Here is a 54,619-nt window from a genome sequence, read left to right on the forward strand (position 1 = left end):
CGGGACGCACCTGCCAGACATTACGCTCGTCTCGCCGATCGCGCCGGATACGACCGAGAGTGACGCCGACGCTTCCGAAGACACCGATCCGATCCTCGGCTACGCCGTCTCCCGGGCCCACCACGCCGACGTTGGGGGGATGGCGCCGGGGAGCATGCCGGCCGGCGCCCGCGACATCCAGCAGGAAGGGCTCCGCATCCCGCCGACGAAACTCGTCGCGGACGGCGCGGTCGACGAGGAAGTCGAATCGCTGCTCCTGGCGAACGTCCGGAACCCGGACGAACGACGCGCGGACCTCCGCGCCCAGATCGCCGCGAACGAGCGAGCAGAGGTGCGGATCGCCGACCTCCTCGCCGACCACGGCGACAGCCTGCTCGCCGCCTTCGAGGCGGTCGTCGACTACTCCCGCGAGCGCGTCGAGGCGGAACTCCGAGACCTCCCGGACGGCACCTACCGCGCCAGCGACGTCATGGAGGGCGACGGCGTCACCGACGAGGACATCCCGATCGAAGTCACGGTTACCGTCGACGGCGCGACGGTCGACGTGGACTTCTCGGGCACCGCCGAGCAGGTCGCCGGCAACGTCAACGCCCCCCTGACCGTCGCCAAGAGCGCCGTATACTTCGTGATCAGATGTATAACGAATCCGGAGATACCGCCGAATCACGGCTGCTACGAGCCTGTCAGCGTCAGCGCGCCCGAGGGATCGCTGCTGAATCCCGATCCGCCGGCTGCGGTCGTGGGCGGGAACGTCGAGACGAGCCAGCGCGTCACAGACGTCGTGTTCGCGGCGCTGGCCGCCGCGGCGCCCGAGCGGGTCCCGGCGGGCGGGCAGGGGACGATGAACAACGTCGTCGTCGGCGACGCCGACTTCGCGTACTACGAGACGGTCGGCGGCGGAGCGGGCGCGAACCCCGACAGCGACGGTCTCTCGGGCGTGCAGGTCGGAATGACGAACACGCTGAACACGCCGGTCGAAGCCCTCGAAGCGGCCTATCCGCTGCGCGTCGAGCGCTACGCGCTCCGCGAGGACAGCGATGGGGCTGGCCGGCATCGCGGCGGCGACGGTCTCGTGCGGTCGATCCGCGTCGAGACGGACGCGACGGTCTCCCTGCTGACCGAGCGTCGTCGGCACCCGCCGAGAGGGATCGCCGGGGGCGACGACGGGCGGGTCGGGATCAACCGGATCGACGGCGAACACGTCCGGTCGAAGGTGACTCGGGAGGTCGACGCCGGAACGACCGTCACCGTCGAGACGCCGGGCGGCGGGGGGCACGGAGATCCCGCGGCGTCGGAGGCGTCCCGGGAGACTCCGACGGGCGACGGCGCGGAGTCGTGAGTCGACGAACCGGACGACGGCAACCGTTAAGTTCGCCCTGACTGACTGTTCAGTCCATGGCAGACAGAGCGCTGGCGGCGGTGGCGGTGGTCCTCTGCGTGGTCGCGCTCGCGCTGGCGGCCTCCACGCTCGCGGCGACGGACGGCGTCGAGCGGGGACCGGGCGAGGGGTCCGGGCCGGGGTCGAGCGACCAGCCGCAGGGTCAGCCACCGGCGAGCAACGAGACGGGTAGCGAGTCGCTCGGACTGAGCGGCGGCTGGGTCGAGATCCTGATCGCGGCGTTCGTCGTCCTCGCGCTCCCGGCGGTGCTGCTCCTCGGCCGGTCGCGCCTGCTCGGCGCGCTCCTCGGCATCGGCTTCTTCGTCGCGCTGTTCGCGTTCATCTACTTCGTCTCCGGCGTGGACGCCCTACAGCCCGTCCAGAGCGCGGTGCAGAACACCTCCGAGGGGCTCCAGGGCGGCGGCGAGATGGGCAGCGCCGACGAGTCCTCCCAGGAGCAGCGCCGGGACATGCCCTCGGTGTTCACCTTCGGCGTCATCGGCCTCGCGCTCGCGATGGCGGTCGGGCTGGTCTACTACGCGAGTTCGAGCGTCGACGCGTCGGTCAACCCCGAACCGCCCGCCGAGCCCGACCAGGACGAGACGCCGGCCGTCGCCGAGGCGGCGGGCCGGGCGGCCGACCGGATCGATGGCCACGAGGGCGACGCGTCGAACGCGGTCTACGCGGCCTGGGAGGAGATGACGACCGCCCTCCAGGTCCCCGACCCGGCGACGAGCACGCCGGGCGAGTTCGCCGACACCGCCGTCGCGGCCGGGATGGACGAGGGGCGCGTCGACGACCTGACGGACCTCTTCGAGCGCGTCCGGTACGGCGACGAGCCGGTCACCGAGGCCCACGAGCGGCAGGCGAGCGAGACGCTCCGGGCCATCGAGGACCACTACGACGGGGTCGACGCGACGGCCGCGACCGACTCCGCCGAAACGGAGTCGACCGGTGCGAGCGACCCGGTCGATGGGGTCGACGGGGCCGACGCGGACGGGCCCCTATCCGCTGGGACCGACCACGAGGACGAGGGCCAGGAGGAGAACGGGGGTGACGGCTCGTGAGCCCCGACGACGTGGATCCGGATCCGGGGACCGCGACCGACCAGCGGCTCCAGCGCGGCGACGCGACGGGCGCGGCGATGGACGTCGTCGACGCGGCGGTCTCCGGCGACGTCGATCTGCAGGCGCCGTCGATCCGCGACCACCCGATCCGGGCGGCGCTGGGCCTGGCCGCGGTGGTCCTGGGACTCGCAGCGGTCGTCGGCGTCGACGCCGTGCCGGAACTCCCGTTCGACGCGACGCTGGTGACGCTCGTCGCCGGGCTGACGCTCGCACTGGGCGCGATCATCGTGGTACGGCGGGCGTTCGCCACGCTGTCGACCGCCGCGACCGCCGACGTCGAGTATCGCCAGTCGGTGACCGTCCCCGGGACCGAGTTCGACTCGCTGCTCCACGACGCCGTCCACGGGATGGGCGGGCAGCGGCTCTCCGCGCGCCAGCGCGTCGTCGAACGCCTGCGCGACGCCGCGGTCTCGATCTACGCCCAGGCCGAGCGGATCACCGAGGCCGAGGCCCGCGAGCGCATCGACGACGGGTCCTGGACCGACGACGCCGTCGCCGCCCGCTTTCTCACCGGCGAGTCGCGCGTCTCCTCGACCAGCGACCAGGTCCGCACGCTCGTCGGCCGCGGGTCGAAACTCGCCGTCCACGCGGACCGCGTCATCGCCGAACTCGTCGAACTCGCGCCCGGTCTCTCCGCCGCGGACATGACTCCCGAGGCAGTCGACGACGGGAGCGACGATGGCACGGGCGACGATGAGTCGGGCGACGACGGCGACGACAGCGCCGACGCGGAACGCGACCGCCCGGAGGTCCGGCGGACGGTCGCGCCCACGCGCCAGCAGGTCGACCGGCGGACCGACCGCTGGGCCGGACTGACCGGCCTGGGACTGCTCACCATCGGCGTCGGCCTCTGGGCGAGCCAGGCCGACGTCCCGCCCGGGCTCGTCGTCGCCACGGCCGTCGTCGCCGGCGCGGCCGGCTACGTCTACCTCTCCTCGCCCCCCTCGGTCTCGCTGTCCGTCGAGCGCGAGTTCGCGCCGGCCGAGCCCACGCCCGGCGAAGAGGTGACGGTCAGGGTCAGGGTCACCAACACCGGCGACTCGCTCGTGCCCGACCTCCGGGTCGTCGACGGCGTCCCGCCGGCGATCCGAGTCGTCGAGGGCTCGCCGCGCTTCGCGACCGCGCTCCGGCCGGAGGAGACGGTCTCCTTCTCGTACACGGTCGAGGCGGTCCGCGGCGAGCACGCCTTCGACCCGGTCCACGTCGTCGTCCGCGACTTCAGCGGCGCGCTCGAACGCGAGCGCCACGTCGCCGCCGAGTCGGGCGCCGTCCTCGCGGCGGACCTCGAACTCGCCGCCGACGAGTCGATCCCGGTCCACCCCCACACCGCCCAGCGGGTCGGTCGGGTCGTGACCGACACCGGCGGGAGCGGCGTCGAACTCCACTCCGTCCGCGAGTACCAGCGCGGCGACCCGATGAGCCGCATCGACTGGAACCGCGTCGCCGCCACCGGCGAGTTCGCCACCCTCCTGTTCCGCGAGGAGCACGCCGCGACGGTCGTCCTCCTCGTCGACGCCCGGAAGCAGGCCTACGCCGCCCCACGCGTCGACGCGCCGTCCGCGGTCGAACACTCCGTCGCCGCCGCCGACGTGGTCGTCTCGTCGCTTATCGGCGCCGGCGACTCCGTCGGGCTCGCCGCGCTCTCTCCCGAGTGGTGCTGGCTCGAACCCCGCGGCGGCGCCGGCCAGAGCGCTCGCGCCCGCCGACTGCTGGAGACGCACGCGGCGTTCGACGGCCGACCGCCCGACGGCGACTTCTACGGCGAGATCGAGGAACGCCGGCTCCGCCGCGAACTCCCCAGCGACGCGCAACTACTGCTGTGCTCGCCGCTGTGCGACGACGAAGCGGTCGTCATCGCCCGCCAGCTCCACGCCCGCGGGTTCCCGGTCACCGTCGTCAGCCCGGACGTGACCGCCCGCGCCACGACGGGCCAGCGCCTCGCCGCCGTCGAGCGCGCGATGCGAATCTCCCGGCTGCGCCGCTCGGGCGTCCGCGTCGTCGACTGGGACACCGACCGGCCGCTGGAGACCGCGCTCGACGCGGCCCACCGGAGGTGGTCGGCGTGAGCGTCGTCCGCCGCCCCGCGCGTGACTCCGTCTGGATCGCCGTCGTGCCGGGCGTCGTCGCGGTGCTCGGCCTGGCGATCAACTTCGTCGCGGCCGCAGCGGCGCTCGCGGGCCTCGCGGTCGTCGGGATCGCGACGGACCGTGCCTCCCGACGGGGCGTCACGCTCGGGAGCGGCCTCGTGTTCGGCGCGCTGCTGTACGCCGGGGCCCAGGGCGCGCCGCCTGCTATCCTGCTGCTCGTCACCGCCGCGACCGTGGTGATGTGGACGACCGCCCAGCAGGTCGTCGGCCTGGCCGACCACCTCGGCCGGGACGCCCCGGTCCGCCGCGCGGTGCTCGTCCACATGGGCGGAGCGACGATCACGACGCTCTCGGCCGGCACGCTCGCGCTCGTCGTCTACCTGTTCGCCTCCGCCTCGCTGCCGACGAGCGTCCTCGTCTTCCTGCTGGTCGGGAGCGCGCTGCTGCTCTACGCGCTGGAACCGTAGAAGCGCCACCCCCGGGGCGGTCGCTCTGCGGGGGTTCGGATTCGGATTACCCCTCGTAGCTCTCCCACTCGTCCATCCGCACCGTCTCCAGCCCGCTCGCCGTTTCGATCTCGGCCTTCAACTGGAGCGTCTCCTCGTTGTCGTGGTAGTTGTACGGCGCGCGCGACTGCCCGGACATCCACACGGTACGGACCGGCGAGTCGTGTTCCTCGGTGCCGACGGAACGCGGCGCCACCGGCCGGAACTGGTTGCTCTCCGTCCCGCGCTCGACCACGCGGTCGCGCTCGAAGGTCTCGAAGTCGTCGCCGACGCGCCACCGCTCGACGTCGAGGCCCTGCTGCTTGTCCTCCCGCGACTTCGGCCCGCGCGAGAGGTACAGCACGTCGTCGCCCTGGAGGTGCCCGAGGGAGATGCCCGGCGCGTACTCCTGCTCGTTCACCGCCGTGTCGGTGTTCGTCGCGTAGACGTGGTCGGTCTCGACGACTTCGCTGACCGTCCACGACGAGTCGGCGAACTTCGCGTAGTAGTAGCGCTGGTCGGCCTCGTCGCCGTCGGTGAACGACGAGAAGACGATGGCGGGTTCCTCGCCGTCGGTCATCACGTCCCAGATCCAGCCGCGCTCGCCCCGGTCCTCCGCGTCGAACAGCTTCGTCATCTCCTCCTCGCGGATCGGCGTCTCGATCGGCGTCCCGTGGCTGTCCTTGAACTGGTCGTCGGCGCCGTCGTAGTAGAAGTGGCGCACGTCGCACTTCCCGAGCGGGGCCGGTCGGGGGTGCCGGGAGTAACAGATGTCCAGCCGCTCGTCGCTCGCGGCGACCTTGATGTACCCCGAGTAGTCGTCGCCCTCGATCTGGAACAGGCGCTCGCGCTCGGACCACGTCTCGCCGTCGTCGGACGAGCGGTAGAAGTAGAACGTGCTCGGGCTCCCGTCGTCGGGCCCGTCCCGGTAGAAGTAGAACTGCTCCTCCGGTTCGGCCAGCCGGAACGGCATCGGGTACGTCGACTGGTTGTGGTCGGGGATCGACCGCTCCTCGCCGAAGCTGTCGATGCTGTCCGGTTCCGCGGAGACGCGATAGCGGTTGCCGTCGGGTCGGTTGTGCGCCGTGTAGTACACGACGATCCGTCCGTCACGTCGGACGTAGATCGCCGGGGAGTTGTGGTCGTCGGGCGCCAGGTCGGGCGTGGCGCCGACCTCGCGGTTGACCTCGAAAGTCATGTCGTCGTGGTCGAACCGGGCGACGCCGACCGTCCCCTGGTCGTCGTACTCGGTCCAGCCGACGAACGTGGCCGTCGGCGTCGTGACGACTCTCGGTTCCTGAAACCAGCACCATCCGCCTGTGAGATCCGGTCGGCTCGGGGCCATCGGTTGTCCCGGATTGTCGGCCATCCAGCAATACAGTTTTGGTCGCGGAACCGGGCGCCGGCGGGGCGCTACTGAAAGCCGACCGCCTTTGGGACTGGCTGGCGAACCATCGACGGATGAGCACACCCGAGGAGAACCTCGAGATCGCGCTTGACGACGCCCGCGAATCGGCGTCCCGGGAGCAGGCGATCGACGGCCTCGAAGCCGCGAACGACTGCGACGCGCTCGCGGAGGTCGTCCGCGCGGACGACGTCGAGAGCCAGTACCGCGAACTCGCGATGACGAAGCTGGCCCACCCGCAGTGTAAAGCGACGCTGGAGACCCTCCACGAGAGCGGCGAGATCCCCGACTCGCTCCGGGAACAGGCCGAGGAACTCCTGGGGGACACGCCGAGCGACTCCGGTACCGGACCGTAACCGGCTCCGAAACGTCGACGCCGGCTCGACCTGGCCTGACTCGACCTGACCCGACTCCTACAGACCGTTCGCTCCCGCGGGCCGTCGGTCCGCCCTCGAGGACGAGTCCCGACGGACGGCTCGACCGCCTTCCTCGGCCCGGGAAATGCAAGGTCAAGGAAGTTGCACCGGCCGACCCCAGCACTGCCATGAGCGAAGACGAGAACGACCACGAGATGGGCGTCGAGTTCGGGTCTATCGAGTCGGTGTTCGACGAGGTCTCCTATCCGATCTCGGCCGAGGAACTCGTCGATCGCTACGGCGACGAGGAGATCGAGCGCACCAGCGCCGACCCGATCTCGATCCGCGACCTCTTCGAGGGGATGGGCGACCAGACCTTCGAGTCCGATGAGGAGATCCGCCAGGGGATGCTCAACATGATGCCCGCCGAGTCGGTGGGCCGCCAGCACTACTCCGACCGCGGCGGTTCCGACGGGGACGATGTCGACTCGGAGGAGATGGCCGACGACAACGAACAGCAGATAGAGGACCGCGGCTCCGAGTGACCGGCCTCAGACGGTCGGAACGGGCACTTCGTCGAGGACCGCCTCGACGACGGTCGACTTCTGGACCTCGTCGACGCGGGCGTCCGGCGTGAGGACGACGCGGTGGGCCAGCACCGGCTGGGCGACCCGCTTCACGTCGTCGGGGGTGACGTACTCGCGGCCGACCATCGCGGCGCGGGCGCGGGTCGCCTCCAGCAGGCGCTGGGTCCCGCGCGGGGAGACGCCGACGGCGACGCGCCGGTCCTGGCGCGTGGCGCGGGCGATGGCCGCGACGTACGTCACGAGGTCGTCGTCGACGCGGACGGTCTCGGGCGACGCGCGCAGGCTCGTGACCAGGTCCTGATCGAGGACTGGCGAGACCGATGGGCTCTGCTCGTCGCGCGCGAGGCGGCGGTGGAGCAGTTCCTCCTCGCCGCCCTCGTCGGGGTAGCCGATGGAGGTCTTGACGAGGAAGCGGTCGACCTGCGCCTCGGGGAGTTCGAACGTCCCCTCCATCTCGACGGGGTTCTGCGTCGCGAGGACGAAGAAGGGCGAGGGCAGGTCGTAGGTGTCGCCGTCGACGGTGACCTGCTCTTCCTCCATGGCTTCCAGCAGGGCCGACTGGGTCTTCGGCGGCGCGCGGTTGATCTCGTCGGCGAGCACGACGTTGGCGAACAGCGGGCCTTCGTTGAACTCGAACTCGCGCTCGCGTTCGTTGAAGACGTGCGTGCCGGTGATGTCGGCGGGCAGCAGGTCGGGCGTGAACTGTACGCGGGAGAAATCGAGGCCGAGGGCGGTCGCCATGCTCCGGGCGGTGAGCGTCTTGCCGGTCCCGGGGACGTCCTCCATGAGGACGTGGCCGCGGCCGACGAAGCCCAGCAACACGGTTTCGAGGAACTCGCGGTCGGCGATGACGGCCGAGCCGATCTCGTCGAGGACCCGCTCGCACTCCGCGCTCGCTTCGGTGACGTCCATGGATTCCGGTGAGTCTGCCGACACTTTAGGTGTTTGGTTGCCGGGACGACCGGCGCCGCGCGGTCGTGACTCGGCGCTGCTCGCTCCGATCGAGCACCCCTCGCCACTCGTCCCCACGCCCTCCCGCAAACCGTAACCGATAAAGTCGGCTTCCGTCTACTGGTAGACGAGCCGAGGTAGCCTAGCCTGGCCAAGGCGCCTGCTTCGAGAGCAGGTCTCCGCAAGGACTCAGGAGTTCAAATCTCCTCCTCGGCGTTCTCACTGACTCACGCTCGCGAGAGCGTCGTATGGCTCTCGCGTCGAGTCAGTGTGACTACCGTCGAGATTCGAACCCTGGAAGTCGCAGCGCGCGAACGGAGTGAGCGCGACCGTCTTCCTCCGGTTCAAATCTCCTCCTCGGCGTTCTCACCGACTCACGACAGCGAGCGACCGCGTTGCGTGTCGCTCGAATCGGGGTTGACACGGCGCTGGTGATCTGAGTGAGACGACTCCCGGCGCGCTCGAACCCGACGACTGAAGTGGCGGCTGACCGATCCTCGGCACGATGCCCTCCACGTCGGCGCGCTCCCGTCTCGGCCTCCGTGCTCGCATGGCACTCGCCGGCGCGGCGCTCACTGTCGTCGCGGCGGTCCCCGTCGCCTTCGAGGGGCTCCTGTTCGGGTTCGTCTCCTACTGGTTCCTGTTGCTGGCCAGCGGCGTCCTCGAACACGTCGTCGGGAGCCCGGCGCTCGGGCTGGTCGCGGGCGTGCTCGTCTACGCCATTACACTGGGGGTGGTCTTGCTCGCGTCCCACGCGGCGGGGACCACCGACGACGGCATCGAGATCGCACCAAACCTGCTCGCCTACGCCTTTGCGATCTCGATCGCCGCGTCGCTCGGAGTCACGTTCCTCGTCCTCCAGCGTATCGGGGTGCCCGGATGGGTGTTCGCGCTGGTGCTCATCACGCTGGTGGCCTCTTTCTACCCGTTCGTGCTGTTCCAGATCGCTCGCGAACGGTCCGAGGGAGACGACGATTCCGACGAAGACGAGAGCGACGACGATCCCCCCTGGGCGACCGAGGGCGACGAACCCCCGTGGCAGGTCGACAGTGACACGCCGCCGTGGGTGGCCGACGAGGACGAGGACGGCGACGAATTCGGGCCCGATCGGTCGCCGCTCGACACCGTCAGACTGCTCGGCGGGCACGCGCGGTCGCTTCTCGGTGGGTTCGTCGCGCGCGCTGGGCTGGTGGGCGTCCTCGGGACAGTCGTCCTCGCCGCCGGGGCGCTGGCGGCGGTGTACGTCGCGGCGACCCGGTGGCCCGCCGATGAGCTGGTTCGGCCGCTCGCAGCGGTGATCAGCCTCCTCCTGACGACCGGTCACCTCGCGGCGGTGGTTCGCTCGGAACTCGCCGACAGCGCGGCGCTCCGGGCGTTCGACGAGGAGTTCCGGGCGGTCGAGGACCCGGAGCGGCGGCGGGCGCTGCAGACGCGGGTCGAGCGCCTCGCGGCGCACGTGGGGGTGCCGGCGCCGGAGATTCGCCTCGTGGCGTCGATCAGGTCGATCGCCGCGGCCGTCGGCTATCGCCCGGGCGATTCGACGCTCGTCCTCTCGACGGGGCTGGTCGAGGCGCTCGACGACCGGGAACTCGACGCGGTCGTGGCCCACGAACTCGCGCACGTCGCCAACCGCGACGCGGCGGTGCTCACCGCGCTCTCGTTCCCGCGCGTGAACGCCGAGCGGCTGTTCGACCGGTACGGTATCAATCCGGTCGTCGCGCTGCTGGCCGGCGCGGTCGCGCTGACGGGTCGGTTCTGTGCCGCCACGGTCGCCCGGGCTCGCGAGTACGCCGCCGACGACGGCGCGGCCGCGATCACGGGCGACCCCGCGGCGCTGGCGAGCGCGCTCGAACGGCTCGACGCGGGGGTCTCCCGGCGCCCGAGCGAGGACGCCCGCACCTCAGCGGCCGACGCGTTCGCAATCGTCCCGCCGCCCTGGGAGGAACACCGCTTTTTCGACCGGACGCGCCGACTGCTCTTCCGCCGACTGCTGGGGACGCACCCGCCGACTGAGCGACGGATCGAACGGCTGCGACGCGCGGCCGCCCAGGAAGAACAGGCCTGACCGGCCGGCCGGTGGAGTCTCGCCGCCGCGCTCAGTTTCCGCTGGCGTCGGCGTTCTGGACGACCGCGGCGACGGTCGCGGCCGTCTGGCCGAGGCCGACGACGGCGATGCCCACGGCGGCGTCGACGGACGAGCCGGCCAGCGCGTGCGTGGCCGCGCCGGCCAGCGAACACATGGACCCGGCGAGGTAGACGGTGCTGTAGGGAGTGTCGACCGACTGGGCCGTCGCCACGAGCGCGAGCGCCGGGAGGGCTGCCCAGCCGTAGAGCGTGACCGCGAGCGTCGGGTCCGCGGCCGGGGTGACCGCCAGATCGGCGGCGCCGACGAGCGTGATCACGAAGCCGAGGACCAGCACCCAGCGCCACAGTCCGAGCACCGGACCGACCAGTTCGTCACGGGTCCCGAAAGCGAACGCGCCGAGCAGGGAGGCCATCACGGCGAGGACGACGAAGAGGGTGTCAGGGGAGACGAGACCGACGACGGCAGTCAGGACGACCGCCCAGGCGGCGGGGACCAGTGCTGCGGGGGCGACGTCGGTCAGCGAACGGCTCACGCGATGGGAGACGGCCGGTCGGCTGTTGGTCGTTTCGGTGGAGGCCGCCCGGCGAGAGCACCGTCAGATGCTCGCGACGAGGAAGATGAGCGCGGAGACGGCGAGGGCGGCGGTGATGATCGCGCCGGCGAGCGGCGCGCCCATGGAGACGGCGGCGTTGGCGGTCGAGGCGAGCATCTCGGTGCGGTCGTTGCCGAAGACGGTCACCTGGGCCTGCTCGCTCTCCATGCCCGCCTCGACGGGTTCCAGGTCCGCCTTCGCGCGGTCGACGAGGTCGGCGATGAGCGCCACGAGGTCGGCCTCGGGGATGGCATCGCCGACCTGATTCTCCGCCTCCATCGTGTTGACCACGTGGGTATCGGTGGTGAGCACTTCGAGTCGGTCGACGGCGTCGATCCGGGAGACGATCCGCTCGCGCAGTCCCGGGACCATGTTGTTGCCGTCGACGAAGACGTAGGCGGTCTGCTGGCCGCCGGCACCGTCAGACTGCTTCGCAGTCTGACGAGCCCCCGGCTCACCGTTGGAGCCGGGGACCTCGAACACGGCGACGCGGATGCCCAGCGGGCCGATCCCTTCTTCGGGCTCCCAGGGCGTCTCGTCCCAGGCGACGCCGAGTTCGAACGGGCCGTCGCTAGCTGCCGCGAGCCGCTGGCCGACCTCGCTGGCCCCGTGGATCATGTCGAACGAGCGCTTGCTCCCGGGGACGACGTGGCCCAGGTCCTCGCCTTCGAGGCCGTTGTTGCAGTTGTGGGCGTCGGCGAGCATCACGTCGGTGAGGTCGCCGGTGCGGGCTTCGGAGACGGCCGAGAGGCCGACGGCGTACTCGACGTCGTCTGCGAACTGCGGGGAGAACGTCGAGGCGAGGAAGGCGCTGTCGCCGAAGGCCTGGCCGGTCAGGGTCGCTTCGCCCTCGGTGACGCGGACGGACTTCGTGGCCGTGGCGTGGTACTCGATGCGCTGGTAGGCGGTCTCGGCGGTGTCGATGACGGTGTCGACCTCTCGCTCGGTGACGAGGTTGAAGTCGTGGCCGGCGGTGGCGTGGGGCGGGAAGGCGAGGCCGTCGGCCTGTTCGGCGATGCGCCGCGGGAGGTTGCCGCCGCCGATCTCGCCCATCGGACCGGGGTGGAGCATCGGGAGGACGAACCGCGCCTTCTCGCCGCCCTCGGGCCGGCGGAACGAGAGGACGTTCACGGGGACGAGGGCGTCTTCGCCGATGTCCTCGAAGAACGCCTCCAGTTCGTGGCTGCCCTCGGCGACGTGGCCGATGAACCCGCGGACGAAGTCGAGGACGCTCACGCCGAGGCTGCGCTGCCAGGGCTGGTCGATGACCGTTAAAAATAGCCAGACGGCGACGGCGTAGATCAGACACAGCGCCGCGAGGATGGCGAACTTCCCGGGGTCGATGTACTGCATCTCCGCGATGCGCTCGGGCGCCTCGTCGGCCCGGAAGAGGAACGCGCGGGCGATCGGGCCGCCCCACTCCAGATACCGCATCGTCCCGCTGTAGACGAAGAGCAAGAGCGCAGCCGAGCCGGTCTGGATGCTCGCGGCCGCCGCCGCGACGGGGAGTCGCTGGCGCGAGACGGCCATGATGACGAACAGCCGCAGGGCGAAGATAGAGGCCAGCGCGACCAGCAGGGTGTCGACGACGAACGCCTGGCCCAGCGGTGTCAGGACGGCGACCACCGCGGCGACCATTACCACCGCTATCGTGACGAGTTCACACGCCAGCGCCAGCAGCGACGCCTGGTTGCGCGTGATCTGGCCGCCGAGCTTACGGTCGACGTACGGTGTGAACACGCTCGCCGCGACCGTGGGCAGGCCGATGTAGAACAGGCCCTCCCAGGCGTCCTCGAAGACGAACCTGGAGTCGAACGCGGCGACGCCGACGGCGGCCGCGATGAGCAGGGCGAACCCGACGCTGGAGTACCAGCTGGGCGCCCGGAAGACGAACCGCGAGAGGCCCGCAAGATTGCCCTGGTTGGTCGTCATGACTATCGTTGTACGCCAATGACTGCACGATCACTTTAAACGTGGGAGTTCCGTCAGACGCCCGTCAGCGGCCGATTCGGGCGCTCAGAACCCGGGCCGCCGTCGAGGAGAGCGGTATTTCGGCCCCCCGGCCGGCGGTCACTCGCAGATGGTGAGGAAGTTCTCGAAGACCTCTTCGCCGCGCTCGGTGTGGGCCACCTCGGGGTGCCACTGGACGCCGTAGAGGTCGCGATCGGTGTCGCTCATCGCCTCGACGCCGCAGATATCGCTCTCGGCGGTCCGCTCGAACCCGTCGGGGACGCGCTTGACCTCGTCGGCGTGGCTGGCCCAGACGCGCGTCTCCGGGGCGAGCGAGCCGATCAGCGGGTCCTCGTCGTCGAGCACGGTGACGGTCACGTCCGCGTAGCCGCCGTAGTCGCCCTCGCCGACCTCGCCGCCGAGTTCGCGGGCGATGATCTGATGGCCGAGGCAGATGCCCAGCACGGGGACGTCCAGGTCGAGGTAGTCGGGGGAGTTGCCGATACGGTCCATCGAGGGGCCGCCCGAGAGGACGAGGCCGTCGGCGTCGATATCCTCGGGAGGCGTGTCGTTGTCGACGAGCTCCACGTCCACGCCCATGTCCCGGAGCGCCCGTTGCTCCAGGTGGGTGAACTGGCCGTGGTTGTCGACGACGTCGATTCGGGTCATTACCGCTCCGTAACTCGCCGGACGGTAAAAGGGGTCCGGAACGCGCAGGCCTCGCCGGCCGCGGATCGCGGCCGCGCACGGTCGAGCGGTCGCCTCGGGGCGTTTATCCCGCAGGCCCGCGTCCGGTCGGTAGATGCGACGAGTCCTCCGTGTCGTCATCGGATTCGCGTTCGCCCTCCTCGCGGTCGGCGGGTTCGTTTGGTTCGTCGGACCGGCGAGCGTCCTCGCGGTGCTCTCGCGGGCCGACCCGACCGTCCTCGCCGTCGGCTTCCTCGCGGTGGTCGGTGCTTTCTACTGCTGGAGCGAAGCGCTCCGACGGTTGCTGGTGAGCGTCGGGTCGGACGCGCGCGGGCCGCGCTACCGGGCGGCGTTCATGAGCGGCGAGTTCCTCAAACAGGTCGTCCCGATGGGCCACTCCGGCGGCCCGGTGTTCGTCTCCTACGCGGTCGCCCGCGAGACGGACGCCCCGTACGAGGAGGCGCTCGCCGCGGCGACCGTCGTCGAGTTCGTCAACATCGGCGCCTCGGTCGCGCTCGCCACGGCAGGGCTGGGCGTGCTCGTCGCGACGAGCACGGCCACCGGCGGTCCGGTCTTCGTCGCGCTCGTCGTCGGACTGGCGGTCGCCGTCACCGCTCTCCTGTCACTGGGGGTCCTGGTCTACTACCGCCGCGCGCTCGTCGAACGGCTGGTCCTCCGGTTGGCGGCCGCGGGCCGCGCGACGGTCGGTCGCCTCTCCGCGCGGGCGCGAGCGGCGCTGGCCGCCGATCGCGTGCGGGCGACCTTCGAGACGTACTACACCGCGTTCGACCGGGCGCTCGCCGACCGCGAACAGGTGCGGCGCGCGGCCGCCTTCTCGCTCGCGGGTTGGGCGCTGTTCCTCCTGCCGATGTACACGAGTTTCCTCGCCATCGGCGAGCCGGTGCCCTACGCGCTCGTCGCGGTCGTCGTCCCGGTGTTGAGCCTGGTCAACGTCGTCCCGCTGCCGGGCGGGCTCGGCGGATTCGAGGTGGCGCTGGCGGCCGTCGTCGTCGCGCTCGTCGGCATCGACCTCCCGGCGGCGACGGCCGGTGTCTTCCTCTACCGGCTGTCGAACTACTGGTTCGTCGTCCTGCTGGGCGCGCTCGCCTCGACGACGGTCGCGGTGCGGTTGGCCGACCCGCCGAGCCCGCTCGACCCGACCGACGACCCCGCTGAGGGGAAGTAACTCTCGCGCGCCCCGCGGAGGTCCGGTCCCCGTCACGCCGGACGATTTTTACTCCCTGGCCGTCTCTGTTCACGAGTATGTCACGTCGTCTCCGGTTGGTGGCCGGGTTCACGCTGGCGCTTCTGGCGGTCGGCGGGTTCCTCCTCGCGGTCGGGCCGGAAGCCGTGTTCTCGGAGCTGGCGACGGCGAAGCCGCTCGTCCTCTCCGTCGGGTTCCTGTCGGTCCTCGTCGCGCTCGCGTGCTGGAGCGAGGCGGTGCGGCGCCTGATCGGAAGCACCGGGCACTCGGTCGGCGGCCTGCGCTATCGCGCGGCGTACCTCAGCGGCGAGTTCCTCAAGCAGGTGATCCCGATGGGACAGAGCGGCGGGCCGGTCCTAATGTCGTACACCGTCAGCGCGGAGACCGACGCGCCCCACGACTCCGCGCTCGCGGCGGCGACGGTCTTCGCCTTCCTGAACGTCGTCGCGTCGCTCGTCCTGGCCGTCGTCGGCCTCGCGGTCCTGGTCCTCACGCGCCGCGGCCCCACCGGCGCGCTCCTCCAGTCCGTGCTGGTGACGATGGTCGTCATCTCCGTCGGTATCCTCGGACTGACGCTGCTGGCCGTCTACCGACGCGCCGTCCTGGAGCGCGCGCTGCTGGCGACAGCCGGCACGCTGCGACGGACCGTCGGCCGGCTCTCCGCGCGCGCCGGTGCGGCACTGGCGCCCGAGCGCGTCCGGGAGACGCTCGAACGGTACACCGCTGTGGTCGGGCAGCTGGCGGGGGACCTCCGCGGCATCGCCGCCGCGGTCGCGCTGTCGATCACCGGCTGGCTGTTCTTCCTGCTCCCGCTGTACACGAGCTTCCTCGCCATCGACTCGCACGTCCCGTTCATGCTCGTCGTCTTCGCCATCCCGGTGGTGACGCTGTTGAACGTCGTCCCGCTACCGGGCGGGCTCGGCGGGTTCGAGGTGGCGCTGGCCGCGGTCGTCGCCGCGATGGCGCTGGTCGACCTCCCGACGTCGACCGCCGCGGTCTTCCTCTTCCGGCTGTCGAACTACTGGTTCATCGTCCTCGTCGGCGGGATCGCCGCGGGCGCGCTCTCGTTCGGGATCCGGGACGCGCCGCTGCTCCCCGGCGAAGAGGACGAGACGGTCTGAACGGCGTGGTCGTCGGCCGCGGCCCGCCCAGCCGCCTCAGGCCAGCTCCGTCGGGTCGAACCGCTCGTTGCGACCCCGCCACGCCGTCTCCTCGCGCGACTCGCGAGTGTCGAGGTACACCTCGATCCCGTTGCCGTCGGGGTCGGCGAAGTACAGCGCCTTGCTGATACCGTGGTCGACGGGACTGACCTGCACCTCGCGGTCGCGCAGGCGGTCGAAGACGCTCGCGAGGGCACTCGGGGCTTCGACCTCGAAGGCGACGTGGTAGAGGCCGACGCCGGGGCCCGGGCCGTCCGCGCCCGCGCCGACTTCCTGCAGGGCCACGTCGTGGTGGCGCTCGCCCCACGAGAGGAAGACGTAGCGCCCCTCGCGCTCGGTCACGTCGAGGCCGAGGACGTCCCGGTAGAACGCCAGACCCCGCTCCAGGTCCCGCACTTTCAGGTGGACGTGGCCGACCGCGTGCGGACGATCGGGACTCCCGGCTCCGGTCGGGTCCTCGTCGGTCATACCACGCTAGTTCGACCGTCACGCGCAAAAATCTACGCGTCGAAGCCGTCTCCGCCCTCGACGCCCTCGCCCTCGCCGCCGAATCGCTCGGCCGCGGACTGGAAGCCGAGTTCGGCCTGCTCGCGCGAGCGCCGTCCCTCGCGCTCGGCGATGGCCTCGGGATCGGGATTCACGTCGTCGTCGACGCTCGCCCACGACTTGTGGACCTTGGCGTGGCACCACCGGCAGAGGAAGACGGTGATCTCGTGGCTGGGATCGCCGTCGCCTTCTCTCGACCCGGAGGCGTACGAGAGGTGGTGCTCTTCGAGGAGCGGCCGCTCGTCGTCGTGGGCCATCCGGTGCTCTTCGAGGCCGCAGCGCTCGCACTCGCGGTCGCGGTTGCGAACGCGGAAGTGCGGGCAGTCGGCCCACTTCCACGGGCCCGTGAGTCCCTCCTGGTCCAGGTCGCCCACGACTGGGCAGCGGAAGTCGTCGCGGCTTCGCTCGTTCGCGAACTCGGGGTCCCGCTCGCCCTGCTCGACGGCGAACCGGCAGCGGCCGTCGTCGGTGCAGTGGTCGCACCGGTCGACGTGGGCGTAGGGGTCCTCGACCCCCACCGACGTCCCCGAGGGCGTCTTCTCCATGGCCGGTCCGTCGCGCTCGACGGCTTTCAACCCACCTCTTTCGCCGGGGGTGTCGTGGCTGGCTTCGCTCGGTGCGGACAGTCAGTATGACTAGAATTCTTTCGTCCTCTCCGCGTGTTCCGCAGCGTCGTCGACTCCCGCGATTCCTGCGCCAGCCGGCGATCCCACAGTCGTCGTACCGCTCTCACCGTCGAACCGCGAGCGTCACCCGATGTGGTCGCTCTCGCCGGACGTTCGGAACAGCTGGACGAGCGCGACGACGAGCGCGACCTGGATCACCTTGTCGACGATCCCGATCCAGAGCGGACCGAGCGGCAACAACAGGTACCCGACGATCTGGGAGAGGACGAACAGCGCGCCCAGCGGGTAGAGCCAGTGTCGGTACGTCGGGAGCGCGACCAGGAGCGCGATCGCACCCAGGAAGCCGGCGCCCGCGAGCAGGAACGGGAGCCAGTCCTCCGTCGTGTACAGGTAGAGGTGGATGGCGGCGGTCGCGACGGCAAGTAGTATCGCGACCCAGTCGAGGGTTCTGAGCGATTCGATATCGTACGACAGCCCAGTCTCAGAACGTGACGTTTCGGTAGCCATGTCTCCAATCGGGCAGCCGTCGTCTTTGTAATACAGCTGGTACCGATAGTAGGTTCGCGTGCCGCGGTGGGAGGCGGTCACGGTCGCCCCCTGATGGAGAGCGCGGCGTCGCCCCGCGCTGGCGCTCGCTGGGTAGGCCGACCATAGTAATGGGCGGCGAAACCGAAACACAGGTGTGAAACCCGATCGACGACAGTTCCTCGCGCTCGCCGGCGTGGCAGCGACGGGCGGACTTTTCGCCGGGTGCCAGGGCGGGAACGGCGACGGAGACGGGGAGGACAGACCGTTTCTCGACCCAGAACCCAACTACCGGGGATGGTTCGACGACGTTAGTAACTACGAGGGAACGGTGGACTACCGCGACGAGTCGGAGGTTTCCGTCGAGGTCGGCGTCGAAGGGGGCATCGGCTTCTTCAAATTCGGACCGCCGGCTATCGCCGTCTCGCCTGGGACGGAGGTCACCTGGGAATGGACCGGTCAAGGCGGTGCCCACAACGTCGTCGCCGAACAGGAGCGGTTCGACAGCGGTGACCCGGTCGACGCCGACGACGAGACGTTCTCGTACACGTTCGAAAGCCCGGCGGTCTACCGGTATCTCTGCGAACCGCACGAGAGTCAGGCGATGCTCGGTGCGGTGTTCGTCGCGCTCGACCAGTCGGGATGAGTCGCTGCCGGCGCTTCGTCACAAACGTATCTTCCCGCAAGAGGTCGAATACTTGCCGCGAACTGGAAGTACGGCGTGCCCGCAGACCGAACGATGGCGGCGATCTACAGGGAGCGGATGGCGGCGGAGATCGACGGGGAATACGTGGTCTACATCAACGGGATGCGGCTCAACAAGCTCAGAGCGCTGCCGAAGTACCTCCGTGCGGGCCTCGCGGCCGGGAAGATGTTCGAGCGGTTAGCGGCGGACCCGGACAACGGATTTCTCGGGTATCTACCGGCGTTCACGGGCCTGCGGAGCGGCGCCGCCATCCAGTACTGGCGGTCGCTCGAGGACATCAAGCGGTTCGCGCACGACCCGGACGACCTCCACGTCCCCGCCTGGCTGTGGTACGACGAGGAAGTCGGAGACAACGGCGAACTCGGGTTCTGGGCCGAACTGTACGTCGTCAGCGACGGCACCTTCGAGACGTTCTACCGCAACATGCCGCCCATCGGTCTGGGCGAGCACGGATCGCTCGTCCGGATGGAGGACCACGACCGCCGACTCGGGCTCTCCGGCACGGAAACCCCGTCACGCCCCGGCGATAACCCGGGGGAAGACCGCCGCGACAGCGGTCAGTAAGCGAGACGTACGGCCACCCACCGAGACGGTTCACCGACCGCGCTCGCGGAACAGCGCCGCCATCGCGGTCGACTCGGCCTTCCGGAGGTGCTCGGCGGCGGTCGCGGTCGCGCAGTCGAGTTCGCCGGCGACCGCCTCGATGGTCGTCTCGCGCGGCACGTCGTAGTACCCGAGGGCGAGCGCGGCCGCGACCGCCTCGCGTTGCCGGGCCGAAAGGGCGGCCGCGACGCTCTCGGACGCGACTCGTCCGCCGCCGACTTCCTCGACGGTCACGTTCGCACCCGCGGGGACGCCGTCGACCGCGGCCTGCACGTCCGCGTCCCGCCCGACGAGCGTGAAGGTGCTGCTCCCGTCGGCGTGGCACTCGACCGGCGGGACCGTCAGGAGACTGTCGCGGGTGAAGTTCTCGAACAGCGCGCGGGCGGCGGCCCCGACCTCGCCGGCGAGAAAGCAGTAACACGCGTCGTCGCCGAGCGGCAGCCGCTCCCACTCGAAGTCGGGAAGCTCGTCCACGCGCTCCTCCAGTTCGGCCCCGAAGCGCTCGTGGTCGCCGGCCAGTCGGAGGAGGAAGGCGGCCGGCGGCGTCGCGACGTTCCAGTTGACGATGTGGACCTCGTGGAGGGAGCTCGCGCCGCGCGTCAGCAGTTCGTACACCGGCGGCATGGCGACCTCCGGCGGGTCGAGCGTGATCCGTACGCGCTTCATGCTCACCGGCGCGTGTCCCGGTCCCAAAAGTGGTCGGGAGAACTCGCGGCCCGGCGGGCGACCGCGCTCTTAAACGAGCCGGAAATCTGCGGCAGCAGCGCCAGCCGTCGCGCGGTCGAGGGTCGTCGTATGAGCGATACCTACGACCGCGGAACCGTCGAGTCGTTCGACCGCTGGACCGAGTTCTCCGCCGGGATGTGGGCCTGGATACTCCACAAGTTCAGCGGCTGGGTCCTGATCGGCTACCTGTTCATGCATATTCCGGTGCTGAGTACGGCGATCCCCTCGGCGAACGGGGCGACCGGTGGCGGGACCGTCGCCTACACGGAGACGCTTCAGGGGCTGGAGAGCCTGCTCGTCGTCCGCTTCATGGAAGTCGGACTACTCGCCGTCGCGGTTTTCCACATCCTCAACGGCGTTCGGTTGCTGTTCGTCGACCTCGGGTTCGGGCTGGAGGCGCAGGACCGGAGCTTCTACGTCTCGCTCGTCGTGACGGGCGCCATCGTGGTGGGGAGCATCCCGACGTTCCTCGGCGGACACGTCTGAGGCGCGTCGGGGCAGCGAGCCGCGAGCGCGGCGCCGCAACCGTTTTCCCGCCCGGCGCGGATGCCAAGCCATGCGCCTCGTCCACGAGTCGGCCGACGGCGACGCCCGGGTCATCGCCACGGACGTCGAGACCGCCGACTCGCTGTTCGCGAAGGTCAAGGGACTGATGGGGAAGTCCTCGCTCCCCGACGGCTACGCGCTCGTGTTCGACTTCGAGCGGACGAGCTACCGCGACGTGCACATGCTGTTCGTCCGGACGCCGCTGGACGTGATCTGGTTGCTCGACGACGAGGTGGTGCAGGTGAAGACGCTCGCGCCGTGGCGCGGCGCCGGCGTCGCGAAGGCAGACCGCTTCGTCGAACTCCCGGGCGGCGCCGCCGACGGCGTCGAACCCGGCGACAGGGTCGTCCTCGAAGACGACGGGTGAGCGGCCGCCCGGGCGGACGCGTCGTTTTCCCGCAGTTTATCCATCGCAGCCCACGAGTCCCGGTATGGATCTCTCTGTCGTCGACCTCTCCCCGGTCCCGGACGACGGGACCGCGACCGACGCCTACGCGAACACCGTCGAGGCCGCCCAGCAGGCCGAACGGCTCGGCTACGAGCGCTTCTGGGTCGCCGAACACCACGGGATGGCGAGCACCATCGCGGGGACGACCCCCGAGGTGCTGCTCGGCCACCTCGCCGCCGAGACCGACGCGATCCGACTCGGGTCGGGCGCGGTGCTGCTCAACCACTACAGCCCGTTCAAGGTCGCGGAGGCGTTCGGTGCGCTGGACGCGCTCGCGCCGGGCCGCATCGACGCGGGCCTGGGCCGGGCCAACGGGTCGCCGGCCGCCGACCGCGCCCTCGGGACGAAACGGCGCGTCCAGAACCCCGACGAGGACCACACCGAGAAGATCGAGGCCGTCGCGACCCACCTCTACGACGACTACCCGGACGGACACCCCTACGCCGACCTGGAGATCGCCGGCTCGGGCGAGGACCCGCCGGTGCCGTGGGTGCTCGGGTCGAGCGCGTCCAGCGCGGCAATCGCGGGCGAACTCGGCCTGCGATTCTGTTTCGCGGCGTTCATCCGGCCGCAGTTCGCCGCGCCCGCATTCGAGGAGTACCGCGATCGCTTCGAGCCGTCGGCGCTCTCGGGAGGGATCGACGAACCGGAGGGGATGGTCGCGGTGAACGCGGTCTGCGCCGAGACCGACGAGCAGGCGGCGCGGCTGCGAGCGTCCGCCGAGGCGTCCTACAAGCGGATGGAACGAGGAGAGATCGGGACCACGCCCTCGGTGGAGGAGGCCATCGACGAGCTCGGGGCCGCCCCCGAGCCGACGCCGGCGACGCTCGACCCCGGCGAGTGGCCGCGTGCCATCTCCGGGAGTCCGGAGACCCTCGACGGGCTGTTGAGTCAGCTCGCCGACCGCGTCGGCGTCGACGAGGTGATGATCCAGCACGTCGTCGCCGACCACGAGGACGCGCTGCGATCGCACGAATTGCTGGCCGAGGGCATCGGACTGGCGCCCCGCTGAGGGGATCGGACGACCCCCGCGCTGGCGGGCCGAGACCATCCACGCGGCGAACCCGACGGTTTAATTAGGACCGCTCGCTTCACGGTAGCATACGATGTCGGACTACACCGACACGGAGGATAGAGGAAGTCGCCTCACGGCGGCTGGCCGCGAAATTCTCCGTCATGAGTGACGGTTCCGGTGAGCGCGAAGGGACGACCCTCTTTGGCGACCATCCCGAGACGACTCACCTCTCTGACGCCGGAGACGTACAGTTTCTCGACACGACGCTGCGCGACGGCGAGCAAGCGCCGGGTATCTCGCTCACCCCCGACGAAAAGGCCCGGATAGCTCGGGCGCTCGACCGCGCGAACGTCGGCTTCATCGAGGCCGGCAGCGCCTGCACCGGTCCCGGCGAGCGCGAGACCATCTCCCGCGTCGCCGAACTCGACCTCGACGCGACGGTCACGAGTTTCTGCCGGGGCATCCAGCGCGACATCGACCTCGCGATGGAGTGCGACGTGGACGGGATCAATCTCGTCGTGCCCGCGAGCGACCGGCACATCACCGAGAAGGTCGGAACGAGTCACGAAGCGAACGTTCGCGACACGGTCGAACTCGTCGAGTACGCGAAAGACCACGGCCTGTGGGTCGAGGTCATCGGCGAGGACGGCTCCCGTGCCGACCTGGACTACCTCGAAGAACTGCTCGGCGCGTCGCTGGAGGCGGGCGCCGACCGCATCTGCTGGGCGGACACCGTCGGCCACGCGACGCCCGACGGCGCGCTCGAAGCGGTCTCCCGCCTCTCCGAACTGGGGCCGGTGAGCACCCACACTCACGACGATCTGGGGCTCGCCGTGATGAACGCCCTGACCTCGATCGCTGCGGGCGCCGACGTCGTCCACGGCACGGTCAACGGCATCGGCGAGCGCGCCGGCAACGTCGCCATCGAGGAGGTCGCGATCGCCCTCTCGCACGGCTACGGCGTCGAGACGCTCGAACTAACCGAGGTGTACGACCTGGCCAAGCTCGTCGCCAACGCGACGGGCATCCAGCTCCCGCCCAACAAGGCGGTCGTCGGCCAGAACACCTTCACCCACGAGTCGGGCATCCACACCGACGGCACCCTGAAAGACGACGCGATGTACGAGCCCTACCCGCCCGAGAAGGTGGGTCGCGAGCGCCGGCTCGCGCTCGGCAAGCACGCCGGTCGCGCCGGCGTGAAGGCCGCGCTCGACGAGCACGACTTCGGAGTGACCGACGACGAACTCGCCGAGATCGTCTCCCGCGTCAAGGAGATCGGCGACCGCGGCAAGCGGGTCACCGACGCCGACCTCCTCACGATCGCCGAGGACGTGACCGGCGACCAGCACGACCGCCGGGTCGAGATCACGGAACTCACCACCGTCGCCGGCGGCAACACGCCGACGGCGACCGTCTCCCTGCTGGTCGACGGCGAGGAGCGCACCGAGGCCGAGATCGGTTCCGGCCCCGTCGACGCCGCGATCAACGCCGTCCAGTCGGCGCTGGGACGCTCCTTCGACACCCATCTCGAATCCTACCACGTCGACGCCATCACTGGCGGGACGGACGCCATCGTCACCGTCGAGGTAGAGATGTCCCGCGGCGACGACTATGTCACCGTCACCGCCAGCGATTCGGACATCACCCGCGCCTCCGTCGAGGCGATGGTCGACGCCATCGACCGCCTCGTCGCCACCAGCGACGACCGCGTCATCGCCGACGACTAAAGACCATCTTTTTCGCTGGGGGGTCGCCTGCGGCGACCCCCCAGCCAAAAACATGGGTGAAAAAGGCCGGACGACTCGCTCACTTCGTTCGCTCGCGTCCGGTGAACCGGCGCTCCGCGCCGGATGCTACCCGTGAAACCGCAACCGCACAGCAACCGTACCGCTCAGCCACTGCGACCCCTCCGATCCTGCTCAGTCCACCGCGGCGACCGCTTCCTCGTCCCTGCTCATACCTGCCGAACCCCCGACGTGGCGATCCCACAGCACGAGCAGGCTCGGGAGGACGAGTACGCTCGCGACGAACGAGTAGGCGATGGCGAGGCTCGTCACCATGCCGAACCGCTGGAGCGAGGGGACCAGCGCGAGCAGGAGGACGCCGAACCCGCTGGCGGTCGTGACGGCACTGGCCAGCAGCGCGCCGCCGGTGCCTCGCAGGGTCCGGTCGAGCGCGGCCTGCGCGGACTCGGCGCTCGACCGCTCGTGGACGAACCGTTCGCCGACGTGGATGGCGTAGTCGACCCCCAGTCCGATAGCGATGCTGGCGATGATGGCGGTCTCGGTGTTGAACGAGATCCCCAGCAGGTACATAGTGCCGACGAGCCACGCGAGCGCGAATACGACCGGGACGACGACCACGAGTCCCAGCGACGCCGCGCCGTAGCGCGCCCGGAAGATACCCGCGAGGAATAGCGTGATGACCCCCAGGGTGATCAGGAACCCCTCGACGAGTGTCCGGAGCAGTCCCCGCTGGACGAGTTCTTGCACGATCGGCTGACCGGTTGCTGTCACCGTCAGGTCGCTCCCCGTCTCGACGGTGTCGGCGACCGCGCGCATCTCCTCGGTGACGGTCCCGGTGTCGGCGCCTCCCCGGAGGGCGACAGTCGTTCGGAGTGCGCGGTACTCGCCGCCCTCGCGGTAGATCACGGTGCTCGCCGCGTCGGGCGAAGCGGCGTAGACCGCCTCGTACAGCGCGGCGAGATCCCGGTCGGGAACGCCGTCGCCGTTCCCGTCGCTGGCGTTCAACTGCGCCGCGACCGACTCGTTCTCGGCGGCGATCGCCCGGATCGTCTCCAGCGGGCCGGTGACCTGCAACTCGTCGTCCGCCAGCGTGACCGGCGTCGAGGCGTTCGCGAGCCGCTCCCGTCCGGCGGCGAGTCGGTCGAGGGTGTCGGGATCGGTCACCGGGCCCTCGACGAGGAAGACGGCTTCCGAGCGCTCCTGGGACCGAACGAACTGCTCGTTGAGGTAGATGGCCTGCTCGCGGACGGCGTAGTCGCCCGGGCGGAACGGCTCGGGGACGGAGTCCATCCACTCGGGGGAGTCCCGCGGCAGGAAGTCGATCTGGTCGATCGAGGTGTCGATGTTCGTCGCGGCGTAGCCGCCACCGGCGCTGACTAGCAGGGCGACGAGGACGACGGCGACCGGCGCGCGCCGCGCGACCGTCGCCCCGACTCGCAGGACCTCGCCGATCCGCCCCTCCCGGCCGAACGCGCGCCGTCGGCGCGCCAGACCGAAACGGTCGAGCGCCCGTTCGGTCAGGAGTTTCAACGCGGGGACGAACGCGCCGAAGACGACGAACGCGGAGACGATGCCGGCGGCGCTAGTGATGCCGAACTCGCGGATCGACTGCAGCGGGCTGACGGCGTTGGAACTGAAGCCGACCGCCGTGGTGAACGTCGCCGCGCCGATGGCGACGACGACGCCCGCGAGACCGATCCGCATCGCCTCTCGGGGCGTCCGTTCCGGGTCGTCGGCCTGGGCCTCCCGATAGCGCATCACGACGTGGAGCGCGTAGTCGATAGAGAGGCCGATGAGCAGGAACGGGACGGCGATGAGGATCTGCGTCACGCCGATGCCGGCCCAGCCCATGAACCCGCCCATCCAGACAAGCACGAGCGCGACGCCGACGAGACCGAGCAGCACGTCGACGATATCGCGATAGGCGACACCGAGGACGACGAGGATGAGCAACAGCGCGACCGGTGAGATGAGCGCGAAGCTCTCGCCGGTGGCCTGGCCCGACCGCTCGTCGACGACGGCCGGACCGAAGACGAAGGCCTCGCTCGCGGTGACGCCCCGATCGGTCAGCGCCGCCATCGCGAGTTGCCCCTCGACGGTCGACTCGGGCAGTCCGTCGGCGCTCTCGGGCGCCCGCTGGAAGACGAAGGTGACCCGCCCGTCGGCAGTCGACGCTCCCGCCTCGTAACTCGTCGCTAGCAGGGTGTACGGGTCCACCGGCCCCGCGGTCCGCCGGTCGGGGTCGAGAACCCGCGCGACGACCGCCTCGACCTCCGCCGGGGACATGCGCTCCAGTTGCTCGATCTGGGCGTCGAGCGACGGCGCCGCTGGCGGCCTGTCGGCCTGCTCGCCGCCGTCGGCGCCAGATCCTGCGGCTCCGTCGCCTTGCCGCCTCTCGCCCTCCGCCCGGATCGCGGCGGTGGCGACGAGGTTCTCGATCCCGGCGATCGACCGTCCGGGCGCGAGCGAGGCGTTGACTGTCGCGTTCTCGCGGAACGCCTGCTGGAGGCGGAGCGTCTCGACCAGCGACTCCTTCGAGAGGACGTTCTCGCCGCGGACGACTACCTGGGCGACGGTCGCGTTCTCGCCCTCGGTGGTGAAGTTCGTCTCCGCGTGGTCGAGTTTCTGGGCCTCCGTCGAGTCGCCGGCGAAACTCGCTATCGTGAGGCCGGTGTCGACCGACCCCGCACCGGCACCCACGGCGAGCGTCGCCAGCAACAGCGCGACGACGACGAGGAGGCTCCGGTCCGTTACGAACCGCGCGTACCGGTCTGCGATGTCCATTGCACCGATATCCGCCGCCCGAGCGGTTAATTCTTGTACAACCGGTAGTCGCGGTCATCCCCGTCACGCCGACAGCCAGGCGTAGGTCTGGACGGCGCCGAACAGGACTGCGAGCGCGCCGTTCTCGACGAGCAGGGGCTGGTTTCCGGCGAAGGCCGTGCGAGAGACGAGTGCGAGAACGCTGAACAGGGTCGCGAGCGCGAGGTTGTACTTCGCGAGCACCACCCACGTCTCCTGGTCGAGGTCGACGAGACCGTCGGATCCCATGGCGTCCATTCGGTCTTCGGACACAAAATCCCTCACCGGCCGCGGCGTCCCGGTGGCGAAGCACTCAAGTGATAATCGAGTGATATCACGAACGAGATGGTCCCTGTTCACACTCCCTCCCTCCACCAGTCGTCGCCGTCGCGGTCGGCGAGGTGGGACCCGTGATCGATCCGACCGGCTGGTTCGAACCACCCGTGGTCCCGCGACTGAGCGAGACGGTAGACGGCCGGGTCGGTCGGTACCTCCGCCGGATCACCGACGAGGCGACCTTCGCCGCGGTCGTCACCGCGGTCGTCGCGTTCGGCTACCTGCGGGGGTCGGTCAGCGTGTCGGTCGACCCGCCGCTACTCGCCGTCGGTGCGGTCGTCGTCATCGAGGCCGTCGTCTCGATCCTGAGCTTCTCCGGATTCGTCGCCGTGTCGGGCCTCGTGATGGTCGCGGAACTCGCCGGCCGGGGCGAGCGAGACGCCGAAGTGACCGACGGCCCTCGGGTCGCCGCCATCGTCCCGGTGTATCGCGACGCGGCGGCGCTCGACCGGAGCGTCGAGAGCCTGCTCGACTCGCGGTACGCGACCCTCCACGTGACCGTCGTCGCCGAGCCCGACGACGAGGCCAGCCTCGCCCGCGCCGCCGAACTGGCCGACGAATACGCCCGCGTCGAGCGCCTGGTCAACACCCGCTATCCGGGGTCGAAGGCCGGCGCGGTTAACTACGCCGCCGAGGTGACCGACGCGCCCGTCGTTGCGGTGTTCGACGCGGACGAGCGCGTGGATCCAGGGTTCGTCGGCGGCGCGGTCGCGCGCCTGATCGACGGTGCCGACGCGGTCCAGGGCCGGACGGTCCCGGAACCCGACGGACTCGTCGAGACACTGGCGTACTACGAGTCGGTCCTGCTGAACCAGCTCAGCCACCGACTGATCGGGCTGCTCACCGGCTTCCGGATGGTGTCGAGCCGCGCCGTCGTCATGCGCCGGACGGCGTTCGAGCGCGTCGACGGCTACGACGCGACGATGCTCACCGAGGACTTCGACTTCGCGTTCCGGTGGTACGAGGCCCGCCTCGCCGTCGAGGAGTTGTTCTCCCGGCCCTCGACCATCGAGGCGGCCCACTGCGGACGCGACTGGTGGGGCCAGCGCAAGCGCTGGATGACCGGCTACGCGCAGGTCCTGCACCGCCGTCTCGCGGCGCTGCGACCGCTCGACACGCGGAGCGTCGTCGCGCTCGTGACCTGTGCCGGCGCGGTGTTCGGAAACCTGCTACTGCTCTCGCTGGTCTCGAAGGTGGCGGTACTCGTCGCGACCGGGCGGGCTACGCTGCTCGCGGTCCCGCTGGCGGCCGTCGTCGGCGTGAGCCTGCTCGTCCGCGTCGTCGACGCCGTCGGCGGCCACGTCGACGGCGTGGGCGTCGGGTGGCTGCTCGCCCCTATCGTCTTCCCGCTGTACGGACTCGCCGGCGTCAAGGGCGCCGTCGAGTACGCGATCACGTGGGATGGGGAGTGGTTCCACGCGAGCAAAGACGGCTGAGGCGGCCGGTCGGTCGGCGATCAGAACGGGTCGTCGCCGAAGGGCGAGTCGTCTTCGTCGTCGCCGAAGTCGAACCCCTCGCTTCCCTCTCGCTCATCGCCGAGGTCGCGCTGGCGGCGCGCCTCTTCCTCGTCCACGAAGCCGAGGTCGTCGGGGTCGCGGCCGGCCTGGTCGACGACCTCGTCGGAGACGATGATGGGACAGTCCACGCGGAGGGCGAGCGCGATGCCGTCGCTCGGGCGGGCGTCGAAGACCATCTCCGTTCGCTCGTCGTCGGCGTACTGCTCGGTGTCGATCTTCGCGTAGAAGGTGCCGTCGGCGAGGTCGTCGATGCGGACGCGGTCGATGGCCGCGCCGAACTCCGCGACCATGTCGACGAACAGGTCGTGGGTGAGCGGCCGCTCGAAGGGCGTCCCGTCGAGGGCGTGTTGCATCGACTGGGCCTGGTCGGCGCTCACGAAGATGGGGATCAGTTCCTCGCGCACCCGGAGGAGGACGACCGGGTGGCCCGGCCCGTCGTCGCCGACGCCGACGCCGACCCCCTCCACTGTGGCCTCGTGTGTTGCCATGTCACAGGGTTGGGGCGCGAACCCCAAAAACCATCTTTTTCGCTGGGGGTTTCCGCAGGCGACCCCCCAGCCAAAAACGTGGGTGAAAACACCGGTAGCGCCGTGCGCTACCGAGCCCCGCGTCGTTCCACTCCGCGAGACACCGTCAGAGCAAAGCTCTGACGAGCCCTCGTTCGCTTCGCTCACGAGGAAGGCCGGAATCTCGTTTCGCTCGATTCCAGTGAACCGGCAGCTTCGGCGCCGGATGCTCAGTACAGCCCAGAGGGTGGACAATGGCGGTGGCGCGCGCTGTCGCGGCGTTCATGCCGCGACGAAACCGTGCGAGGGATGAGCGAACGGAGTGAGCGAATCGGCTGGGGAGGTGTGAGGCGCGGTGCTGTGCGGTAGCGGTGCTGTCTTCCTGGCGGATTGAAAGGGCGAGGCTGGCTCGCGTTTATATAGTCGCCTGAGCGAGCCACTATCCGAGCGAGCGCAGCGAGTGAGGATATCTCGCTCAGCGACCGCGAGCGCGCCGAGGGCTTTCATCCCTTGCTGTCAGTAGCGGTCCCATCTACTCACCTTCCCCTCACGCCAACTCAAACAGAAACAACTGCTCAGTTCGCACACCGATCTGAACACGACTCATCAGTGTCGCCTCGACGAATTTCCACCACGACACCGTCGACAGACCTGTTACATTTCACCAAGAGCGCGGACGACACCGCGAATCGACCCGATCGACCTCCATTCCCTCTCGATCGCTATATCGCCAGTCTAAGCCGAGTTACTCCAGGTTAACTGTCGATTCAATCCGCTTAAACCGGCTGAAATCGGGGCAACTGGGTGCCAGCGCTTGCCCCCTTCAAGGGGTCCGCCGGCTATCGAGCGAGTGGAGACAGACCCAGTATGAAACTGAAACTCGTCGCCGTGTTCGCGAGCGTGCTGTTGCTCGCGACCGGCGCTGCGATGGCGATGCCGGGCAACGCGCCCGACCAGGCACAGGACGACAACGCGCAGGCCGGCGACCACGCGCAGGACGAGCACGCGCGAGACGGGGCTACCGAGTCGGACGCGAACGACTCGGATGCGGACGACGCCGAGGCTGACGACGCCGCGAACGAATCGGACGCCGCGAACGAGTCCGACGCCCGCCGCGGACCGCCTGCTGACGTGCCCGGTGCCGGCGCGGCCGACGCCACGAACGGCAGCCAGGGCCCGCCCGTCGACCTGCCCGAACAGGTCCCCGACTTCGTGAGCGGTGTGCACGAGGCGGTCGGGAACCACGTCGGCGGTACGGTCGACGGCGCGCAGTCGCTCGGCGAGCGGATCAGTTCGCTGACGCCGAACGACGACGCGGCCAACGAGACCGCGTCCGACGCGGCCAACGCGACGGCGACGGCCACGGCCGCCCCGTAACGGCTGACGAAACTGCTGTCCGCGCTCCCGTTCCCCACCGCGGGACAGACCACTCGTCACTCCCCACCAACCCACCCACCCACCCCACCCCACCCCACCCCACCCTGTCACTCCGACGCGTTCGGGCCCCTATCCGCCTGCCGCGTCACGTTCCCCACCCCACCCACACACGCTCTTTTGGACTCCGCTGACTGGTCCTCCGGTCGTTTTATTCGACCCGTCGACGAGCCGCCGTGGACGCGTTCAGAAGAACGTGCCGAGGACGGCCATGTAGAGGATGACCGTCGCGGCGTAGATGACGCCGAGCGCGACGACGGCCTTGGCGTGGAAGAGCCAGAGGTCGTCGCGCTCACGTTCGAGCGCCGCTTCGTAGCGCTCGCGCTCGTCGTCGATCGGGTCGTGGCGCTCGCCGACGTGCAGGTCGCGGGCGTGCTCCGACCGGAAGGGACACTCGCAGTGCGGACAGGTCGCTGCGGGCGTCTCGCCGTCGGGAACGGCGGTGTCGCGGGCCGGTCGGAGCGTGGGTGCGTAGTCTGTCATTGTCGGGCCTGTTCGATCTGGTTCACACGTACGGCGGCGGCGCGTAGGGCTGCGTGATCACCCATAAGCTGCTCATCGTGTAAAAGATCATCACCACCACCGATGGGTACTGACTTCGGATGGCCGCGAGCACGCCGGGGAAGAGTTCGAACGCCAGCGAGTGGGCGACCCAGATAGCGAGCACGTGCCCGCCGAGCACGCAGAGGAGTTTCACCGTCCCGAACCAGCCGGGGAGGACGAGCGCCAGCGTCGTCGGCGGGGCGAACGGGCTGAGCGCGACGGCGCCGAGCGCGGGCGCCAGCCCGAGGAAGTACCCCAGGAAGTGCGCGAGGTGGTAGCCGGCGGCGATGGGGAGCAGCGCGGGCGCGAACCACCGCTCGATGGCCCGCGCCGTGACGTACGTGTCCGCGGTGTTCCGGACCTTCCGCGCGGCCAGGCGATAGACGCCGAGGAATCCCGCGAAGCCGGCGAGGAGGATGACGGCGTAGACCGCCAGTGCGGGGACGCCGACGGCGACCAGCGGTTCGACGGCGGCCGCCCACGTCGGCGTCGCCACCAGGCCGTCGTAGGTCGTCACCCACAGCAGCGCGACCACGAACGCGACCTCGCCCGGACGGTCGGGGAGCGGGTCCTCGGTGAGCGCGGTGCCGGGGAGTCGGAGCGTGACGACGCCCTCTCCGCCCGTGCTCTCGTCTCCGTCCGTGTTCCCGCCGCCGCGCTGGAACGGGGCTACCCGCCCGTAGGCGGCGAAGACGCGGCTCACGGGATCGACACGTTCGAACCACACGTCGCCGTAGCGGGCGGCGCCCGCGACGGTCACCAGCGAGTAGCCGAGGACGACGGCCGCGAGCAGGCGGGGGTTCTGCCCGACCGGGCTGACGACTTCGAGCCAGACGAGCGCGAGTAGGCCGGCGACCGCCGGCCAGACGCCCCACTGCTCGGGAATCGAGGGGTCCTCCCCGTCGCCGAGGAGCCGATCGCGGAGTCGTCGGACGCCGTCGGCCGGCAGGACCCAGGGGTTGACCGCCGGCCAGGTGTTCCCGACGAGGTACGTCGTCGTCGTGTAGCCGGCCCACCAGCCGACCCAGACGAATAGCAGCGCGAAGTTCCGCGTCGGCGTCCGCGGGCCGGCGAACCCGGTCGCGAGGACGAGGAGCAGGACGCAGACCGACCCGATGCGGAGGGTGAAGGCCCCGATTTCTCGGAGGCGTGCGGGCGTCGGGACGGTGATGCGCCACCAGTTCACCCCGCGCATCGCGTCGTGGTCGGTCAGCAGCGACGTGAACAGGAAGGATCCGCCGACGACGACGCCGCCGGTGAGGATCACCAGCCACGTCGGGACCGTCGCCGAGGCCACGGACCCGCCCAGCGATCCGGAGTGCGCGGCAGCACGTCCGGCCGCTGCCGCGACGGCGATGGCGAGCGCGACGGCGGCCCCAGCGGTCCGTCGGAAGCCCCGCCCACCCGCGTTCCGCCGATCCGTGCCCATGTTTGCCACCCTTTCGACGCCAGTGGGATAACTGCTAGCCGTCTCGGGGAGTCGGTCGGGCGGGCGCGCCGCGGCGTCGTCCCTCCATCAGAGCTTGTCGGTCGTGTTGACGGTGATCTCGGGCAGTTCCACGTGGTCGGGGCGGGAGACGGCGAAGACGATCGTCTCGGCGACATCTTCGGGGCCGAGCGGTCGGCCGTCCCACTCCGCCCAGTCGTTCATCTCGGTCGTGACCGGCCCCGGCATGACGACCGTCACCCGGACGTCCTCGTTGCGCATCTCCTTCCGGAGTGACCGACAGAACCCGTTGACGCCGGACTTCGAGGCGGTGTAGGCGCTCGCCCCCTCGGCGGGGTAGCGGGCGTTCATCGACGACACGGTGACGACGTCGCCCCCGGCCGCGAGCAGGTCGGGGAGCGCGGCGTGCGTCACGTTCATCGCCCCGAGCAGGTTCACCTCGACCTGCCTCCGGAGGTCGGCCACGGCGGCGTCTGCGACCGGGTCGGACCGGAGCACGCCAGCGTTGTTGACGAGGAGGTCGATGCCCCCGAACGCCTCCCTGGTCCGCTCGACCATCGCCGCCACCGCGTCCTCGTCGGCCACGTCCGCCGGCACCGCGAGCGTCCGGGCGCCCTCGATGTCGTCGGCGATTCGCTCTAGTCGCTCCTCGCGACGAGCCACCAGCGCGACGTCGCATCCCTCGTTCGCCAGCGCCCTTGCCGTCGCCTCGCCGATCCCGGACGAGGCACCGGTCACGATCGCCGCCTTCTCGCGCAGATCCATAGCAATCGTGCCGCCCGATACCGTATAAACGTCCGGCGCCGCTGGTTGCGATCCCGGCTCAGACGACTCGCTCCCGTCCTCGTCGCCGGGCCGACGCTGCCCCCGTGTGAGACCGTCCCACTATACGGGGTGATTTATGCCGACCGGTAGTTTACGAGGGGCTATGACCGATCCCGCGCCGGAGTTCGAGACCGCGACACTCGTCTCCGCTCTCTCGGACGCGCTCGGCGAAGCCGTCACCGGGACAGCGGTGATCCACGACGGGCTCAATCTGTCGCTCGCGGTCTCGACGGAGGCCGCGGATCCGGCGTACGTCCTGCGGCGGCCCAACGAGATGCGCCAGGCCGAGTCGTTCAACGATATCACGCAGGAGTACGCGGTGATGGAGCGGCTGCGGGAGAGCCCGGTCCCCGTCCCGGACCCGGTACTCTACTGCGAGGACGAGTCGATCATCGGCGACCCGTTCCTGGTGATGGAACACGTCGACGGCGAAGTGGTCCCTCTGGGGGCGGACCTGCCCGAGCGCTTTCGGAATCCCCAGGCGCGCGCCGACGTGGCAACGCTGTCGATCGACGCGCTCGCGGACCTGCACTCGCTCGACGCGGGCGAGTTCGCCGACGTCTGTGAGCGGCGCCCGCTCCGCGACCAGCTCGACGACGTCGTCGCCCAACTCGACGAGGCGACGAGCGTGACCGGCCGCGAGTCCCCCGTCCTCTGGGAGGTCGCGGAGTGGCTCCGCTCGAACGTCCCTACCGATTCCGCGACCACCGTGGTCCACGGGGATTTCAGACCCGGGAACGTGTGCTTCGCGGGCGCGGACCGGCCCGAGATCGTCGCCGTTCTCGACTGGGAGACGGCGTTTCTCGGCGACCCGCTGACGGAACTGGGCTATCTCCTGCTCCGGTGGCGCGACGACGGCGACCCGACGCCGTCGCTCGACGAACTGGAGGCGCGATACGGAGACGGAGCCGCCATCGAGGAACTGCGAGTGACCAACGAGCGCGGGCTCGCTCCGTACACGAACCGGCCGGGGAGCCCCAGCAGGCGCGCCCTCGTCGACCGGTACGAGGCGGCGACCGGGATCGACTTCGAGCACGACCGCTTCTACCGCGCGTTCGCCGCCTTCATCCTGGCGACGGTCTGGGAGGACATCCACCGCCACCGGGTCGAAGCCGGGGAGGCGTCGGAGTCGGGACCTCACATCGATCACATGGGGCTGATCGCTCGCAGCATCGCCGACGGGGAGTTCCCGCTGTAGCCGATACTCGGACGCCAGCGGTCGCACTCCCGGGGCCCGTCAGTCGGGAGCGCGTCGCTTTTTGCGGTGGGCGTCCAAGTCGGGGTATGGCCGAGACTGACGAGGGCGGCTACAGCCGGAAGTGGGCGGCGCTGGCGGTGCTGCCGTTCCTCCTCCTCGGACTGGCGGACCTGGTACTTCTGCTCAGGTGGGGGCTGGATCCGCTCTGGGGCTTCATGATCCTCCCGCCCATCCTCTTCATGAGCGCGCTCGCCTGGATCGGCTTCCGGTCGGGATTCATCGGCCACCGGACCATCGGCGAGGGCGATCGCGTGGACGAACCCGCGGTCGGCGACATCGACCGCGACTGACCGGGTCCGCCGGTCGGGGCTCCTGTCGATCGCTACGAAGAGCGGCCGCTGAAGCGGTTTCTCTATCTCCGCGTCGACCGTGAACGAGACGGCGAGGCGGCGGTCGCCGCTGTCGGCACTCGGGAGCGAACGACACCGACCGAGAACGCGGTCGGTTACGCGCCGAAGAGGTCGTCGACGGCGCCGCGCGCGGCGAGGGCGGCGTCGTCGGCGACGCGGTCGGGGTCGCCCGACGCGTCGGGCGCGTTGAGGTAGACGTCCACTTCGAGGATGCCGTCCTCGAAGGTGACGGTGACGTCGAGGTCGTCGACCGACGATCGGTCGAATCGCGAGAAGACGACGTTCTCGGCGGCTTCGGCCGCGGTCTGGACGACGGTCTCGTCCGACGGGCCCTCGTCGGAACCCGCGTCGGCGTCCGCGTCAGCTCCCGCCGAGTCGTCGGCCGGCATTTACGCGCCGCCGGCGCCCGGACCGCCCATGCCGCCGGGACCGCCCGCGCCGCCGCCCTGCAGCATGTTCTGCAGCTCCGTCTGGAGCTCCTCGAACTGCTCCTGGACGCGCTCTTCCTGTTTCGTCAGCGTGTCGACGCGGACCTCCAGGCTGTCGACCTTCTCTTCGAGGTCGTCCTGGGCGTCGGCGTAGTCGGTCTGGACGAGCAGTTCGCCGACGCGGCGGTACATGCCGGTGTCCTCGTCGATGCCCTCGAGCTCTTCGAGCGCTGTCTGGGACTCCTGCAGCTGCGTCTCGGCCTGCTGTTTCTGCGCGGCGACCTGCTGGGCCTTCTCCTGTAGGTCCTGCAGTTCCTCGAGTTTCTCCTGTGCTTCAGGCGGCAGATTACCCTGCATGTCTTGCCGTGCGTGACCCGTGGTGAAAAACCCCCGCTTTCCGATCGAGCGGCGACCGGGCCCTCGCGGTTCGCGTCCGGACCGCTCAGACCGTGCCGCCGGGCCGGTCGACCGCCGCCGTCGGCCGCTACGCGCAGCGACCGTCGACTTCCGTCACGTGTTCGAGCCACTTCTCGACGGTGGGCTGGCCCCAGTACCGGACCGTGCCCGAGCGGTCGTCGTAGTCGACGACGCCCGCGGCGTCGAGTCGCGGCAGGTGCGTCTCCGTCAGCTCGGTCGCAAACTCATCGTGCGTGCGACCGTCGGACTCCCCCAGCCCGGACGGCTCGCACGCCGCGAGCAGCATCGCCAGTTCGTCCACGGTCGCGGTGCTCACGTCCGTCTCGCGGAAGAACTGGCAGACCTCCCGTCGCCGCCAGTCCGCGAGCGCGTCGAACACCGTGTCGATGTACGGTCGATCCCCCTCCGGCTCGTCGTAGGTCTGTGTACCACCACGGTCTTCGTCCTTCGACCCTGTCCGTTCACTCATACCCGTCTACCCTACCGTTGCCTGCTCTCCACCAAGAATATCGGCCCTAGAAGTCTAGGGGTCATGTTACCACAGTCACCTGTTCGGACGAATTCATTTATCACGGAGTAGAGCCCGTCTCCCGCTGTCGGAGGGCGTCGACCGCTCCGTCGCCTCAGGTTTCGAACATCGCTTCGAGGATCCGGCGGTGGCCCTTGCGGAGGTGCTGGAGGAGCGTGGTCGAGGCGATGTCGAGCGAGTCGGCGAGGTCCTCGGAGTCAGCGTCGCGCGGCCACTCGTAGTAGCCGTTGTAGTAAGCGGTCTTGAGGACGGCCCGCTGTCGGTCGGTCAGCCGAGTGCCGATGTCGCCGTGGCTGTGCCACCAGGGGGCGTCCGCTCGGCGCTTCTCGCGCTTGGCGACCAGGTCGACCGTCGGGAACCGCTCGTCGATCGCGTCGGTGATCTTCCGGACGTCGGCGTCGGCCGGCGCCTCGACGTGCATGTGCCCGACGCCGTCTTCGACGACCCCGCGCTCGCCGCGAGCGCCGACGTCCGCGAGGTACTGGAAGACGGAGTCGGTCAGCGTCATCTCGTAGTGGGGGCCGTCGTCGCCGTCGAGGCGACGGAGGGCCTCGAGGTTCGACAGCGAGCGCGCGACCGACTCACCGACGGCGGGGTCGGCTCCCTCGACGGTCAGGTAGTTGACGACCCGGTCGTCGCCGGTCCGGACGGCGTGTTCGATCTCGAAGCGGCAGTCGTGCTCGCGGCTGGCCTCGTTGAACGGCGTCTCGCCGCGGACCTCGAACTCGAGTTCGAGGACGCTATCGGCCTCGACCAGTCGGCGGTACTGGGCGGCCGAGAGAGCGAAGCCGACGACCTCGCCGAGCGTCTCGAAGCCGGCGAGCTCCCGCTGGCTGAACGCGTTGGGTCGGTCGGCGTACACGCCCAACAGCCCGTGAGTCGTCGACCCGTGGGTTAGCGGGACGGCGGCGACCGACTCGAACCCGTTCTCGACGGCGGCCTCGCGCCAGGGCTCGAAGTCCGGGTCGGAATGGACGTCGTGGACGACCTGGATGTCCCCAGTGCGGTAGGCCCTGCTCGCTGGGCCGTTCCCGTTGTCGCCCGCGTCGACGTTCACGGTGACCGAATCGAGGTAGTCGCCGACGGCCCCCGCGGAGTAGGCCGGCTGGAGCTCGCGCTCGCCGGGCCGGCGCTGCCCGATCCACGCGAACTCGTAGAACTCGGACTCGGCGAGCCGGTCGCAGACCGTCTCCTGGATGGCATCGCTGGTCGTCGCGCCCGTCAGCGCGCGCATGCTCTCCTGGACGAGCTCCTGGATCTCGGTCAGCGTCTCCAGTTCGTCGCGCTGGCGTTCGAGCTCCGTGATGTCGCGCGCGATGCTGACGGTCCCCTGCACCTCGCAGTCCGGCCCGTGGTACGGTGCGAGCGTCAGCTGGATCACCGCTTGCTCGTCGTCCGCCGGGGGCGACTCCTCGACGACGCGCGCTCGCTCGGTCTCCAGGACTGCGCGGCGGTGGGCTTCGACGCGCTGGGCGAACGCGTCCGGGAACAGGTCCTCGTGCCGGGACCCGACCACGCGCTCCCGATCGGTCTCCAGCGCGGCGAGCATCGCCTCGTTGACGACCTGGAAGCGCCCGTCGAGGTCCTGCATCGCGATCGGGTCCGCGCTGCTGTCGATGACCGCCCGGAGCTCCTGCTCGCGGGTATGCAGCGCCTCCTCGCGGCGCGTCCGGTCGGTGACGTCCATCGCGACCGCGATGGCGCCGGTCGATTCCCCCGCGGAGTCGCCGGCCGCCCCCACCGGTTCGGCGCCGGCCTCGGAGACCGGCTCCGAGAGCGGTTCGATACAGACCGTGTACGTCCGGTCGTTGATGGTCTCGGTCGCGGAGGCGGTCTCCCCGTCGAGCGCACGGCGGAACCCCGCGACGACGTCGGGGCAGGTCGGCTCGAACGCCTCGATCGGTTCGTCGAGCAGGTCCGAGCGGTCGCAGTCGAACGCGTCGAAGTCCATCCCCTGGCAGTGCTCGACTCGTTCCTCGCCGTCGACGACGACCATCAGCACTGGCAGGTCGTCCAGAATCGTCGACAGCCGCTCGCGGTTGGTCGCCAGCGCCTCGCGCCGCCACTCGCGCTCGGTCACGTCCCTGACGGCGTTGACCACGGCCACGACCTCCCCGTCGCGTTCGATCGGGCGCATGCGGTTCTCGACCACGCCGGGACCGTCGTCCAGCGCCACCTCGGCGGTGACTCGCTCGTCGTCGGACTCGCCCGCGAACATCGCGCGGAGCGCCCGCATCCCCTCGTGGAAGGCCCCCTCGTCGACGATACCGAGTTCTCGCAGGCAGGCCACGTCCCGCCCCTCGATAGCGTCGGTCGGGACGCCGGTAAAGCGCGTGAACCCCTCGCTCGCGACGCGGATCCTGTAGGAGGGGTCGACGACGTACACGCTGTCGGCCGCGGCGTCGACGCTGGCCTCGTAGAGCGCCCGGTCGTCCTCGAAGGGCTCGGGCGGCTCCGAGACCGTCGCGACGACGGCGCTGACGCTCCCCTCGCGTTCGACCGGGCGGACGGCGACGGTCACCTCCCGGCCCGTCGACGCGAGCGGCCCGCTGCCGATCGTCTCCTCGCTGGTCTCGACCGCGCGGGCGAGCGGGTCGCTCGCGCAGTCGACCAGGTCGGCGAACGACGCGTCGCCGAGGTCGCCGACCCCGTCCACGCGGTCGGCGAAGGCGCCGTTCCAGTCCAGCACGCGGCCCGTCGGATCGCAGACGGCGGCGGGGTCGTCGACGGCGGCGAGCACCGCCGAGACCAGCGGGTCCCCGGCGTCTCGCCGCGACTCGAACCGCTCGCTCACGCTCCCCCCACCGGCACGGTTTCGCGACCCATAGCTATCGAGGGAACGGTACTGCGCGCAGGTCCATAACTTGTTGGCCTGGATCCGCCCGCGAGCGGCCGATGCGGGGCTCCAAGGACGGTGGCGGCCCTCGGTCGACTCCGGTCGCCGTCCCGGTCCGTCGGTCAGCCGTCGGGTCGCGGCGTCGCGTCGGCGCAGGACTCGGCGACGGAGACGAGCGACAGCCAGGTGTTACAGCCGGCCCGGAGCGCGACGAGGTCGGCGGCGGCGACGGTCAGTGTCAACGTCGCGCCGTCGCGGTCGATGGTCGCGGTCGTGCGGTCGCCCTCGATGTCGCCGACCTCGACGCCGACGCTGCGACGGACGCGGCGGGCGCTCTCGGGGTCGGGATAGTCGAACTCGAAAACGGCCTCGTGGTCCACGGCTGCAGTCGCGTCAGTTGACGTCGACTTCTTTGATGTCGCGGCTGCGCTCTTTGAGCAGCACGCGGTGACCGCAGTACGGGCAGCGGACGCCGCCGTACTCGTCCAGTTCGACGTCGCGCTTACAGCGGGAACACTTGTAGCTCATTCTTCGTCGTCGTCTGCGAGCGCCGCGCGGATGGACCGGGTGACCGTCCGGCCGCCGGGGGTCGTGGGGCTGTACGCGCCGCCGGTGAAAGTGTGGCCGCAGTAGCCGCACTCCCAGATACCGGTGCCCTGGCGGTCGACGCGGTCCTCACCGCAGTCCGGACACTGGTGTTCCTCGTTCATTTCGCCCTCGATCTCGGCGACGCGGCGGCGAGCGACGCGGCCGTACCGCGCGCCGAACCGTCCCGCGCTCCCGGTTCGTCCCTGCTGTTCAGCCATAGTATCGCATTGTCCGGCAGTGGGCCGTATAAACCCTGCGAGTCACGTCGGCCTCGCCGTCGCGCCGCCTCTCGGACCGACCCGTCTATTCCTGTAGATCGGCCTCTCTCAGGGCCTCGTTCAGGTCTTCGCGGACGACCTCGCCCAGTTCCCGCTCGCGTGCGGTCGTGACGACGCGGTTCTCCTGGACGGAGGAGCCGTCGCGGATGAGCAGGCGGACGTTGCCGTTCTCGCCGGCGCGGGTGGCCTTCGCCCGCACGCCCGACCGCGAGCCCGACCCGCCCGCGTCGATGGGGCCGGGGATGATCTTCTTGACGTGGGGGTGGCCGGCGACCGTCTGGATGGCTCGCTGGCCGGCGCGCCCGCCGACGAGCGTCGAGTGCGACCCGCCGATCTTCTCGCGTGGCGCGGTCTCGACCACCTCCAGGGGCGCCTCGCCGCGGCGCGACAGGACGGCTTCGATGGGTTCGTCGGCGTCGCCGATGCGGTAGAACTCGTGGTGTAGCTGGCGCCGGACCGCTCGCAGCACGTCGCGGTCGCCGGTGGCGTACACCTCTTCGGGGCGCTTGCGGCGGACCTCGTCGGCGATCAGGCCGGCGAAGTTGCGCAACTCGATGACGCCCGTCTCGTCGCCGTCCTCGGGGGTGGTCGTCACCTCGCGGACGCCGGCGACCTCCTCGTCGACGAGCGTGGTGACGCGGGCGCGCTCGCGGTCGAGTTCGAGGACGACCGCGTCGGCGTTCTCCGAGCGACAGACCAGGCAGTAATCGCCCGGCCTGTCGAGCGACGAGCCGCACCGCCGACACTCCATGTCCGGTGGGTTTCCGGTCGAACGGCAAAAGGGGCGCGGAAGCGTCGCCGCGGCGGGCGCTCGCGGTCGTCGCCTGAGGCCCCTGTTGTCGGCTGCGAGCGCCGGACCGACGCGACCGCCGAGCGTCGCCCCCGGCCTATCGTTTCTCGGCGCTGATCCGGTAGGTGCGGCCGTCGTAGGTGACGGCCGGGTCCTCGTCCGACTGGACGCCGAAGATGGGCGTGACTCCGGTCGCCGTGTCGACGCGGACCTCGCGCACGTCCGGCCCGGCGTGGGCCAGCGCGTCGCGGAGCGGCCACTCCCGGTACGCCTGCTCGGTGATCAACTCCCTGGCGCCGGTCGCGTCGTCGTTGCGCGTGAGGACGTAGGTCGCTTCGGTTCGGTCCTCACCGCCGCGTGGATTGTCGGCGGAGACGACCACGGTGTCTCCCTCGCGACGGGTGTCGGTCACCGCATCGGAGGGGACGAGGTCGAGGCGCGGCCCGTCGAGTTCGAACCGCGCAGCGCAGACGGTCTTGTGCTCGTAGGTCGGCGTCTGTTCCTGGCCCTTCCACCAGCCCTCGGCGGCGAAGGCGTAGTGGCCGCCGCCAACGGGGTCGACCGCGATCGCCTCGGTCCCTTCGCTCCATCTGAGCGCCGTCGCACGGTCGTCGTTGCCGAGCGCGACCCTCCAGCGGTGGGATTCGCCGGGCGCCAGTTGCATCAGCGGTTGCGGGACCGCCTGCGGGGCGACGCGGTGGTACCGCCCGCCTTCCCAGCGATAGAGCGCCCAGTCGTAGAAGTTCGTCTGGAACGGTCGGTCGGTGCCGTTGCGGAGCGTGAACGTGATCTCGGCGTCCGGCAGCGCGACCGACGCCGCGGAGTGTTCGAGCACGAGCGCGGCGTCGGGATCCGACACCTCGCGGAACCAGACGACCGTCTCGACGTCGTCGCGGCCGGGCGGGAACAGGGCGTCGTGGGGCGGCGTCGGAGTGTCGGTCGACCGGTCGGTCCCGCCGTCGGTGGCAGTCGGCGTCGCCGTGGCGTCTCCGTCGCCGTCCGTCGCGGTGTCGGACGAGTCGTCGGTAGGAGAGCCGGCGCCGGTCGAGTCGGCGATACAGCCCGCGAGACTCGCGGCCGCGAGGCCGCCCGCGCTCGCGAGGAGGGTACGGCGGTGCATGGATCCTCGGACGCCCGTTCGGGATATACCCCTTCTGTAGCCTCAAGCGAGCGCTTCAGGGAACGGGCCACGCCGTGGCCCGGGTCGCGGGGGTTCGTTCGGCGCGCTACAGGTCGTCGGGGTCGCTCTTGAGGTACTCGCGGAGGACGACCGTCGCGTAACTCCCCTTCGGGAGCGCGAACGCGAAGGAGAGCGCGTCCGCGTCGACATCGGCGCCGGCGTCGCTGTCGATCTGATCCCCGCTCTCGTTCTGGCGCTCGACGGTCAGGTCGGTCCGCAGGAGTATCGCCCGTCGGGTCCCCGTCGACTCGAACGCCTCGGGGAGGTCGAAGTCCTCGGGAGCGAGGTCCAGGTCGGCCAGCACCTCGCGTTCGATCTCACCGGGTTCGCCGTCGGCCAGTTCCGTCTCGGTGCCGACGAGCGGCGCGGTGACGAACGCCCGCCCGCGCTCGCAGTGGCGCCGGACGGTCCGCAGGCGGTCCTCGGTCACTCGCTGGGTCCGGTCGGCGTCCGGGAGGGCGAATTCCTCGGGCGCGTCGGAATCGGCGAAACAGACCACGTCGCCGGCGACCGGTTCGTGGAAGGGCAGGCCTCGTTCCAGTCGCTCGGAGAGGATCCGGTTGAACGCGAACGACTGGGCGGCGTTGACGAACAGCCGCTGGAGGTTCGACGGGACGGCTTCGAGCGCGGCGCGGTAGTCCTCGTCGTCGAGCGCGCCGCCGCTGGCCTCCTGTCGCTCCACGAGGCGGTGGCACATCGACCGCTCGAAGCCGAGCCGCCGCGGCAGTCGGTCGAGCGCGCCCGCCCAGTCCTCGGTTTCCTGTACGTACGCGCGTGCTTCCTGGGTCGACTCGGGTTCGCGTTCGGCGGGGTTGCCGACGTAGGCCAGCACCGCGCCCTTCCAGTTCCCGCGGACGATCTCCAGGCCGACTTCGTGGGTGACCGGTCGCTTGCTGCCGAAGCGCTGCTGGCCGAAGTAGTTGGGGACGCCGACGGTGGCCCCTCCGTCGGGGTCCGCCGCTCCGTCCGCACTCCCGCCGCCGGTCGCGAACGCCCGCAGATCGGCCGTCGTCGCGTCGACGTGTTCGGGACTGTCGGGCTCGCGGACCATGATATCGAAGGCGTTGCCGGCCAGGTCGCCGAAGAGGACGGGGCGGCCGGTCCGGCCGAGGAGATCGATGTCGGCATCGCGGATCTCGACCTCGCGTAGCGCGTCGGGGTCGGCCTTCGCGACGGAGAACAGCTGGGTGGTGACGGCGTGTTTGTCCTTCGTCCCGGCCCAGGAGACGCGCTCCCGGGAGATGCCGAGCCGGTCCGACAGTTCGGAGGCGAAGTCGTTGGTGTCCCACCGGTGGAGGGTGACCCGGGCGAGCAGGTGGGGGTAGCCGCCGGGGTCGGCGTCCAGGGGTTCGGGGTCGAACGCCTCGACCTCGCGGACCCGGAAGTCCTCGGGCGCCTCCCGGAGGTGGCCGCCGACGCCGGGCGCGTCGCTGACGTAGTACTCCATGCCGACCGCCCGCTCGACGGGGTGTGCCTCGCGCATCGAGTGGTGGTCGGTCGCCCGGGCACGAGTAAGTGTCTGTCGAGCGGCGTCGGGGGGAACCGTTCTGCGACGATCGTTCCCGTCGAAAACTATCGGACCGCCGCCGTCACTCGATGGTGACGGTCCCGGTCGCGTTCTGCCGGTCGTTCAGTCGCACTTCGACGTCGTATTCACCGGGTTCCTCGGGGTTGTCGACGGCGGGGTAGCCGACGACGACCACGTCGCCCGTTTCGAGGGTGTAGTCTGTGTCGAGCGTCACGTCGAAGGAGTAGGCGTTGTTGTTGACGCCGCTGACGTGGCTCTCGTCGAACGACTCCTCGACCTCGCCGTCGTCGTCGGTGTCGACGCCGAGGACGATATCCTCGTGCTGGGCGGAGTCGACGGTGAAGTTCTCGCGCGGGTACGTCGCGCCGATCGCGGTCAACTCGGTGCCGTTAGTCGTCTCGTCGGCCGCGATCCGGAGCGTCTGGTTGACGCCCGTCGCGCCCGCGCTGTCGTCGTCGAGGGCGACCCGTTCGTCGGAGATAGTCGTCGGTTGACTGTCGGCGCCCCCGCCGTCGAGCGCCGAGCAGCCGGCCAGTGCGACCATCGCTACGAGTCCGACCGCGAGCAGGATACGTCTCACGCCTCGGGCCAGGGATTTGTGACTGGTAAACGTGTCGGATGAATCGGGACAGAAAGCTTATACAGGGGAGGGGCCCGGCGGAGGGGAGCGTAGCCGGCCGCGGTCGGTCCCCGAAACCGACACGTGGCCGGCGCCCCTCTGTGGCGACAATGGAGGTCACGCGAGTTGGCGTCGAGGTGGCGACGCGAGCGCCGACAGGGGAGACCGGCGCGTACGTGCTGGGGGCCGATCCGGCCCTGCTCGTCGACCCGGCAGCCGAGTCCGACGAACTCGACGCGCTCGCCGCGGAACGCGGCGTCGGCCACGTCGCGGTGACGCACCACCACCCGGATCACGTGGGGGCGGTCGCACACTACGCCGACCGCCGCGACGCGACGGTGTGGGCGCGAACCGGGCGTGGGGACGCCTTCGAGGCGGAGACCGGAATCGAACCCGACCGGGCGTTCGCCGAAGGGACCACGATCGAGACCGGCGACGGCGCGGTCCGGGTGGTGGATACACCGGGTCACGCGCCGGAACACGTCGCCTTCGCCGCGGGCGAAGACGGGGGCGACACCGCGATCGTCTGCGGCGACCTGGCGGTGGCCCAGGGAAGCGTCGTCGTCGGCGCGCCGGACGGCGACATGCGCGCGTACCTGACGTCCCTCCGGCGCGTTCACGCGATGGCGCCCGACCGCCTCCTGCCGGGTCACGGCCCGACGGTCGAGGGGCCCGCCGTCTGCGCGACGGCGACGCGGCTGATCGCACACCGCCTCGACCGCGAGCGGCGCGTTCGCCGGGCCGTCGAGGGCGGTGCCGAGACCCTTGCCGCGGTCTGCGACGCCGCCTACGAGAAGGACCTGGCGGGGGTGCGCGACCTCGCCGAGGCGACGGTGCGCGCGCACCTCGAAAAGCTCGCCGTCGAGGGCGCGGTCGGATGGGACGGCAAGCGGGCGAGCCCAGTGGGGTGACGGCCGACCGGGTCGCGGCGCCGCCCGCTCGCGACGTGCTTTTCCCCGTCGGCCCGATATCTCGTCCATGGAGAGTCTCGAAGCCGAACGCGAACGAGCCGTCGCCCTCGACGTGGGGGAGTTGGCCGACGCCATCGAGGCCATCGGCTTCGAGTGCACCCGCTGTGGCGCCTGCTGCAAAGCGGTCGAGGGCTGCGAGAGCGGGACGGACGAGAGCGAGGGGGATGGCGACGACGCCGACGGCCACGACCACACGGCGACCGTCTTTCCGGACGAGGTCAGAAAACTGCAGGAGACGGGCGACTACGACTGGCGCGACGTCGCCCGGCCGATGCCGTACGGACTGGTCGAGGGCGAGGACGGGCCGCAGGGCGAGACCTTCGAGTGGGCGCTCCAGACCGACGACTGCGGCGACTGCCGCTTCTACGCCGAGGACGAAGGCACCGGCGCCTGCACCGTCCACGAGGATCGCCCGATGGTCTGCAGAACGTATCCGTTCAGCGTGGCTCTCGGCGGGACGAGCCAGCCGATGGGCGAGGCCGTCGACGAGGAGGGAATGGTCCGCGCCCACGAGTGCGAGGGCCTGGGCCGGGACATCTCCCGCGCGGAGGCCGAGGAACTAGCCGAAGCCCTCAAGGAGCGCGCGATCCGGGAACTCGACGAGGCCATCGCGGTCCGGGACGGGTACAAATCCGTCGAGCGCGGCCCCGGCGAAGTCGTCGTCCACGACTCCGAGGGAGCCAAGCGGCCCGACGGGACGAAGATCGAATAGATGCGGAGGCGGTGCGGTAGTGGAGTGGTAGGGGCGCTGTCGCGGTAGCGGAGGCGGGGCGGTGGCGGTAGCGGGGCCGGAACGTACGGCGCCGCAGGCGCCGTTTCCACCGAGCGCGAACGAAGTGAGAGCTCGGCCTTTTTCACCCATGTTTTTGCGTCGGGGGTGCCCGCAGGCGCGCTTCGCGCGCCGAGGACACCCCCCGGCGGAAAAAGATGGTCGCTGAAATTTATAAAAGAGGCCTACTATGTCCCGAGCGGAGGTCTACATCGTGGAAATCTCAGATAAACTGCTGTGTCTGTTCAGTGCGGACGTATCGGACGACGGCGACCGATACGTCGTAGAGGTGCCGCGGCGGGAGATCGAGACGGGCTCTATCGAACCTGGGGAGACATATCGCGTCGCGCTCATCTCGTCGGACGTGGAGGCGACGACGGAGACGGACGAAGACAACGTCCCGTCGGAGCCCCAGCCGCCGGTCGAGGCCGGCGAGATCCGCTACGTCGAGATCGAAGACATCGGCAAACAGGGCGACGGCATCGCGCGCGTCGAGCGCGGATACGTCATCATCGTCCCCGGTGCCGACGTGGGCGAGCGCGTCAAGGTGGAAGTCACGGAGGTCAAGTCCAACTTCGCCGTGGGCGAGATCATCGAAGAGGACCTGTAGCTCTCTTCGACCCTTCTCCCGACGTTCTCGACCGTCCAGTGGCGATACCCCGAGCGACGCCGGTGAACTGCGGTCTCCCTGCGGTTGGTACGACCGGTTAACCAACGGCACCAACGGCGGACCGCGAACCGGGCGTAGGGCCTCGTTATCGAGCAGTGCGCATCGGAAAATCGCAAGACGGCAGCGGGTTTTACCGATCGTACCAAACCCGCTTTAGGGGGACAGTACCTCAGTGGTAGTATGAGCGCGACCACTGCGAGCGCGACCGGTGACCAACTCACTCTCTCGGAGAAACAGCAGCGGATCCTCGAGTACCTCCGCGAGAACGCGGGCACCCAGACGTACTTCAAGTCGAGACTCATCGGAGACGAACTCGACCTGTCGGCCAAGGAGGTCGGGTCGAACATGACGGCCATCCAGAACAGCGACACGGCCCTCGACGTGGAGAAGTGGGGCTACTCCTCGTCGACGACGTGGAAAGTCACCGCCTAGTCGGCGGGCACGCGATCTCGCGCTTTTCTCGCACTCGCCAGCGACCGCTGGTAGGCGGCAGTCGCTGGTGGTGTGCGCTCACGGCCGTCAGTCGGAGCGGCGCCCAGTCAGGGGTCGTAGGAGACGATGTCGTCGGCGTCGGCTGCCAGCGCGGCGGCCTCGGGGCCGAAGGAGTCGGCGTGCTGGACGAGCAAGAGGAGGAGCGTCTCGGGGCGTTCGAGGTCGTAGCCGTCTTCCCGGGAGAGCAGCCCGGCCTCCTCCAGTTGGCTCGCGTACTTGCTGACGGTCGGCGCGGAGACGCCGAGTTCGGCGGCGAGGGCGGTGCCCGAGGCCTCGGGGTCGCGCAGGAGGGCGACGACCATGCCACGCGGGGTGTCCCGCCGGAGGTAGCCAAGCGCCACCTGCTCGAACTCGGAGAACCGATTTGCAGGGAAGTATCGTCGATACTCGCCGTCTTCGCGGCTCTCGACGGCGCCTTCGCGCTCCAGTCGCCGGAGGTGGTGCTGGGTCTCCCCCGTCCCGAGTTGCAGGTCGTCGCGGATCTTCGAGAAGTGCGCGCCCGGGGTCGCGGCGACGTACCCGAGCAGAGCGTCGGGCGCATCGCTCTCACTCTCCTTGGCGAGGCCGACGAGCGGGCTGGTGGCGCCGAGCGCAGCGAAGCGCCTGAGCGTCGCCCGCTTGCTCTCGTCGACGTCCCCCTCGCGACTCATTAAGAGCCTTTTGGCGGTGGGGTGGTAAAACGCCTTCGCTCGCTCACACGTGCGGCAGAAAAATTGGAAGCGGCCAACGCGCCCGAGAGCGTGTCGAATAATGGCTATTCCGTTTCTGTCTCGGGTTCGCGCTCGCCGTCGGTGCCGGCGCCGCCGGAGCTGTCGCCGCCGGGGCCGCCCACCGGGCTGCCGGAGGGGTCCATCTCGGAGTCCATCTCTTCGATGACCTCGTCGGGGTCGCGGATGTTCGTCGCGTCCTTGCCCTCCTTTATCGCCTGGGCCTCCTCTTCCATCGCGTCGACGTCGACCTGTGCTTCCTCGTCGATCTGGCCGAGTATCTCCTCGATGTTGTCGAGGCCGATGAGTTCGCGCGTCTCGGCGTCGAAGTTCAGGCTGTCGAGTTCGCCCTCGCCGTTGGCCTTGGCCATGTCGGTCACGTCGCTGCCGGTGAGGTGTTTGCCGTAGCGGCCGAGCAGCGAGGACATCTCCTGGGGCAGGATGAACGTCGAGGAGTCGCCCTGGCCGATGTTCTCCAGCGTCTCCATGCCTTTGTCGATGATGGCGCGCTCACCCATCGACTCGGCGGATTTCGCGCGGAGGACCGTCGAGATGGCGTCACCCTGCGCTTCGAGGATCTGCGACTGCTTTTTCCCCTGCGCGCGGACGATGTCGGACTGCTTCTCACCCTGCGCCTGCTCGATGGCGGAGCGCCGTTCGCCCTGCGCTTCGAGGATCATCGCGCGGCGTTTGCGCTCCGCGGAGGTCTGCTGCTCCATCGCCTGCTGGACGTCCTTCGAGGGGTTGACCTCGCGGACTTCGACGCTCTCGACGCGGATGCCCCACTCGTCCGTGGGCTCGTCGAGTTCCTTGCGGATCTTCGCGTTGATCTCCTGGCGCTTGTTGAGCGTGTCGTCGAGTTCCATGTCGCCCAGCACCGCCCGCAGCGTGGTCTGGGCGAGGTTCGAGACGGCCTTCTTGTAGTTGTCCACTTCGAGGAACGCCTTCTTGGCGTCCATCACCTTGATGTACACCACGGCGTCGGCGGTCACCGGCGAGTTGTCACGGGTGATCGCTTCCTGGCGCGGCACGTCGAGCGTCTGGGTGCGCATGTCGAACGCGTACGTCTTCGACACGAACGGCGGCACGAAGTTGATGCCCGGTTCGAGGAGCTTGCGGTACTCCCCGAAGACCGTCAGCGCGCGCTTCTCGTACGCGTTGACGATCTCCACCATCTGATACACCATCACGACCGCCAGCAGCAGCAAGATCACTGCCACTATCGGGAGCGCCCCACCGATTCCTTGCAGCACTGTTGCGGGGATCATACGATCGAACTTGGCTCCACCCCAAGAAAAGTGTTGGGTGAGCGACCACAGATGGAGCGCCGTCGCGGGCGGTCAGCGCGGGGCCGTTCCGGCTGCCGCCGCTCGCTCAGGCGGGGTCGGTCTCGAACTCTCGGTCGCGGTCCTCGTCGCGGTCGGCGCTGCTGGCCCCGTCGTGTTCGCCGTTCCCGGCGGACTCAATGTCGCGTTCGCGCTCGCGAGCGAGCGCCCGATCGATCTCGTCGACGCCGCCCGCGACGGGTTCGACGGTGACGACGTTGCCGCCGCCGGGGTCGACGACCATCACCTCGGTCTCTTCCTCGATCTCGCCGTCGACGCTCTTGGCGCGGTAGTAGGGGTTGAACCCGCCCTCGTCCAGTTTCACCTCGCCGCCGGTGGACGTGATTCGCTCGGTGACTCGTCCCATCGCGCCGCGCAGCGAGTCCGAGTCGCTGGTCTGCTCCTCGCCCTTGCCGCCGTAGAAGTCAAACTGCCGGTAGACGTAGAAGGTGGCCGCGCCCGCCGCGAGAACCAGCCCCGCGAGGATGATCGGCGCGGCGACGCCCAGACTCGGCGGGAGCAACAGGCCGACCAGTCCGGCGACGAGCAGGGCGACGCCGAGGACCATGAAGTGCGCGCCGGGGGCGAACGCCTCCGCGATGGTCAGGGCCGCGCCCGCGAGCAGGAGGAACAGCGGGAGGTTCGACCCGATCCACGACAGGACCGAAGTCTGCCCGATCCACTCGATCATACCGGAGATTCGGTCGCCTGCCCGAAAACACTTCTGCTCGTCGCGATCCTCGGGGAATTCGCTCCGTTGGACTCGATCCGCCGCGGCGTCGGTACGGGCGGCGGTCAGAACCGGACGTAGATCGCGTAGACGACCCCGGTCACGGCGGCGACCGCCAGGGCGATGGCGCCGATGGTCTGCGGCGTCAGCGGCGTGACGACGCTCGCGAACACCAGCAGGATGAGCAGGGCGCCGGCCGCGACGAAGACGGCGCTCTCCAGTTGCGGCGTGTCGGACTCGACCGGGATGTCGGGCGTCACCGTTCCCGCGACGTTGCCGTTGCCGTTGGCCTCGCCGTTCCCGTTCGACTCCTCCCGGGACTCGCCGTCGCCGAACGCCACGGTGGGGCCGTCACCGTCTTCGCCGCCGACCGTCACGTCCCAGTTCTCGCCGTCGTCGAGCGTGTCGCTCTCGTCCACGTCGCCGGTGTCGTCGCCGACCTCGTCGACCGAGAAGCGCCACTCCTCGTCGTCGCCGTCCGCCCCGGCGTCGTCTGCCATGGTCGGTCGTAGCGGTCGGGCACCAAAAGGGCTTGCCGTCCGCTCTCCGTCGGCGGCGAGTCGAGCGCCCGAGTCCCGGCCGTCTCGCGATCCACCTGTCACCGATAGAATAGAAGATTCGTTCTGCCAACCTTTTTCTCGGGCACGCCGTAGCATTCTGCCATGTTCGGACGCTGTCCCCGCAGTGGGTTGTGGTCGATCGCGGCTCCCCTCCAGACCGTAGTGGCGTCGTCCGGTGGTCCCCGTCGGACGACCGAGTCATCGCCGGCAGTCGACGAGAGTCGACGGCATCGCGGAGGCGTCCAATCGTGAGCGAACCGTCGGTCGCGGCCGACGGGTTGACGAAGCGATTCGGCGAGGAGACGGCCGTTTCCGACCTCTCGCTGTCGATCCCGGCCGGTGACGTGTACGGGTTCCTCGGGCCGAACGGCGCGGGGAAGACGACGACGATGCGGATGCTGACCGGGTTGACGCGGCCAACCGAAGGGAGTGCGACGGTCGCCGGTGCCTCGGTCGACGACCGCGCGGCGCTGACCGAGCGGATCGGGTACCTCCCCGCGGATCCCCCGGTGTTCGACGAGCTGACCGGGCGCGAACACCTCCGGTACGTGGCACGGCTCCACGAGATCCCGCCCGCGGAGGCCGGCGAGCGGATCGACGAACTGCTGGCGCGGTTCGACCTGGCGGGCGACGCCGACCGCCGGATCGGCGGCTACTCGACGGGGATGCAGAAGAAAGTCGGCGTCATCGCGGCCCTGTTGCACGACCCCGCGGTCGTCTTCCTGGACGAGCCGACGAGCGGCCTCGACCCGCGCGCGGCCCGGACGATGCGCGACACCGTCGCCGAGTTCGCCGACCGGGAGGTGACGGTGTTCCTCTCGTCGCACGTGCTCTCGGTCGTCGACGAACTTGCGGACACGGTCGGCGTCATTGACGACGGGCGACTCGTCGCTGAGGGGCCACCCGCCGAACTGAAACGACGGGCCCGCGACGACGGCGAGACGGATCTTGAGACCGCGTTCCTCGACATCACCGAGGAGGACGATGTCCCCCACGACCGAGTCGAGGCCTGAGCGGTCCGCATCGAGCCGGCGGGGACGGTTCCCGTCGCCGTCGATCAGCGCGACCGTCGCAGCCGTCGAGATCCGGCGGATGGTCAGGCGGGTCCGCGCGCAGGACGTGTGGCTGGCGCTGGTCGCGGTGAGCACGCTCGTTGTCGTCGCGGTGTTGCCGCTCGTGTTCGACCTCGGCCGCGATTGGGGCGCGGCGTTCGCGAGCGGCGACGTCGCCCCCGCCTCGACGGTCGGACTGGTCCTGGCGACGGCGTGGGTCTTCCAGGTGGGGATGGGCGTCGTCGCCGGGATCGGGTCCTACGGGGAGATCGACAACGCCGCCGGCATGCTCACGATCCGCCCGCCGAAGGACGTCGCGGGCGGTCTCCTCCTGATGAACGTCGTCGCGTACGCGCCGTACCTGTTCGTCCCGGTCGCCGCAGGGTTCGCCGGCGTGGCGGTCGGCGCCGGGACGCCCCTGCCGGTCGTCGGCGGACTGGTCGCCACCGCGGCGCTACTCGCGAGTGCGATGGCGGTCGGCTATCCGGTCGGGGTGGCGCTCAAGGGCGCCGTCCGCCGGTCGCGGTGGCTCTCGCGGCTCAAACCCATCGTCGGCGTCGTTGGCGGCATCGCCTACTTCTGGGTGATGTTCTCCGGACACCTCCCCGCCCTCGTCGACGCGCTCGACCCGGTGTTGCGCGGACCGCCGCTCGCCTGGCTGGGCGACCTCGCGCTGGTCACGACGCCAGGCGCGGGCGGCGACCTGGTCGCCGCCGCGGGCGCGCTCGCACTCGCGTTCGCCTTCGTCCCGATCGGTGTGCTCGCGACCGTCCGCGCGGGGACCTACGCGTGGTTCGCCGACGTCAGCCGCGAGGAGGACGGCACGACCGACGACGCGGACGCGACGTCCAACGCGGCAGCGGTCGAACCCACAGAATCGACCCGTCTGGGCGACGCCCTTGGCGCGGTCTGTCGCCGACAGGGAACTGTCGGCGTGGCGGCGGTGACGCTCGTCCGCGCCTACCGCGCGCCGCTCCAGTTAGTGTTCGCGGCCGTGCCGCTGCTGTTCGCGCTCCCGATGGTCGAAGGGGTGCTCGCGACCGGGACCGTCCCCGCGTACGCGCCGTGGTTCGCCATGGTCTACGGGGCGTGGGCGGCCGGCGTCGCCGCGCCGCTGAATCTGCTGGGCAATCAGGGGGCGGCCCTCCCGGCGCTGCTGACCGCCCGCGCAGGCGGACGCTCGGTCGTCCACGGACACGTCCTCGCCGCCGTCGCGCCGGTCGCGCCGGTGACGGCCCTCCTCGCGGGCGTCGCCGCCCGCGCGAGCGGCAGCTCGACCACGGAGGCCGTCGTCTTCGGCGGACTCGCGCTGGCGGTCGTCGCCGCCGGTGCGGTCCTCGCGGCGGCGCTCGGCGCGCTGTTCCCCCGCTTCGACGGGGTCGACGTGACCGGCGAGCAGACGGCGACGCCCCCGAGCAAGGCCGCGTTCGCCCTGTTCTCGGTGTTCGTCGTCCTCGCCGTCAGCGCCGCGGGCGTGCTGGCCGACGAATTCTATCGGCTGGCTATCCACGCCCTGTTCGCGCCGCGGCTCCCGTTCGGGCTCTCGCTGTCGGTCGCCGGACTCGAACGGCTCGCGCTGGGCGTCGCCGTCGTCCTGGTCGCGGCTGTTCCGGCAGCGTACGCGCTCGCGGTGCGGCGCGTCGACGGCTATCGGTTCGACTGAGAACGGACCCGACGCCGACTGAAAACAGAGCCGAAGTCGACTACCGGATCTTCGTGCCGGGCTCGGCGTCGCCGTGAGTGGTCAGCAGGTCGGCCTCCTCGCCGGCGGCCAGCACCATGCCGTTGGACTCGACGCCGAACAGCTCGGCCTTCTCCATGTTCGCCAGCAGGACGACCTTCGTCCCGGGAAGCTCGTCGAGGTCGTGCAGCTGCTTGATGCCGGCGACGACCTGTCGCGTCTCGACGCCGATATCGACCTCCAGCCGGGCGAGCTTGTCGGAGTCCTCGATGGCCTCGGCGGACTCGATGCGGCCGACGCGGATGTCGACGTCCTCGAAGTCGTCGAAGCTGATGCGGTTCTCTGCGAGGGCTTCCACGTCCATACTCTCCCCGTCGCCCGCCGCGGCCTCGTCGGTTTCGGTTCCGTCGCCGTCGCCCTCGTCGCTCGCCGCGGCGTCGGCGACTTCCTCGACGCGGTCTTCGAGCTTCTGGTTGAGTTCCGTGACGCGCTCGTCCTCGATCTTCTCGAACAGCTCGGATGGCTCGCCGAAGTCGGCCGGCGGCGCTTCGAGCGCGGCCTCGACCGTGGCGGCTCCGACCGACCCGTCCTCGCCCAGCTGCTCCCAGAGGCGCTCGGCGGTGTCGGGGGTGGCCGGGTAGACGAGGACGGCCACGGCCTTGGCGACCTGGACGCAGTCGCGGATGACCGGCGCCGCCTCGTCGTCGTCGAGGTTCCACGGCTCGTGGCGCTGGATGTACTCGTTGCCGAAGCCCGCCAGGTTCACCGCGGCCTGGGTGGCCTTCCGCACGGAGTAGTCGTTGATCGCGGCCTCGAACTCGTCGACGGCCTCCTCGATGCGCTCGCGGACCTCGCTCGACACGTCGGTGTCGGGCGTGCCGCCGAAGTTGCGCTCGGCGAACAGCAGCGAGCGGTAGGCGAAGTTGCCGACGTTGCCGACGAGTTCGCCGTTGACGCGCTCGGCGAAGCGGTCCCAGGAGAAGTCGATCTCGTCCTGGAAGCCGCCGACGGTGGTCAGGTAGTACCGCAGCGTGTCGGGGTGGAACCCCTCGTCGAGGAACTCCCGCGCCCAGATCGCCCGGTTGCGGCTGGTCGAGAACGCGTCTCCGTCGAGGTTCATGAACCCGCTGGCGACGACGGCGCGCGGTTCGTTGTAGTCGGCGCCCCTGAGCATGGCCGGCCAGAAGACGGTGTGGTGCTGGATGATGTCCTGACCGATGATGTGGACGATCTCGCCGCCGTCGGGGTGGTCGTCGGTGCCGTGGTTCTTCCAGACGGCCTCCCAGTCGTACTCGTCGCTCCCGACGCGCTCGGTGTACTGCTTGGTCGAGGAGACGTACTCGATGGGCGCGTCGACCCAGACGTACAGCACCAGATCCTGGCCGCCGTCGTCGCCGGGGTAGTCGACGCCCCAGTCCAGGTCGCGGGTGATACAGAGGTCCTCGAGCTCGCCCTCGATCCACTCGCGGGGCTGGTTGCGGGCGTTATCGGTGCCTTCGAGGCGGTCGATGAACCCCTTGAGGTACTCCTGGAAGTCCGAGAGGGCCAGGAACTTGTGTTCGCGGCTGCGGTATTCGGCGGGGTTGCCGGTGATCGTGCTGACGGGGTCTTCGATCTCGCCGGGCTCGAGGTGGCGCTGGCAGCCGTCGTCGCACTCGTCACCGCGGGCCTTCGCGCCGCAGTACGGGCAGGTGCCCTCGACGAAGCGATCGGGGAGCCACTGGTCGGCGTCGGGATCGTAGGCAACCTGGATCTCCTTCTCGTGGACGTGGCCGCCCTCGATCCACGACTCGACGAACGACTTCGTCAGGGCCTGGTTCGTCTCGTCGTGGGTGTGCCCGTAGTTGTCGAACTCGACGTCGAACCGGGGGAACGTCTCCTCGTACTGTTCGTGATAGCCCAGCGCGAGC

General features: G+C 70.1%; 56 protein-coding genes and 1 tRNA gene (2 of these 57 running past the window's edge). 26 read left to right on the forward strand and 31 right to left on the reverse strand.

Annotated features, from left to right (window positions below; all coding sequences use genetic code 11):
* The 4 genes in view from ACMGFH_RS21235 to ACMGFH_RS21250 are tightly spaced (at most 56 nt apart) and all read left to right on the forward strand, a layout consistent with a single transcriptional unit that may run on beyond the window.
* Positions 1-1,339, forward strand: the 3' portion of a protein-coding gene (locus ACMGFH_RS21235; protein WP_415380610.1) for a hydantoinase B/oxoprolinase family protein. 290 nt of this gene lie to the left of the window's left edge; 1,339 of the gene's 1,629 nt are visible here — the last part of the coding sequence; the start codon falls outside the window, past its left edge; the stop codon is at positions 1,337-1,339.
* A gap of 56 nt (positions 1,340-1,395) precedes the next feature.
* Positions 1,396-2,445 (forward strand): DUF4129 domain-containing protein, encoded by a 1,050-nt coding sequence (locus tag ACMGFH_RS21240; protein WP_415380611.1) that lies wholly within the window; start codon positions 1,396-1,398, stop codon positions 2,443-2,445.
* A complete protein-coding gene (locus ACMGFH_RS21245; protein ID WP_415380612.1) occupies positions 2,442-4,571 on the forward strand; it encodes a DUF58 domain-containing protein in 2,130 nt (709 codons plus the stop codon). Before ACMGFH_RS21240 ends, ACMGFH_RS21245 begins: the two co-directional genes overlap by 4 nt.
* Positions 4,568-5,059: a hypothetical protein gene (locus tag ACMGFH_RS21250; RefSeq protein ID WP_415380614.1), complete on the forward strand. Its 492-nt coding sequence runs from the start codon at positions 4,568-4,570 to the stop codon at positions 5,057-5,059. Before ACMGFH_RS21245 ends, ACMGFH_RS21250 begins: the two co-directional genes overlap by 4 nt.
* Positions 5,060-5,105: 46 nt before the next feature.
* Here ACMGFH_RS21250 and ACMGFH_RS21255 read toward each other — a convergent pair whose 3' ends face one another.
* Positions 5,106-6,422: a BNR-4 repeat-containing protein gene (locus ACMGFH_RS21255; RefSeq protein ID WP_415380615.1), complete on the reverse strand. Its 1,317-nt coding sequence runs from the start codon at positions 6,420-6,422 to the stop codon at positions 5,106-5,108.
* Between the two features lie 116 nt (positions 6,423-6,538).
* Between ACMGFH_RS21255 and ACMGFH_RS21260 the strand changes: the two genes are divergently transcribed.
* Positions 6,539-6,838 (forward strand): hypothetical protein, encoded by a 300-nt coding sequence (locus ACMGFH_RS21260; protein WP_415380616.1) that lies wholly within the window; start codon positions 6,539-6,541, stop codon positions 6,836-6,838.
* Positions 6,839-7,026: 188 nt separating this feature from the next.
* Complete coding sequence (locus ACMGFH_RS21265; protein ID WP_415380617.1) at positions 7,027-7,383, forward strand: hypothetical protein; 357 nt, start codon at positions 7,027-7,029, stop codon at positions 7,381-7,383.
* A 6-nt stretch (positions 7,384-7,389) separates the two neighbouring features.
* On the opposite strand, the gene ACMGFH_RS21270 is transcribed toward ACMGFH_RS21265, so the two are convergent.
* Positions 7,390-8,337 carry an AAA family ATPase gene (locus ACMGFH_RS21270; RefSeq protein WP_415380619.1) on the reverse strand — a complete coding sequence of 316 codons (948 nt, stop codon included), beginning with the start codon at positions 8,335-8,337 and terminating at the stop codon, positions 7,390-7,392.
* A 170-nt stretch (positions 8,338-8,507) separates the two neighbouring features.
* Here ACMGFH_RS21270 and ACMGFH_RS21275 point away from each other — a divergent pair.
* Both ACMGFH_RS21275 and ACMGFH_RS21280 read left to right on the forward strand, forming a co-directional pair.
* Positions 8,508-8,592, forward strand: a tRNA-Ser gene (locus ACMGFH_RS21275).
* A gap of 289 nt (positions 8,593-8,881) precedes the next feature.
* Complete coding sequence (locus tag ACMGFH_RS21280) at positions 8,882-10,441, forward strand: M48 family metallopeptidase (protein WP_415380621.1); 1,560 nt, start codon at positions 8,882-8,884, stop codon at positions 10,439-10,441.
* A gap of 31 nt (positions 10,442-10,472) precedes the next feature.
* On the opposite strand, the gene ACMGFH_RS21285 is transcribed toward ACMGFH_RS21280, so the two are convergent.
* The 3 genes from ACMGFH_RS21285 to ACMGFH_RS21295 form a co-directional block, all read right to left on the reverse strand.
* On the reverse strand, positions 10,473-10,994 hold the full coding sequence (locus ACMGFH_RS21285; RefSeq protein ID WP_415380622.1) for a hypothetical protein: 522 nt from the start codon (positions 10,992-10,994) through the stop codon (positions 10,473-10,475).
* Positions 10,995-11,057: 63 nt separating this feature from the next.
* Positions 11,058-12,986, reverse strand: a complete 1,929-nt coding sequence (locus ACMGFH_RS21290; RefSeq protein WP_415380623.1) for a DUF2070 family protein — start codon at positions 12,984-12,986, stop codon at positions 11,058-11,060.
* 138 nt (positions 12,987-13,124) lie between these two features.
* Entirely contained in the window at positions 13,125-13,673 is a 549-nt protein-coding gene (locus ACMGFH_RS21295; protein ID WP_415380624.1) for a GMP synthase subunit A, read from the reverse strand.
* Positions 13,674-13,806: 133 nt separating this feature from the next.
* On the opposite strand from ACMGFH_RS21295, the gene ACMGFH_RS21300 reads away from it, so the two are divergent.
* Positions 13,807-14,877, forward strand: coding sequence for a lysylphosphatidylglycerol synthase transmembrane domain-containing protein (locus ACMGFH_RS21300; RefSeq protein ID WP_415380625.1), 1,071 nt, complete (start codon positions 13,807-13,809; stop codon positions 14,875-14,877).
* A gap of 77 nt (positions 14,878-14,954) precedes the next feature.
* Complete coding sequence (locus tag ACMGFH_RS21305) at positions 14,955-16,016, forward strand: lysylphosphatidylglycerol synthase transmembrane domain-containing protein (protein WP_415380626.1); 1,062 nt, start codon at positions 14,955-14,957, stop codon at positions 16,014-16,016.
* 36 nt (positions 16,017-16,052) lie between these two features.
* Here the strand turns inward: ACMGFH_RS21305 and ACMGFH_RS21310 are convergent, their stop codons facing one another.
* From ACMGFH_RS21310 to ACMGFH_RS21320, 3 genes are all read right to left on the reverse strand, one after another.
* On the reverse strand, positions 16,053-16,523 hold the full coding sequence (locus ACMGFH_RS21310; protein WP_415380627.1) for a VOC family protein: 471 nt from the start codon (positions 16,521-16,523) through the stop codon (positions 16,053-16,055).
* 32 nt (positions 16,524-16,555) lie between these two features.
* Entirely contained in the window at positions 16,556-17,146 is a 591-nt protein-coding gene (locus ACMGFH_RS21315; protein ID WP_415380628.1) for a hypothetical protein, read from the reverse strand.
* A gap of 204 nt (positions 17,147-17,350) precedes the next feature.
* Entirely contained in the window at positions 17,351-17,734 is a 384-nt protein-coding gene (locus ACMGFH_RS21320; protein WP_415380629.1) for a hypothetical protein, read from the reverse strand.
* Positions 17,735-17,909: 175 nt separating this feature from the next.
* On the opposite strand from ACMGFH_RS21320, the gene ACMGFH_RS21325 reads away from it, so the two are divergent.
* Together ACMGFH_RS21325 and ACMGFH_RS21330 are read left to right on the forward strand one after the other, a co-directional pair.
* A complete protein-coding gene (locus ACMGFH_RS21325) occupies positions 17,910-18,398 on the forward strand; it encodes a halocyanin domain-containing protein (protein WP_415380630.1) in 489 nt (162 codons plus the stop codon).
* A gap of 75 nt (positions 18,399-18,473) precedes the next feature.
* Positions 18,474-19,022, forward strand: coding sequence for a DUF4188 domain-containing protein (locus tag ACMGFH_RS21330; protein WP_415380631.1), 549 nt, complete (start codon positions 18,474-18,476; stop codon positions 19,020-19,022).
* Between the two features lie 30 nt (positions 19,023-19,052).
* On the opposite strand, the gene ACMGFH_RS21335 is transcribed toward ACMGFH_RS21330, so the two are convergent.
* Positions 19,053-19,727 carry a helix-turn-helix domain-containing protein gene (locus ACMGFH_RS21335; protein ID WP_415380632.1) on the reverse strand — a complete coding sequence of 225 codons (675 nt, stop codon included), beginning with the start codon at positions 19,725-19,727 and terminating at the stop codon, positions 19,053-19,055.
* Between the two features lie 129 nt (positions 19,728-19,856).
* On the opposite strand from ACMGFH_RS21335, the gene sdhC reads away from it, so the two are divergent.
* From sdhC to ACMGFH_RS21355, 4 genes are all read left to right on the forward strand, one after another.
* Positions 19,857-20,273: a succinate dehydrogenase, cytochrome b556 subunit gene (gene sdhC / locus ACMGFH_RS21340; protein WP_415380634.1), complete on the forward strand. Its 417-nt coding sequence runs from the start codon at positions 19,857-19,859 to the stop codon at positions 20,271-20,273.
* A 70-nt stretch (positions 20,274-20,343) separates the two neighbouring features.
* Entirely contained in the window at positions 20,344-20,700 is a 357-nt protein-coding gene (locus tag ACMGFH_RS21345; protein ID WP_415380635.1) for a DUF192 domain-containing protein, read from the forward strand.
* A gap of 64 nt (positions 20,701-20,764) precedes the next feature.
* Positions 20,765-21,793: an LLM class flavin-dependent oxidoreductase gene (locus tag ACMGFH_RS21350; RefSeq protein WP_415380637.1), complete on the forward strand. Its 1,029-nt coding sequence runs from the start codon at positions 20,765-20,767 to the stop codon at positions 21,791-21,793.
* A 164-nt stretch (positions 21,794-21,957) separates the two neighbouring features.
* Complete coding sequence (locus ACMGFH_RS21355; RefSeq protein ID WP_415380639.1) at positions 21,958-23,523, forward strand: (R)-citramalate synthase; 1,566 nt, start codon at positions 21,958-21,960, stop codon at positions 23,521-23,523.
* Positions 23,524-23,715: 192 nt separating this feature from the next.
* On the opposite strand, the gene ACMGFH_RS21360 is transcribed toward ACMGFH_RS21355, so the two are convergent.
* The gene (locus tag ACMGFH_RS21360; protein ID WP_415380640.1) at positions 23,716-26,325 is read right to left on the reverse strand and encodes an efflux RND transporter permease subunit; all 2,610 of its coding nucleotides are present in this window, start codon (positions 26,323-26,325) and stop codon (positions 23,716-23,718) included.
* A 63-nt stretch (positions 26,326-26,388) separates the two neighbouring features.
* On the reverse strand, positions 26,389-26,592 hold the full coding sequence (locus tag ACMGFH_RS21365) for a hypothetical protein (RefSeq protein WP_415380642.1): 204 nt from the start codon (positions 26,590-26,592) through the stop codon (positions 26,389-26,391).
* 161 nt (positions 26,593-26,753) lie between these two features.
* Here ACMGFH_RS21365 and ACMGFH_RS21370 point away from each other — a divergent pair, with 161 nt between their 5' ends.
* Complete coding sequence (locus tag ACMGFH_RS21370) at positions 26,754-28,115, forward strand: glycosyltransferase (protein WP_415380644.1); 1,362 nt, start codon at positions 26,754-26,756, stop codon at positions 28,113-28,115.
* Between the two features lie 20 nt (positions 28,116-28,135).
* On the opposite strand, the gene ACMGFH_RS21375 is transcribed toward ACMGFH_RS21370, so the two are convergent.
* Positions 28,136-28,684 carry a bifunctional nuclease family protein gene (locus ACMGFH_RS21375; protein ID WP_415380645.1) on the reverse strand — a complete coding sequence of 183 codons (549 nt, stop codon included), beginning with the start codon at positions 28,682-28,684 and terminating at the stop codon, positions 28,136-28,138.
* A gap of 885 nt (positions 28,685-29,569) precedes the next feature.
* On the opposite strand from ACMGFH_RS21375, the gene ACMGFH_RS21380 reads away from it, so the two are divergent.
* A complete protein-coding gene (locus tag ACMGFH_RS21380) occupies positions 29,570-30,079 on the forward strand; it encodes a hypothetical protein (RefSeq protein WP_415380647.1) in 510 nt (169 codons plus the stop codon).
* A 243-nt stretch (positions 30,080-30,322) separates the two neighbouring features.
* On the opposite strand, the gene ACMGFH_RS21385 is transcribed toward ACMGFH_RS21380, so the two are convergent.
* From ACMGFH_RS21385 to ACMGFH_RS21395, 3 genes are all read right to left on the reverse strand, one after another.
* Complete coding sequence (locus tag ACMGFH_RS21385; protein WP_415380648.1) at positions 30,323-30,619, reverse strand: DNA-binding protein; 297 nt, start codon at positions 30,617-30,619, stop codon at positions 30,323-30,325.
* Positions 30,620-30,641: 22 nt separating this feature from the next.
* Positions 30,642-32,108 (reverse strand): hypothetical protein, encoded by a 1,467-nt coding sequence (locus ACMGFH_RS21390; protein WP_415380649.1) that lies wholly within the window; start codon positions 32,106-32,108, stop codon positions 30,642-30,644.
* Positions 32,109-32,195: 87 nt separating this feature from the next.
* Positions 32,196-32,891 carry an SDR family oxidoreductase gene (locus tag ACMGFH_RS21395; protein WP_415380650.1) on the reverse strand — a complete coding sequence of 232 codons (696 nt, stop codon included), beginning with the start codon at positions 32,889-32,891 and terminating at the stop codon, positions 32,196-32,198.
* A gap of 163 nt (positions 32,892-33,054) precedes the next feature.
* Between ACMGFH_RS21395 and ACMGFH_RS21400 the strand changes: the two genes are divergently transcribed.
* A complete protein-coding gene (locus ACMGFH_RS21400) occupies positions 33,055-34,149 on the forward strand; it encodes a phosphotransferase family protein (protein WP_415380652.1) in 1,095 nt (364 codons plus the stop codon).
* Between the two features lie 86 nt (positions 34,150-34,235).
* A complete protein-coding gene (locus tag ACMGFH_RS21405; protein WP_415380653.1) occupies positions 34,236-34,499 on the forward strand; it encodes a hypothetical protein in 264 nt (87 codons plus the stop codon).
* A gap of 155 nt (positions 34,500-34,654) precedes the next feature.
* On the opposite strand, the gene ACMGFH_RS21410 is transcribed toward ACMGFH_RS21405, so the two are convergent.
* The 11 genes from ACMGFH_RS21410 to ACMGFH_RS21460 all read right to left on the reverse strand — a co-directional run bounded on the left by ACMGFH_RS21410 (position 34,655) and on the right by ACMGFH_RS21460 (position 43,713).
* A complete protein-coding gene (locus tag ACMGFH_RS21410) occupies positions 34,655-34,948 on the reverse strand; it encodes a DUF3194 domain-containing protein (protein ID WP_415380655.1) in 294 nt (97 codons plus the stop codon).
* Positions 34,949-35,344 carry a prefoldin subunit beta gene (locus ACMGFH_RS21415; protein WP_415380656.1) on the reverse strand — a complete coding sequence of 132 codons (396 nt, stop codon included), beginning with the start codon at positions 35,342-35,344 and terminating at the stop codon, positions 34,949-34,951. It abuts the gene before it with no gap.
* Positions 35,345-35,471: 127 nt separating this feature from the next.
* Positions 35,472-35,873, reverse strand: a complete 402-nt coding sequence (locus tag ACMGFH_RS21420; protein ID WP_415380657.1) for a hypothetical protein — start codon at positions 35,871-35,873, stop codon at positions 35,472-35,474.
* 154 nt (positions 35,874-36,027) lie between these two features.
* Positions 36,028-38,727 (reverse strand): PAS domain-containing protein, encoded by a 2,700-nt coding sequence (locus ACMGFH_RS21425; protein WP_415380659.1) that lies wholly within the window; start codon positions 38,725-38,727, stop codon positions 36,028-36,030.
* A 164-nt stretch (positions 38,728-38,891) separates the two neighbouring features.
* Entirely contained in the window at positions 38,892-39,149 is a 258-nt protein-coding gene (locus ACMGFH_RS21430; RefSeq protein WP_415380660.1) for a KEOPS complex subunit Pcc1, read from the reverse strand.
* Positions 39,150-39,162: 13 nt separating this feature from the next.
* Positions 39,163-39,297 (reverse strand): DNA-directed RNA polymerase subunit P, encoded by a 135-nt coding sequence (locus tag ACMGFH_RS21435; protein ID WP_415380661.1) that lies wholly within the window; start codon positions 39,295-39,297, stop codon positions 39,163-39,165.
* Positions 39,294-39,575 (reverse strand): 50S ribosomal protein L37ae, encoded by a 282-nt coding sequence (locus ACMGFH_RS21440; RefSeq protein ID WP_415380662.1) that lies wholly within the window; start codon positions 39,573-39,575, stop codon positions 39,294-39,296. Before ACMGFH_RS21440 ends, ACMGFH_RS21435 begins: the two co-directional genes overlap by 4 nt.
* A gap of 85 nt (positions 39,576-39,660) precedes the next feature.
* Positions 39,661-40,386 (reverse strand): DUF2103 domain-containing protein, encoded by a 726-nt coding sequence (locus ACMGFH_RS21445; RefSeq protein ID WP_415380663.1) that lies wholly within the window; start codon positions 40,384-40,386, stop codon positions 39,661-39,663.
* 136 nt (positions 40,387-40,522) lie between these two features.
* Entirely contained in the window at positions 40,523-41,545 is a 1,023-nt protein-coding gene (locus tag ACMGFH_RS21450) for a hypothetical protein (protein WP_415380664.1), read from the reverse strand.
* A 106-nt stretch (positions 41,546-41,651) separates the two neighbouring features.
* Positions 41,652-43,088 carry a tRNA pseudouridine(13) synthase TruD gene (truD, locus tag ACMGFH_RS21455; RefSeq protein WP_415380666.1) on the reverse strand — a complete coding sequence of 479 codons (1,437 nt, stop codon included), beginning with the start codon at positions 43,086-43,088 and terminating at the stop codon, positions 41,652-41,654.
* Positions 43,089-43,194: 106 nt separating this feature from the next.
* Positions 43,195-43,713, reverse strand: a complete 519-nt coding sequence (locus ACMGFH_RS21460) for a hypothetical protein (RefSeq protein WP_415380667.1) — start codon at positions 43,711-43,713, stop codon at positions 43,195-43,197.
* A gap of 149 nt (positions 43,714-43,862) precedes the next feature.
* On the opposite strand from ACMGFH_RS21460, the gene ACMGFH_RS21465 reads away from it, so the two are divergent.
* From ACMGFH_RS21465 to ACMGFH_RS21480, 4 genes are all read left to right on the forward strand, one after another.
* Positions 43,863-44,663 (forward strand): MBL fold metallo-hydrolase, encoded by an 801-nt coding sequence (locus tag ACMGFH_RS21465; protein ID WP_415380668.1) that lies wholly within the window; start codon positions 43,863-43,865, stop codon positions 44,661-44,663.
* Between the two features lie 67 nt (positions 44,664-44,730).
* Positions 44,731-45,435, forward strand: a complete 705-nt coding sequence (locus tag ACMGFH_RS21470) for a YkgJ family cysteine cluster protein (RefSeq protein ID WP_415380669.1) — start codon at positions 44,731-44,733, stop codon at positions 45,433-45,435.
* 271 nt (positions 45,436-45,706) lie between these two features.
* Positions 45,707-46,102 carry a TRAM domain-containing protein gene (locus tag ACMGFH_RS21475; RefSeq protein ID WP_415380670.1) on the forward strand — a complete coding sequence of 132 codons (396 nt, stop codon included), beginning with the start codon at positions 45,707-45,709 and terminating at the stop codon, positions 46,100-46,102.
* A gap of 240 nt (positions 46,103-46,342) precedes the next feature.
* A complete protein-coding gene (locus ACMGFH_RS21480; RefSeq protein ID WP_415380672.1) occupies positions 46,343-46,594 on the forward strand; it encodes a hypothetical protein in 252 nt (83 codons plus the stop codon).
* A gap of 107 nt (positions 46,595-46,701) precedes the next feature.
* Here ACMGFH_RS21480 and ACMGFH_RS21485 read toward each other — a convergent pair whose 3' ends face one another.
* From ACMGFH_RS21485 to ACMGFH_RS21500, 4 genes are all read right to left on the reverse strand, one after another.
* Entirely contained in the window at positions 46,702-47,304 is a 603-nt protein-coding gene (locus ACMGFH_RS21485; protein ID WP_415380673.1) for a winged helix-turn-helix transcriptional regulator, read from the reverse strand.
* A gap of 104 nt (positions 47,305-47,408) precedes the next feature.
* Positions 47,409-48,629, reverse strand: a complete 1,221-nt coding sequence (locus tag ACMGFH_RS21490; protein ID WP_415380674.1) for an SPFH domain-containing protein — start codon at positions 48,627-48,629, stop codon at positions 47,409-47,411.
* A gap of 106 nt (positions 48,630-48,735) precedes the next feature.
* Positions 48,736-49,377: an NfeD family protein gene (locus ACMGFH_RS21495; protein WP_415380675.1), complete on the reverse strand. Its 642-nt coding sequence runs from the start codon at positions 49,375-49,377 to the stop codon at positions 48,736-48,738.
* 104 nt (positions 49,378-49,481) lie between these two features.
* Positions 49,482-49,916 carry a hypothetical protein gene (locus ACMGFH_RS21500; RefSeq protein ID WP_415380676.1) on the reverse strand — a complete coding sequence of 145 codons (435 nt, stop codon included), beginning with the start codon at positions 49,914-49,916 and terminating at the stop codon, positions 49,482-49,484.
* A 308-nt stretch (positions 49,917-50,224) separates the two neighbouring features.
* On the opposite strand from ACMGFH_RS21500, the gene ACMGFH_RS21505 reads away from it, so the two are divergent.
* Both ACMGFH_RS21505 and ACMGFH_RS21510 read left to right on the forward strand, forming a co-directional pair.
* Positions 50,225-50,989, forward strand: a complete 765-nt coding sequence (locus ACMGFH_RS21505; RefSeq protein WP_415380677.1) for an ABC transporter ATP-binding protein — start codon at positions 50,225-50,227, stop codon at positions 50,987-50,989.
* Positions 50,961-52,691: a hypothetical protein gene (locus tag ACMGFH_RS21510; RefSeq protein WP_415380678.1), complete on the forward strand. Its 1,731-nt coding sequence runs from the start codon at positions 50,961-50,963 to the stop codon at positions 52,689-52,691. The genes ACMGFH_RS21505 and ACMGFH_RS21510 overlap by 29 nt, the downstream gene beginning before the upstream one ends.
* Before the next feature lie 40 nt (positions 52,692-52,731).
* Here ACMGFH_RS21510 and metG read toward each other — a convergent pair whose 3' ends face one another.
* Positions 52,732-54,619 carry the 3' portion of a methionine--tRNA ligase gene (metG, locus tag ACMGFH_RS21515; RefSeq protein WP_415380679.1) on the reverse strand. Its footprint extends 227 nt past the window's final position, so the window shows 1,888 of its 2,115 coding nt (coding positions 228-2,115); its start codon lies beyond the right edge, outside the window; it ends in the stop codon at positions 52,732-52,734.

It is taken from the genome of Halosimplex rarum (assembly GCF_047715405.1).
In the GTDB taxonomy this organism is placed as follows: Archaea; Halobacteriota; Halobacteria; order Halobacteriales; family Haloarculaceae; genus Halosimplex; species Halosimplex rarum.

Bases quoted from the DNA above. Each gene is read 5' to 3' on its own strand.
- ACMGFH_RS21255 (WP_415380615.1), bottom strand. From the start codon at position 6,422: ATGGCCCCGAGCCGACCGGATCTCACAGGCGGATGGTGCTGGTTTCAG.
- ACMGFH_RS21470 (WP_415380669.1), top strand. From the start codon at position 44,731: ATGGAGAGTCTCGAAGCCGAACGCGAACGAGCCGTCGCCCTCGACGTG.
- ACMGFH_RS21415 (WP_415380656.1), bottom strand. From the start codon at position 35,344: ATGCAGGGTAATCTGCCGCCTGAAGCACAGGAGAAACTCGAGGAACTG.
- ACMGFH_RS21355 (WP_415380639.1), top strand. From the start codon at position 21,958: ATGAGTGACGGTTCCGGTGAGCGCGAAGGGACGACCCTCTTTGGCGAC.
- ACMGFH_RS21385 (WP_415380648.1), bottom strand. From the start codon at position 30,619: ATGACAGACTACGCACCCACGCTCCGACCGGCCCGCGACACCGCCGTT.
- ACMGFH_RS21335 (WP_415380632.1), bottom strand. From the start codon at position 19,727: ATGAAGCGCGTACGGATCACGCTCGACCCGCCGGAGGTCGCCATGCCG.
- ACMGFH_RS21350 (WP_415380637.1), top strand. From the start codon at position 20,765: ATGGATCTCTCTGTCGTCGACCTCTCCCCGGTCCCGGACGACGGGACC.
- ACMGFH_RS21305 (WP_415380626.1), top strand. From the start codon at position 14,955: ATGTCACGTCGTCTCCGGTTGGTGGCCGGGTTCACGCTGGCGCTTCTG.
- ACMGFH_RS21280 (WP_415380621.1), top strand. From the start codon at position 8,882: ATGCCCTCCACGTCGGCGCGCTCCCGTCTCGGCCTCCGTGCTCGCATG.
- ACMGFH_RS21380 (WP_415380647.1), top strand. From the start codon at position 29,570: ATGAAACTGAAACTCGTCGCCGTGTTCGCGAGCGTGCTGTTGCTCGCG.
- ACMGFH_RS21295 (WP_415380624.1), bottom strand. From the start codon at position 13,673: ATGACCCGAATCGACGTCGTCGACAACCACGGCCAGTTCACCCACCTG.
- ACMGFH_RS21365 (WP_415380642.1), bottom strand. From the start codon at position 26,592: ATGGGATCCGACGGTCTCGTCGACCTCGACCAGGAGACGTGGGTGGTG.
- ACMGFH_RS21440 (WP_415380662.1), bottom strand. From the start codon at position 39,575: ATGGCTGAACAGCAGGGACGAACCGGGAGCGCGGGACGGTTCGGCGCG.
- ACMGFH_RS21395 (WP_415380650.1), bottom strand. From the start codon at position 32,891: ATGGATCTGCGCGAGAAGGCGGCGATCGTGACCGGTGCCTCGTCCGGG.
- ACMGFH_RS21345 (WP_415380635.1), top strand. From the start codon at position 20,344: ATGCGCCTCGTCCACGAGTCGGCCGACGGCGACGCCCGGGTCATCGCC.
- ACMGFH_RS21420 (WP_415380657.1), bottom strand. From the start codon at position 35,873: ATGAGTGAACGGACAGGGTCGAAGGACGAAGACCGTGGTGGTACACAG.
- ACMGFH_RS21375 (WP_415380645.1), bottom strand. From the start codon at position 28,684: ATGGCAACACACGAGGCCACAGTGGAGGGGGTCGGCGTCGGCGTCGGC.
- ACMGFH_RS21400 (WP_415380652.1), top strand. From the start codon at position 33,055: ATGACCGATCCCGCGCCGGAGTTCGAGACCGCGACACTCGTCTCCGCT.
- ACMGFH_RS21300 (WP_415380625.1), top strand. From the start codon at position 13,807: ATGCGACGAGTCCTCCGTGTCGTCATCGGATTCGCGTTCGCCCTCCTC.
- ACMGFH_RS21405 (WP_415380653.1), top strand. From the start codon at position 34,236: ATGGCCGAGACTGACGAGGGCGGCTACAGCCGGAAGTGGGCGGCGCTG.
- ACMGFH_RS21265 (WP_415380617.1), top strand. From the start codon at position 7,027: ATGAGCGAAGACGAGAACGACCACGAGATGGGCGTCGAGTTCGGGTCT.
- ACMGFH_RS21310 (WP_415380627.1), bottom strand. From the start codon at position 16,523: ATGACCGACGAGGACCCGACCGGAGCCGGGAGTCCCGATCGTCCGCAC.
- ACMGFH_RS21290 (WP_415380623.1), bottom strand. From the start codon at position 12,986: ATGACGACCAACCAGGGCAATCTTGCGGGCCTCTCGCGGTTCGTCTTC.
- ACMGFH_RS21435 (WP_415380661.1), bottom strand. From the start codon at position 39,297: ATGAGCTACAAGTGTTCCCGCTGTAAGCGCGACGTCGAACTGGACGAG.
- ACMGFH_RS21500 (WP_415380676.1), bottom strand. From the start codon at position 49,916: ATGGCAGACGACGCCGGGGCGGACGGCGACGACGAGGAGTGGCGCTTC.
- ACMGFH_RS21510 (WP_415380678.1), top strand. From the start codon at position 50,961: ATGTCCCCCACGACCGAGTCGAGGCCTGAGCGGTCCGCATCGAGCCGG.
- ACMGFH_RS21315 (WP_415380628.1), bottom strand. From the start codon at position 17,146: ATGGAGAAGACGCCCTCGGGGACGTCGGTGGGGGTCGAGGACCCCTAC.
- ACMGFH_RS21320 (WP_415380629.1), bottom strand. From the start codon at position 17,734: ATGGCTACCGAAACGTCACGTTCTGAGACTGGGCTGTCGTACGATATC.
- sdhC (WP_415380634.1), top strand. From the start codon at position 19,857: ATGAGCGATACCTACGACCGCGGAACCGTCGAGTCGTTCGACCGCTGG.
- ACMGFH_RS21410 (WP_415380655.1), bottom strand. From the start codon at position 34,948: ATGCCGGCCGACGACTCGGCGGGAGCTGACGCGGACGCCGACGCGGGT.
- ACMGFH_RS21480 (WP_415380672.1), top strand. From the start codon at position 46,343: ATGAGCGCGACCACTGCGAGCGCGACCGGTGACCAACTCACTCTCTCG.
- ACMGFH_RS21445 (WP_415380663.1), bottom strand. From the start codon at position 40,386: ATGGAGTGTCGGCGGTGCGGCTCGTCGCTCGACAGGCCGGGCGATTAC.
- ACMGFH_RS21485 (WP_415380673.1), bottom strand. From the start codon at position 47,304: ATGAGTCGCGAGGGGGACGTCGACGAGAGCAAGCGGGCGACGCTCAGG.
- ACMGFH_RS21450 (WP_415380664.1), bottom strand. From the start codon at position 41,545: ATGCACCGCCGTACCCTCCTCGCGAGCGCGGGCGGCCTCGCGGCCGCG.
- ACMGFH_RS21490 (WP_415380674.1), bottom strand. From the start codon at position 48,629: ATGATCCCCGCAACAGTGCTGCAAGGAATCGGTGGGGCGCTCCCGATA.
- ACMGFH_RS21260 (WP_415380616.1), top strand. From the start codon at position 6,539: ATGAGCACACCCGAGGAGAACCTCGAGATCGCGCTTGACGACGCCCGC.
- ACMGFH_RS21390 (WP_415380649.1), bottom strand. From the start codon at position 32,108: ATGGGCACGGATCGGCGGAACGCGGGTGGGCGGGGCTTCCGACGGACC.
- ACMGFH_RS21270 (WP_415380619.1), bottom strand. From the start codon at position 8,337: ATGGACGTCACCGAAGCGAGCGCGGAGTGCGAGCGGGTCCTCGACGAG.
- ACMGFH_RS21495 (WP_415380675.1), bottom strand. From the start codon at position 49,377: ATGATCGAGTGGATCGGGCAGACTTCGGTCCTGTCGTGGATCGGGTCG.
- ACMGFH_RS21465 (WP_415380668.1), top strand. From the start codon at position 43,863: ATGGAGGTCACGCGAGTTGGCGTCGAGGTGGCGACGCGAGCGCCGACA.
- truD (WP_415380666.1), bottom strand. From the start codon at position 43,088: ATGCGCGAGGCACACCCCGTCGAGCGGGCGGTCGGCATGGAGTACTAC.
- ACMGFH_RS21360 (WP_415380640.1), bottom strand. From the start codon at position 26,325: ATGGACATCGCAGACCGGTACGCGCGGTTCGTAACGGACCGGAGCCTC.
- ACMGFH_RS21240 (WP_415380611.1), top strand. From the start codon at position 1,396: ATGGCAGACAGAGCGCTGGCGGCGGTGGCGGTGGTCCTCTGCGTGGTC.